This window comes from Actinoplanes sp. NPDC049668 (assembly GCF_044465445.1).
In the GTDB taxonomy this organism is placed as follows: Bacteria; Actinomycetota; Actinomycetes; order Mycobacteriales; family Micromonosporaceae; genus Actinoplanes.
Genome location: NZ_JBITLR010000006.1, coordinates 332,953 through 389,538, shown reverse-complemented (window position 1 = coordinate 389,538; position 56,586 = coordinate 332,953). Strand labels below are relative to the sequence as shown.

The 56,586-nt window shown below is 72.4% G+C and carries 50 protein-coding genes (2 of these 50 cut by a window edge); 26 read left to right on the top strand and 24 right to left on the bottom strand.

Annotation, left to right across the window (positions count from 1 at the left end):
* Both ACIBSW_RS26415 and ACIBSW_RS26410 read left to right on the top strand, forming a co-directional pair.
* Positions 1–2,314 carry the 3' portion of an EAL domain-containing protein gene (locus ACIBSW_RS26415; RefSeq protein WP_354717943.1) on the top strand. It extends 2 nt beyond the left edge of the window, so only the last 2,314 of its 2,316 coding nucleotides appear in the window; the start codon is cut by the window's left edge — 1 of its three bases falls inside, at position 1; its stop codon occupies positions 2,312–2,314.
* A 94-nt stretch (positions 2,315–2,408) separates the two neighbouring features.
* Positions 2,409–2,582, top strand: a complete 174-nt coding sequence (locus ACIBSW_RS26410) for a CsbD family protein (protein ID WP_354717945.1) — start codon at positions 2,409–2,411, stop codon at positions 2,580–2,582.
* A 325-nt stretch (positions 2,583–2,907) separates the two neighbouring features.
* Here the strand turns inward: ACIBSW_RS26410 and ACIBSW_RS26405 are convergent, their stop codons facing one another.
* The 5 genes from ACIBSW_RS26405 to ACIBSW_RS26385 all read right to left on the bottom strand — a co-directional run bounded on the left by ACIBSW_RS26405 (position 2,908) and on the right by ACIBSW_RS26385 (position 9,708).
* Complete coding sequence (locus ACIBSW_RS26405) at positions 2,908–5,094, bottom strand: MMPL family transporter (RefSeq protein WP_354717947.1); 2,187 nt, start codon at positions 5,092–5,094, stop codon at positions 2,908–2,910.
* 72 nt (positions 5,095–5,166) lie between these two features.
* Positions 5,167–5,811, bottom strand: coding sequence for a response regulator transcription factor (locus tag ACIBSW_RS26400; protein WP_354717949.1), 645 nt, complete (start codon positions 5,809–5,811; stop codon positions 5,167–5,169).
* Positions 5,812–5,839: 28 nt separating this feature from the next.
* The gene (locus ACIBSW_RS26395) at positions 5,840–7,147 is read right to left on the bottom strand and encodes a sensor histidine kinase (protein WP_354717951.1); all 1,308 of its coding nucleotides are present in this window, start codon (positions 7,145–7,147) and stop codon (positions 5,840–5,842) included.
* Between the two features lie 93 nt (positions 7,148–7,240).
* On the bottom strand, positions 7,241–8,956 hold the full coding sequence (locus ACIBSW_RS26390) for an alpha/beta-hydrolase family protein (protein WP_354717953.1): 1,716 nt from the start codon (positions 8,954–8,956) through the stop codon (positions 7,241–7,243).
* Positions 8,957–8,991: 35 nt separating this feature from the next.
* Positions 8,992–9,708, bottom strand: a complete 717-nt coding sequence (locus ACIBSW_RS26385; protein ID WP_354717955.1) for a CPBP family intramembrane glutamic endopeptidase — start codon at positions 9,706–9,708, stop codon at positions 8,992–8,994.
* A 105-nt stretch (positions 9,709–9,813) separates the two neighbouring features.
* On the opposite strand from ACIBSW_RS26385, the gene ACIBSW_RS26380 reads away from it, so the two are divergent.
* Together ACIBSW_RS26380 and ACIBSW_RS26375 are read left to right on the top strand one after the other, a co-directional pair.
* Positions 9,814–10,266, top strand: coding sequence for a helix-turn-helix domain-containing protein (locus ACIBSW_RS26380; RefSeq protein WP_354717957.1), 453 nt, complete (start codon positions 9,814–9,816; stop codon positions 10,264–10,266).
* Positions 10,259–10,618, top strand: a complete 360-nt coding sequence (locus ACIBSW_RS26375) for a DUF4180 domain-containing protein (RefSeq protein ID WP_354717959.1) — start codon at positions 10,259–10,261, stop codon at positions 10,616–10,618. The genes ACIBSW_RS26380 and ACIBSW_RS26375 overlap by 8 nt, the downstream gene beginning before the upstream one ends.
* Here ACIBSW_RS26375 and ACIBSW_RS26370 read toward each other — a convergent pair.
* The 7 genes from ACIBSW_RS26370 to ACIBSW_RS26340 are packed head-to-tail and all read right to left on the bottom strand — an operon-like array spanning position 10,615 to position 18,431.
* A complete protein-coding gene (locus ACIBSW_RS26370) occupies positions 10,615–12,891 on the bottom strand; it encodes a hypothetical protein (protein WP_354717960.1) in 2,277 nt (758 codons plus the stop codon). The two genes, ACIBSW_RS26375 and ACIBSW_RS26370, sit on opposite strands and share 4 nt — an antisense overlap.
* Positions 12,888–13,901 (bottom strand): glycosyltransferase family 2 protein, encoded by a 1,014-nt coding sequence (locus ACIBSW_RS26365; protein WP_354717961.1) that lies wholly within the window; start codon positions 13,899–13,901, stop codon positions 12,888–12,890. Before ACIBSW_RS26365 ends, ACIBSW_RS26370 begins: the two co-directional genes overlap by 4 nt.
* An 8-nt stretch (positions 13,902–13,909) precedes the next feature.
* Positions 13,910–15,094, bottom strand: coding sequence for an acyl-CoA reductase (locus ACIBSW_RS26360; RefSeq protein WP_354717963.1), 1,185 nt, complete (start codon positions 15,092–15,094; stop codon positions 13,910–13,912).
* Positions 15,091–16,131 carry an acyl-protein synthetase gene (locus ACIBSW_RS26355; protein WP_354717965.1) on the bottom strand — a complete coding sequence of 347 codons (1,041 nt, stop codon included), beginning with the start codon at positions 16,129–16,131 and terminating at the stop codon, positions 15,091–15,093. Before ACIBSW_RS26355 ends, ACIBSW_RS26360 begins: the two co-directional genes overlap by 4 nt.
* A complete protein-coding gene (locus tag ACIBSW_RS26350) occupies positions 16,128–17,459 on the bottom strand; it encodes an AMP-binding protein (protein ID WP_354717967.1) in 1,332 nt (443 codons plus the stop codon). The genes ACIBSW_RS26355 and ACIBSW_RS26350 overlap by 4 nt, the downstream gene beginning before the upstream one ends.
* Positions 17,456–18,193: an SDR family oxidoreductase gene (locus ACIBSW_RS26345; protein ID WP_354717969.1), complete on the bottom strand. Its 738-nt coding sequence runs from the start codon at positions 18,191–18,193 to the stop codon at positions 17,456–17,458. The genes ACIBSW_RS26350 and ACIBSW_RS26345 overlap by 4 nt, the downstream gene beginning before the upstream one ends.
* Positions 18,186–18,431, bottom strand: coding sequence for an acyl carrier protein (locus ACIBSW_RS26340; RefSeq protein WP_354717971.1), 246 nt, complete (start codon positions 18,429–18,431; stop codon positions 18,186–18,188). Before ACIBSW_RS26340 ends, ACIBSW_RS26345 begins: the two co-directional genes overlap by 8 nt.
* Positions 18,432–18,623: 192 nt before the next feature.
* On the opposite strand from ACIBSW_RS26340, the gene pseB reads away from it, so the two are divergent.
* From pseB to ACIBSW_RS26305, 7 genes are read left to right on the top strand one after another with little or no spacing between them, the layout of a single operon-like run.
* Positions 18,624–19,598, top strand: coding sequence for a UDP-N-acetylglucosamine 4,6-dehydratase (inverting) (pseB, locus tag ACIBSW_RS26335; RefSeq protein WP_184999292.1), 975 nt, complete (start codon positions 18,624–18,626; stop codon positions 19,596–19,598).
* Positions 19,598–20,722 carry a DegT/DnrJ/EryC1/StrS family aminotransferase gene (locus ACIBSW_RS26330; RefSeq protein WP_354717973.1) on the top strand — a complete coding sequence of 375 codons (1,125 nt, stop codon included), beginning with the start codon at positions 19,598–19,600 and terminating at the stop codon, positions 20,720–20,722. The genes pseB and ACIBSW_RS26330 overlap by 1 nt, the downstream gene beginning before the upstream one ends.
* Before the next feature lie 4 nt (positions 20,723–20,726).
* Positions 20,727–21,536: a hypothetical protein gene (locus ACIBSW_RS26325; RefSeq protein WP_354717974.1), complete on the top strand. Its 810-nt coding sequence runs from the start codon at positions 20,727–20,729 to the stop codon at positions 21,534–21,536.
* Positions 21,533–22,966, top strand: a complete 1,434-nt coding sequence (locus ACIBSW_RS26320; RefSeq protein WP_354717976.1) for a hypothetical protein — start codon at positions 21,533–21,535, stop codon at positions 22,964–22,966. Before ACIBSW_RS26325 ends, ACIBSW_RS26320 begins: the two co-directional genes overlap by 4 nt.
* Positions 22,967–22,971: 5 nt before the next feature.
* Positions 22,972–23,706 carry a cytidylyltransferase domain-containing protein gene (locus ACIBSW_RS26315; protein ID WP_354717978.1) on the top strand — a complete coding sequence of 245 codons (735 nt, stop codon included), beginning with the start codon at positions 22,972–22,974 and terminating at the stop codon, positions 23,704–23,706.
* Positions 23,707–23,708: 2 nt separating this feature from the next.
* Positions 23,709–24,737, top strand: coding sequence for a PseG/SpsG family protein (locus ACIBSW_RS26310; protein WP_404799481.1), 1,029 nt, complete (start codon positions 23,709–23,711; stop codon positions 24,735–24,737).
* 45 nt (positions 24,738–24,782) lie between these two features.
* The gene (locus tag ACIBSW_RS26305; RefSeq protein WP_354717982.1) at positions 24,783–25,826 is read left to right on the top strand and encodes a S66 peptidase family protein; all 1,044 of its coding nucleotides are present in this window, start codon (positions 24,783–24,785) and stop codon (positions 25,824–25,826) included.
* 6 nt (positions 25,827–25,832) lie between these two features.
* Here the strand turns inward: ACIBSW_RS26305 and ACIBSW_RS26300 are convergent, their stop codons facing one another.
* From ACIBSW_RS26300 to ACIBSW_RS26290, 3 genes are all read right to left on the bottom strand, one after another.
* On the bottom strand, positions 25,833–26,438 hold the full coding sequence (locus ACIBSW_RS26300) for a TetR/AcrR family transcriptional regulator (RefSeq protein ID WP_354717984.1): 606 nt from the start codon (positions 26,436–26,438) through the stop codon (positions 25,833–25,835).
* 51 nt (positions 26,439–26,489) lie between these two features.
* Positions 26,490–27,113: a response regulator transcription factor gene (locus ACIBSW_RS26295; protein WP_354717986.1), complete on the bottom strand. Its 624-nt coding sequence runs from the start codon at positions 27,111–27,113 to the stop codon at positions 26,490–26,492.
* An 82-nt stretch (positions 27,114–27,195) separates the two neighbouring features.
* Positions 27,196–27,519, bottom strand: coding sequence for a hypothetical protein (locus ACIBSW_RS26290; RefSeq protein WP_354717988.1), 324 nt, complete (start codon positions 27,517–27,519; stop codon positions 27,196–27,198).
* A 218-nt stretch (positions 27,520–27,737) separates the two neighbouring features.
* On the opposite strand from ACIBSW_RS26290, the gene ACIBSW_RS26285 reads away from it, so the two are divergent.
* The 8 genes from ACIBSW_RS26285 to ACIBSW_RS26250 all read left to right on the top strand — a co-directional run bounded on the left by ACIBSW_RS26285 (position 27,738) and on the right by ACIBSW_RS26250 (position 41,901).
* Positions 27,738–30,017 (top strand): BTAD domain-containing putative transcriptional regulator, encoded by a 2,280-nt coding sequence (locus tag ACIBSW_RS26285; protein WP_354717990.1) that lies wholly within the window; start codon positions 27,738–27,740, stop codon positions 30,015–30,017.
* A 55-nt stretch (positions 30,018–30,072) separates the two neighbouring features.
* On the top strand, positions 30,073–33,543 hold the full coding sequence (locus ACIBSW_RS26280; protein WP_354717992.1) for a BTAD domain-containing putative transcriptional regulator: 3,471 nt from the start codon (positions 30,073–30,075) through the stop codon (positions 33,541–33,543).
* Between the two features lie 293 nt (positions 33,544–33,836).
* Positions 33,837–34,928 carry an ABC transporter substrate-binding protein gene (locus ACIBSW_RS26275; RefSeq protein ID WP_354717994.1) on the top strand — a complete coding sequence of 364 codons (1,092 nt, stop codon included), beginning with the start codon at positions 33,837–33,839 and terminating at the stop codon, positions 34,926–34,928.
* Between the two features lie 184 nt (positions 34,929–35,112).
* Positions 35,113–37,875 (top strand): AbfB domain-containing protein, encoded by a 2,763-nt coding sequence (locus ACIBSW_RS26270; protein ID WP_354717996.1) that lies wholly within the window; start codon positions 35,113–35,115, stop codon positions 37,873–37,875.
* A gap of 96 nt (positions 37,876–37,971) precedes the next feature.
* A complete protein-coding gene (locus tag ACIBSW_RS26265; protein ID WP_354717997.1) occupies positions 37,972–39,504 on the top strand; it encodes a sugar ABC transporter ATP-binding protein in 1,533 nt (510 codons plus the stop codon).
* Complete coding sequence (locus tag ACIBSW_RS26260) at positions 39,497–40,468, top strand: ABC transporter permease (RefSeq protein ID WP_354717999.1); 972 nt, start codon at positions 39,497–39,499, stop codon at positions 40,466–40,468. Before ACIBSW_RS26265 ends, ACIBSW_RS26260 begins: the two co-directional genes overlap by 8 nt.
* Entirely contained in the window at positions 40,465–41,481 is a 1,017-nt protein-coding gene (locus ACIBSW_RS26255) for an ABC transporter permease (RefSeq protein ID WP_354718001.1), read from the top strand. The genes ACIBSW_RS26260 and ACIBSW_RS26255 overlap by 4 nt, the downstream gene beginning before the upstream one ends.
* 12 nt (positions 41,482–41,493) lie before the next feature.
* Entirely contained in the window at positions 41,494–41,901 is a 408-nt protein-coding gene (locus ACIBSW_RS26250) for a DCC1-like thiol-disulfide oxidoreductase family protein (RefSeq protein ID WP_354718003.1), read from the top strand.
* A 3-nt stretch (positions 41,902–41,904) separates the two neighbouring features.
* Here the strand turns inward: ACIBSW_RS26250 and ACIBSW_RS26245 are convergent, their stop codons facing one another.
* The 3 genes from ACIBSW_RS26245 to ACIBSW_RS26235 all read right to left on the bottom strand — a co-directional run bounded on the left by ACIBSW_RS26245 (position 41,905) and on the right by ACIBSW_RS26235 (position 44,360).
* Positions 41,905–42,609 carry a zf-HC2 domain-containing protein gene (locus tag ACIBSW_RS26245; protein WP_354718005.1) on the bottom strand — a complete coding sequence of 235 codons (705 nt, stop codon included), beginning with the start codon at positions 42,607–42,609 and terminating at the stop codon, positions 41,905–41,907.
* Positions 42,606–43,127 carry a sigma-70 family RNA polymerase sigma factor gene (locus ACIBSW_RS26240; RefSeq protein ID WP_354718007.1) on the bottom strand — a complete coding sequence of 174 codons (522 nt, stop codon included), beginning with the start codon at positions 43,125–43,127 and terminating at the stop codon, positions 42,606–42,608. The genes ACIBSW_RS26245 and ACIBSW_RS26240 overlap by 4 nt, the downstream gene beginning before the upstream one ends.
* 147 nt (positions 43,128–43,274) lie before the next feature.
* Positions 43,275–44,360: a neprosin family prolyl endopeptidase gene (locus ACIBSW_RS26235; RefSeq protein ID WP_354718009.1), complete on the bottom strand. Its 1,086-nt coding sequence runs from the start codon at positions 44,358–44,360 to the stop codon at positions 43,275–43,277.
* A 341-nt stretch (positions 44,361–44,701) separates the two neighbouring features.
* On the opposite strand from ACIBSW_RS26235, the gene ACIBSW_RS26230 reads away from it, so the two are divergent.
* From ACIBSW_RS26230 to ACIBSW_RS26220, 3 genes are all read left to right on the top strand, one after another.
* A complete protein-coding gene (locus tag ACIBSW_RS26230; protein WP_354718010.1) occupies positions 44,702–45,694 on the top strand; it encodes a magnesium transporter CorA family protein in 993 nt (330 codons plus the stop codon).
* Positions 45,695–45,991: 297 nt separating this feature from the next.
* Positions 45,992–46,465, top strand: coding sequence for a cysteine dioxygenase family protein (locus ACIBSW_RS26225; protein WP_354718012.1), 474 nt, complete (start codon positions 45,992–45,994; stop codon positions 46,463–46,465).
* Positions 46,462–46,887 carry a rhodanese-like domain-containing protein gene (locus ACIBSW_RS26220; protein ID WP_354718016.1) on the top strand — a complete coding sequence of 142 codons (426 nt, stop codon included), beginning with the start codon at positions 46,462–46,464 and terminating at the stop codon, positions 46,885–46,887. The genes ACIBSW_RS26225 and ACIBSW_RS26220 overlap by 4 nt, the downstream gene beginning before the upstream one ends.
* A gap of 44 nt (positions 46,888–46,931) precedes the next feature.
* Here ACIBSW_RS26220 and ACIBSW_RS26215 read toward each other — a convergent pair whose 3' ends face one another.
* Positions 46,932–48,590, bottom strand: a complete 1,659-nt coding sequence (locus ACIBSW_RS26215) for an MFS transporter (RefSeq protein WP_354718017.1) — start codon at positions 48,588–48,590, stop codon at positions 46,932–46,934.
* Positions 48,591–48,673: 83 nt separating this feature from the next.
* On the opposite strand from ACIBSW_RS26215, the gene ACIBSW_RS26210 reads away from it, so the two are divergent.
* Entirely contained in the window at positions 48,674–49,390 is a 717-nt protein-coding gene (locus ACIBSW_RS26210) for a TetR/AcrR family transcriptional regulator (protein WP_354718019.1), read from the top strand.
* A 21-nt stretch (positions 49,391–49,411) separates the two neighbouring features.
* Here ACIBSW_RS26210 and ACIBSW_RS26205 read toward each other — a convergent pair whose 3' ends face one another.
* Positions 49,412–50,113, bottom strand: coding sequence for a zf-HC2 domain-containing protein (locus ACIBSW_RS26205; protein WP_354718021.1), 702 nt, complete (start codon positions 50,111–50,113; stop codon positions 49,412–49,414).
* Positions 50,110–50,661, bottom strand: coding sequence for a sigma-70 family RNA polymerase sigma factor (locus ACIBSW_RS26200; RefSeq protein WP_354718023.1), 552 nt, complete (start codon positions 50,659–50,661; stop codon positions 50,110–50,112). Before ACIBSW_RS26200 ends, ACIBSW_RS26205 begins: the two co-directional genes overlap by 4 nt.
* Positions 50,662–50,862: 201 nt before the next feature.
* On the opposite strand from ACIBSW_RS26200, the gene ACIBSW_RS26195 reads away from it, so the two are divergent.
* Complete coding sequence (locus ACIBSW_RS26195) at positions 50,863–51,639, top strand: hypothetical protein (RefSeq protein WP_354718024.1); 777 nt, start codon at positions 50,863–50,865, stop codon at positions 51,637–51,639.
* On the opposite strand, the gene ACIBSW_RS26190 is transcribed toward ACIBSW_RS26195, so the two are convergent.
* Positions 51,633–52,562 (bottom strand): DUF1996 domain-containing protein, encoded by a 930-nt coding sequence (locus ACIBSW_RS26190; protein WP_354718026.1) that lies wholly within the window; start codon positions 52,560–52,562, stop codon positions 51,633–51,635. The genes ACIBSW_RS26195 and ACIBSW_RS26190 overlap by 7 nt on opposite strands.
* A 110-nt stretch (positions 52,563–52,672) precedes the next feature.
* Here ACIBSW_RS26190 and ACIBSW_RS26185 point away from each other — a divergent pair, with 110 nt between their 5' ends.
* Positions 52,673–54,235, top strand: coding sequence for a GGDEF domain-containing protein (locus tag ACIBSW_RS26185; RefSeq protein WP_354718028.1), 1,563 nt, complete (start codon positions 52,673–52,675; stop codon positions 54,233–54,235).
* Positions 54,236–54,239: 4 nt separating this feature from the next.
* On the opposite strand, the gene ACIBSW_RS26180 is transcribed toward ACIBSW_RS26185, so the two are convergent.
* Positions 54,240–54,809 (bottom strand): hypothetical protein, encoded by a 570-nt coding sequence (locus tag ACIBSW_RS26180; protein WP_354718030.1) that lies wholly within the window; start codon positions 54,807–54,809, stop codon positions 54,240–54,242.
* Between the two features lie 130 nt (positions 54,810–54,939).
* Here ACIBSW_RS26180 and ACIBSW_RS26175 point away from each other — a divergent pair, with 130 nt between their 5' ends.
* Entirely contained in the window at positions 54,940–56,373 is a 1,434-nt protein-coding gene (locus tag ACIBSW_RS26175; RefSeq protein WP_354718032.1) for a glycoside hydrolase family 76 protein, read from the top strand.
* Here the strand turns inward: ACIBSW_RS26175 and ACIBSW_RS26170 are convergent.
* On the bottom strand, positions 56,370–56,586 hold the end of the coding sequence (locus ACIBSW_RS26170; protein ID WP_354718034.1) for a TetR/AcrR family transcriptional regulator. Its footprint extends 377 nt past the window's final position; only the last 217 of its 594 coding nucleotides appear in the window; the start codon falls outside the window, past its right edge; the stop codon is at positions 56,370–56,372. The two genes, ACIBSW_RS26175 and ACIBSW_RS26170, sit on opposite strands and share 4 nt — an antisense overlap.

Below are 56,586 nucleotides of genomic sequence, written 5' to 3'. Positions count from 1 at the left end.
GGGCGCGTCTGAGCTGCCTCGCGCGCGCCATGACCGGCTTCTGCACGCATCGGGCGCCATCGCGCTGGTGTCGCTGCTGCTGGTGATCGCCGACTACCTGCACCCGTTCGGGCCGAAGCTGCTCCTCTGGCTGCCGTCCTCGGCTGGCGTGATCATCGTCTTCCTGGCCTTCCTGCGCACCTCCCGCACCGCGACGCTGCCCGAGCCGACGCGGCGCTTCTGGCGCCACCTGACCTACGCGATCGCCTTCGTCGGCGCCGGCACCACGGTCAAGGCCGTCAACGTGCTGACCGCGGACGACCCGCGCGGCAGGCACACCGGATTGATCATGCTGGGCCTCTGCGGCGCCGGCGTGCTCTGCGTCGTATACGCCCTGTACCGGCTCCCGCTGGGCCGGCGCTCCTCGGGCGAGGTGCTCCGGGTGGTGCTCGACGCCAGCACCCTCATGCTGGCCGCGGCCGTCTTCGTCTGGCACTACGCGACCCGGGGCGCGCTGTACAGCGGCGACCGCGGCGACGTCTACGTGTCCCTCTTCGTCACCATCATCGCGCTGTTCGCCGTCTTCGCGCTGGCCAGGTTCGTGGTCTCCAGCCATCTCCTGGTCGACAACCGCGCCCTGCGGCTGATCGCGTTCGCCATGCTCGTCGGCGCGGTCGGCCCGCTGTTCCGCGGGCCGTTCGAGGCGGTCGATCCGCACCTGTTCCCCGACCTGGCCACGACGCCGATCGTCTACCTCCTGGCCACCTTCGCCGCGGCGTGCCAGCGCGGCACCGACGGCCTGGGCCTCGGGCCGCGCCGCGGGGTCGTCACCCCGCGTCGGCGCTCGTTCAGCCTGCTGCCGTACGCGGCCGTCGCCGCCGTGGACGGCCTGCTGATCACCGTGACGATGGGCCGCAGCACGGAGGAGACCCTCGTGGTCGCCGCCGCCGTGCTGATCACCGCGCTCGTGGTGCTGCGCCAGCTCACCGCCTTCCACGACAACGGCCGGCTGCTCGAGCGCCTCGACCACGGCGCCAAGCACGACGCCCTGACCCAGCTGCCGAACCGGGTGCTGTTCAACTCCCGGCTGCAGCAGGCCCTGACCGCGCCGGGCGACCGGCCGGTCGCGGTGGCGCTGATCGACCTGGACGACTTCAAGGAGGTCAACGACACCCTCGGGCACGAGGTCGGCGACCTGCTGCTGGTCGCCGTCGCGCGGCGCCTCGCCGACTGCGTCCGCGCCGAGGACACCGTCGCCCGCCTCGGCGGCGACGAGTTCGTCGTGGTCCTGGACGGCGCCGACCCGGCCGCCGCGGACCTGGCCGCCGGACGGATGATGAACTCGCTCCGCCAGCCCGTCTACGCCGACGGCCACGAGCTGCCGATCCGGGCCAGCATCGGCATCGCCGACGGCCGCTCCGGCGACGAGGCCTCGCTGCTGCTGCGGCACGCCGACATCGCGATGTACGCGGCGAAGAAGCTGCCCGGCACGGCCAGCCTGCACTACGACGCGAGCATGGCGGCGAACGGCACCGAGCACGCCCACCTCGGCGCGGAACTGCGCGAGGCGCTCGAGAACGAACAGCTCTTCCTGCTCTACCAGCCGATCGTCTCGCTGGACGACGGCCGGATCATGGGCTCCGAGGCGCTGATCCGCTGGGCGCACCCGACCCGCGGCACCTGCGGGCCGGACAGCTTCATCCCGGTCGCCGAGCGCACCGGCCTGATCGTCCCGCTCGGCCGGTGGGTGATGCGCACGGCGTTCGCCCAGCTCGCCAGCTGGATCAGCGAGCACGGCGACGAGGCGCCGGGCGTGATGAACGTCAACGTGTCGGCCCGCGACCTGCGCGAGCCCGAGTTCGTGGACGGCATGGCGGCCCTGCTCAAGGAGTTCGGCCTGGCGCCGGACCGCATCGTCGTCGAGGTGACCGAGACGATGGCCCTGGAACCGGGGCAGTCGATCGTCAACCTGCACGGGCTGCGGGATCTGGGCGTTCGGGTGTCGCTGGACGACTTCGGCACCGGCCACTCGACCCTGACGCTGCTGCACGAGTGCCCCATCGACGAGATCAAGCTGGACCGCTCGTTCACCCAGGCGCAGGTCGACGGCCGCCCGCCGGTCTCCGCCGCGGTGATCCACCTAGCCCAGGTGCTTGGCTTGCATCCGGTCGCGGAGGGTGTCGAGACGGCCGAGCAGGCGGAGCAGCTGCTGGCGCTGGGTTATATCGCGGCGCAGGGGTATTACTTCGCTCCGCCGATGCCGGCGGACCGGTTCGGCGAGCTGCTGCGGGAGTCGGGATCGCTGATGCCGGCGCCGGCATGGCAGGCCGCATAATTGTTAGCGGGCAAATATTGCCGCCCACCAAGGGTTGACGATCGGCACGGCGGGGAACAGTCCAGGCGTAAGCCACTAGACCTGGAGGTCCCCGATGGGTGCCGATGACAAGATCGACAACAAGGCCGAAGAGCTGGGCGGCAAGGTCAAGGAGGGCGTCGGCCGGGCGACCGATGACGAGCGCCTCGAAGCCGAAGGCAAGGCCGACCAGAGCAGCTCGAAGCTCAAGCAGGCCGGCGAAAACATCAAGGACGCGTTCAAGAGCTGATTCCGTACGGACACAGCGAAGTTCTGTGGCACACCGCCCGGCCTTGCTGCAACGCGAGGCCGTGGCCGGGACCGCCGGGCTGAAGGACGGGCGGCCGATGCGGCCGCGTCGAAAGAGTGGCGGCCAGATTGGCCGCATTGAAGGTGGCGGCCGGTTCGGCCGTATTTGAAGAGTGGCGGCTGGTTCAGCCGCGCTGAAAGAGGGGCGACCGGTTCGGTTGCGCTGGAAGAGGGGCGGCCGGTTCGGTTGCGCTGGAAGAGGGGCGGCCGGTTCGGTTGCGCTGGAAGAGGGGCGGCCGGTTCGGCCGCCCCTCTTTGTTCTTGCGTCAGGCTGTCGGGACCAGTTCGTGGTCGCTCGGCTCCGGCTCGACGGCCGGGGGCGGTTCGTGGGCGATTTCCGGGAGCCAGCCGAGCCAGCGGGGAAGCCACCAGTTCTTCTCGCCGAGCAGGGCCATTACCGCCGGCAGGAGGACCGCTCGGATGATGGTGGCGTCGAGTAGGACCGCTGCGGCCAGGCCCACGCCGAGTTCCTTTGTCGCGGTCAGCGGGAGGGTGGCGAAGAGGGCGAAGACCGCGACCATGACCACCGCGGCGCTGGTGATCACGCCTGCCGTGCCGCCGATGCCGTGTGACACCGCCTGCTTGGTCGGCAGGCCGCGGTCGTGGCCCTCGCGGATCCGGCTCAGCACGAAGACGTGGTAGTCCATCGAGAGTCCGAACAGGATGATGAAGAGGAACAGTGGCATCCAGTTGGTGATGCCGCCGCCGGACTTGTAGTCGAGCAACGACTCGAAGTGGCCGTACTGGAAGATGAAGACCAGCATTCCGTAGGCCGCCGCGACCGACAGCAGGTTGAGCACCACGCCGGTGAGCGCGACCACGACCGAGCGGAACGAGACCAGCAGGAGCAGGAACGCCAGCCCCAGCACGAAGCCGAACACCCACGGCAGGGACTCGTCCAGCCGCTTGTTGAAGTCCATGCTCCCGGCGGTGTCACCGGCGACGGCGACCGTCGCGCCCGGCACCTTGCCGAAGGCGTCCGTCGCCACGCCGCCGCGCAGCAGCTCGACGGCGCGTTCCGAGGTGCGGTCGCTGCCGTTGCCGGCCAGGCCGACCGTGACGACCGCGACCGTGCCCGCCGGGTTGATCCGCACATCGATCGGCTCGCGCAGCTGGCCGGTCGCCGCCGCGGCCCGGCGGAAGTCCGCGAGCGCCGCATCGAACTGCGCGCCGCGCACGGTCGGCGCCTTGACGACCACCTCGGCCGGCACGGTCTCGCTCGGGAACGCCTCGTTGATCTTCACGTAGGTCTGCACGATCGACGAGTTCGGCGAGACGTCCTCGATGCTCTCGCCCTTGGTCCGCATGTCGAGCATCGGCGCGGCGAGCACGGCCAGCACGCCGACGGCCAGCACGGTGGAGATCAGCGGCCGGGCCAGCACGACCCGCAGCACCGCGCCCCAGACCCGGCCCTCGTTGCGTCGGCGGTACAGGCCCGGGATCTTGAGTGCGTCGACCCGGTCGCCCAGCGCCGACAGCAGCGCCGGCAGCACGGTCAGCGAGCCGAGCACCGCGGTGGCCACCACCAGGATCGTGCCGACCGCGAAGCTGGTGAAGGTGGCGTCCTGGGTGAAGAACATGCCGGACATGGCCACGATGACGGTCAGCCCGGAGATCCAGATCGACCGGCCGGACGTCTGCGCGGCGATGACCAGCGCCCGATGCGGATCGGCGCCGTTGCGCCGCTCGTCGCGCTCGCGGCGGATGTAGAACAGGCAGTAGTCGACGCCGACCGCGAGGCCGACCAGCAACATCACGTGCATCGTCTCGTCGACGGTCGGCGCGAACCGGCTCGCCCCCGCGAGCAGGCCGAACGCGGCGACCACGGCGGTGACGGCGAGGCCGACCGGCAGCACCGCGGCGACGACCGCCCCGAACGCGACCAGCAGGATGCCGAGCGAGACCGGGATGGAGAGCATCGACAGCCGGGTCAGCCCCTCGTCGAGCGTGTCGCCGATGAGCTTGTCCCCGCTGGCGTCGCCCGCCTGCGCGACGAGCAGGCCGGGGTGCCGCTGCTGCACCTCGGCGACGGCGTCGAGCAGGGGCAGGACCCGGTCCTTGGCGGTCTCCGGGTCGCCGCTCATGGTGAACGGCACGAGCGTCGACCGGCCGTCCGGCGAGACCAGCGGGTCGGCGACGGCGGCGACGCCGTCCCGCCCGGTCAGGGTCTTGGTGACGTCGGCGACGGCCCGGTCCCGGTCCGCGCCCTGGATCAGGACCATCTCGCCGGCCGGCCGGACCGGGAAGCCGGCCTGCTCGACGATCCTGTCGCCCCGGCCCGACTCCCCGTGCCCCTGGTCGGCGTGCGTCGCCTCGCGGGCGCCGATCTGTCCACTTGCGATGGTGATGCCGACGACGAAGGCGATCCATCCGAGTATCGCGACGGTGCGATGCCGCGCACTCCACAGTGCGGCCCGCGCCGCGAATCCGGTGACGTTCTCCCTTTGCTTCATGTCAACTGACGCTAGGGAGAAAGCAGCACGCGATCGATCCGGTGACCTGGCGCTTCGGTGGTAGGGCTAACCCTACGTCTGCAGGTAGGCCAGCACGGCCAGCACCCGGCGGTGCTGCTCGGTGTCGGGGGCGAGGTCGAGCTTGGTGAAGATGTTGCGGACGTGCTTCTCCACCGCGCCCTCGGTCACCACGATCTTGCGGGCGATCGCGGTGTTGGAGCGGCCCTCCGCCATCAGGCCGAGCACCTCGCGCTCGCGCGGGGTGAGGTTGCGCAGCGGGTCGTCGCGGCGGCGCCGGACCAGCAGCTGGCCGACGACCTCGGGGTCGAGCACGGTGCCGCCGGCCGACACCCGGCGCAGCGCGTCCATGAACTCGGCGATCTCCGCGACCCGGTCCTTGAGCAGATAGCCGACCGCACCCAGGCGGTCGGCGAGCAGGTCGTCGGCGTACTCGACCTCGACGTACTGGGAGAGCACCAGCACCGGGCTGCCCGGCACCTTGCCCCTGGCCTCGACGGCGGCGCGCAGCCCCTCGTCGGTGTGCGTCGGCGGCATCCGTACGTCCACGATGGACACGTCCGGGCGATAGGTGGTGATCGCCTCGACGAGCGACGGCCCGTCGCCGACGGCCGCGACGACGGTGCAGTCGTTCTCCTCAACCAGCCGGATCAGACCCTCGCGCAACAGCACGGCGTCGTCGGCTATCACCACCCGCATGCCGCCGAGCGTAGCGGTCAGGCCCGTACTAGAACGGAAGCGCCACCGTGAGGGTCGTCCCGGCGCCGGCGGGGCTCTCCACGCTCATCACGCCGCCGGCCGCCTGCACCCGGTCGGACAGGCCCGCCAGGCCGTGCCCCTTGGCCAGGCTCGCGCCGCCGATGCCGTCGTCGCCGACGACGATCAGCAGGCCCGTCGAGGCCGCCTCGACGCTGACCCGCGCCTCGGTGGCGTGGCTGTGCTTGGCGACGTTGGTGAGCGCCTCGGCCACCACGAAGTACGCGGTCGACTCGACGGCCGGGTCGAGCCGCGAGAGCGGCGCGGCGTCCAGGTCGACCGGGACCGTGCACCGGCCGGCCAGCGCGGTCAGCGCCGCCTGCAGTCCCCGGTCCACCAGGATCGGCGGCGCGATGCCCCGGGACAGCGCCCGCAGCTCGTCCAGGGTCTCCCGGGTCTGGCTCAGCGCCTCGGCGACGGTGGCCCGGGCCGCCTCCGGGTCGGTGGCGAACTGCTGCTCGGCGCGGCCCAGGTCCATGGCGAGCCGCACCAGCCGCTGCTGCGGGCCGTCGTGGATGTCCCGCTCGAGGCGGCGCAGCGCGGTCGCCTCGGCGGACACCGCCGCGGTCTTCTGCGCCTGCGCGATGTCCCGCGCCGCCTGCGCCTCGGCGACCTGTTCACGCAGGTCGTTGACGCCGCAGAGCAGGCCCCGGGCGAAGTACGCCTCGAGCAGCGCCGCGCCGCGGACCACCGGGTACAGCGTGCCGGCGAAGAAGAAGCCGACCGCCATGTGGAAGATGACCCGGGTCGAGTACGCGTCGCCGAGGCCGAGCAGCATCGGCAGGTCCTGGTCGTCGGGGCCGCGCGGGATCGACCAGTCCCAGAGCGGGAAGGTGAGGCCGGCGAGCGCGCCGACCCACCAGGTGAGCGCGAAGCTGAACGCGATCGTGCTGGGAATGAAGCGGAAGATGCCGTGCACCAGGTCGAGCCAGGACTGGCCGTCGCCGAGCGGGGTGAGGATCCGGCGCGGCAGACCCGCGCCCTCGGGTGCCCGCTTGTACGGCACGGGCTGCACCGGGCGGCCGAAGACCGCGCCCAGTCGGGCCCGCTCGAGGATGGCGAAGCCGCGCGCCATCATGAACGTGGCCAGCAGCACCGGCAGACCGATCCAGATGATCAACGTGCCGATGCCCAGGGAGAAGCCGGTCGTGAAGAGCACGATCGTGATCAGGCCGAGCGGGAAGCCGATCAGGATGTACAGGGTGTCCAGCCCGAGCTGGCGGAAGAGGCGCTGGGCCAGGCTGGGGGCCAGCTCTCCCGGGGCGGGTGCGGTAATCATGCCATTGACGTTAGGCATCGGCGGCCTCCCAACCGATCCCGCTGCCCGCCCATTCGACAGTAGGGTTAACCCGACCCTACTCAACCGGCTACCTCAGTCGCCGCCCCCCGCGGCGATGAGTGCGGCGAGGTCCGTGGTCTTCTGGGGCGTCCAGCCGTCCGGCTGCGCGATGTCCGCCCAGGCGGCGACCGGCTCGGCGCCGTAGCTGTGGCCGTGCCCGGCCGGCACCCCGGTCGAGAACGCCATGTCCGCGGTCACCTGCCAGAACGTCACCATCGGGTACCACCGGATGTCGGGTGACACGTCGGCGCCGCGCGGCTCCTCCAGCCAGTCGGGGCGGCTCACCATCAGCCGCGGGCCCCACCACACGATCGGATCCGAGGGGTGCTGCAGGTACACGACCCGCGGTGACGCCCACGTCGGCGTGGGCCGGTCCAGGTCGGTGGCCGGGTCGCGGGCGAAGCGGATCGTGGCGCCGCTCTCGTAGGTGGGCAGGATCTCCGTCGTGCCCGGGTCGCGGTCGGCGACGAACTCGCGCCACAGCTCGTTGCGGTTCGGGGGGCCGACCAGCAGCATCCCGTCCACCCGGTTGCGGATGTCGTCGGCGCCGCTGAACGCCGACTCCGCGCCGAACGAGCCGAGGCTCTCGCCGAACAGCAGCAGCTTCGGCCGCTGACTCAGCGGCAGCTTCGACCAGGCGCCGTACACCGCGTTGAACAGGTCCCGGCCGGCCTGCCGGGCGCGTTCCTTGTCGACCAGGAACGACAGCCAGCTGGGCAGGTAGGAGTACTGCAGGGCGACCATCGCCGTGTCGCCGTTGTACATGTACTCCAGCGGGTCGACGCCGCCCGAGTCGACCCAGCCCGTGCCGGTCGTGGTGATCACGAGGAGCACCTCGCGGTCGAACGCGCCGGTGCGCTGCAACTCCTCGACCGCGAGCGCGGCCCGCTCCCGCGAGGTTTCCGCGGAGTCCAGGCCGGCGTACACCCGAATCGGCTGCTCGACGCGGGGGCCGCCGAAGCCGCTCAGCTGGTCCGTGGTGGGCCCGCCGGAGACGAAGTTGCGGCCCTGCTTGCCCAGCGAGGCCCAGGACACCAGCGAGCCGGGGCCGCCGGAGCGCAGCGGATCGGTCGGCTGGGCGGCGTCGGGCTCGGTCTCGTCGTTGATCGCCTTGAAGGCGTTGTCGGTGACGGCGAAGAACCCGTCGAGCACCACCCCGTTGAGCACGCCGAGCGCGAGCAGGATCACCGCGAATCCGGCGATCACCCGGGCGGTCGACGCCGGAATCACCCGCCCGAGCAGCCGGCCGGTGGCGCGGGCCAGGTGGCGCAGCATCCGCATCAGGCCGATCAGCCCGGCGCCGAGCAGCAGGGCCACCGGCAGGACGACGAGGTAGCGCGGCCGCGCCGGCGCGTCGACGCCCATCAGCTCGTGAATCTCCCGCTGCCAGGCGGCGTCGAGATACAGGAAGACCAGCACGGCGACCGCGGAGACGGCGGCCAGGATCCGCCAGGCCATCCGGCCGGGCCGGGGCATCGGGCGGTTGACGAGCTTGCTGGTCAGCCACACCGCCAGCACGCCGAACCCGTAGCCGATGGCCGCGCAGATGCCGCCGATCACGGCCTGCAGTCCGGGCCCGCGCGGCAGCAGCGACGGGGTCAGCGACAGGCAGAAGAAGATCACCGCGCCGAGCACGCCGACGAAGCCGTAGTGCCAGCGGTGCAGCAGCCGCCACCACAGGCCGCGTCGCGGCTCCGGCGGCTGCTCCGGCTCCGGTGGTGCCTGTGTCCGCGAGGTCGTGGTCGTCATCTCCGGTACGTCCTCTCCATCGCTCACCACCGGTGTCACACCGCCAGGCCGGCGGCGACCAGGACGCCGAGGCCGTTTACCGCCCAGTGCAGGCCGATCGGGGCCAGCAGGCTGCCGCTGCGCCGGCGCAGCTCGCAGAAGAGCAGCCCGGCCGTGCCGGTGAACAGCACGGCGCCGGTGACGGCCAGGACCTGCCCGGCCGCGCCCGAGCCGACCAGCTTGGTGACGGCCGGGTTGACCTGGTTGAGGCGCAGCGACGGCAGCACGTGCCAGAACCCGAAGAACAGGGACGACACCAGCGTCGCCGGGGTGGTGCCCCAGTCCCTGCGCAGCAGCCCCCACAGCACCCCGCGGAAGGCGACCTCCTCGAAGAGGATCGTGCCGAGCGGGATCACCACGAACGCGGTCAGTAGCGCCGTACCCATATCCGAGCGGTACCGCTCGTCGAGGAACGCGGTCCGGGTCGCGGGCAGCGCGGCCGCGACCAGGTAGACGACGGCCACCGCCGCGATGCAGACCAGCGCGTACGCCGCGCCGCGCCGCCAGGTCCGGCGGCCCAGGCCGACGTCGTCCGCGTCGAGCCCGGCCCAGCGGGCCAGGAGCAGCAGCAGCCCGGCGCCGAGCGGCCCGGCGACGAGCATGCTCCCGGGCGGCCCGAAGTGCCCGGCGATGGCGACCGCCATCATGAGCCCGACCGTCAGGACCAGGGCCCGCGACGATGGCGCCCAGCGGATCCACGGCTCGGCTGTCACGTGTCGATCATCACCGGGTGGGCGCCTCGGTCGCCTCACCCGCGGCGGATGGATCGAGTAAGCTTCATACCGCAAGCTTCCCAAAACAGGGAAGGATAGGGAGTGATGAGGAGCGAGCTCTACTCGATAGAGCAGGTGGCGGAGCTGCTGGGGCTGCACGTCCGGACGGTTCGCAACTACGTCCGCGACGGCCGGCTCAAGGCCGTAAAGATCGGCAAGCAGTACCGGATCAGCCGGGCCGATCTGGCGGCTCTGACCGGCGAGCCGGCCGCCGCCGCGCCCGGCCGGCGGCACGTCGAGGTGTCCAGCATCGTGCAGATCGACGGGATCGGCGCGGCCGCGGCGAGCCGGCTCAGCACCCTGCTGACCGCCGGCGCCCAGGCGCCCCGGCCCTCCGCCGAGCCGCTGCGGATCCAGACGATCCACGACGAGGGCCACTCCCGGATGAAGGTCGTGATCCTGGGCGGCCCCGCGGAGACCGCCGACATCGTGCGGCTGATCGATGACCTGCTCGGCCCGGAGAACGGCCTGCTCGACAAGGAGGACGACGATGAGTGACCAGGTGCTTCAGCGCAACGGCGTGCCGGTGCTGGTCTGCGCCGCGGACGGTCCGATGCTCACCGGGGTACAGGACGCCCTCGACCTCATCGGCGCGGCGTTCACCCACTCCGACGTGGTCGCCCTGCCGGCGTCGCGGCTCGGCGACGACTTCTTCGAGCTCCGCACCGGGCTGGCCGGCGAGGTCATGCAGAAGTTCGTGAACTACCAGATCCGGCTGGCGATCGTCGGCGACATCTCCGCGCGGGTGGCGGCCAGCGCGTCGCTGCGCTCCCTGGTGCTCGAGTCGAACCGGGGCCGGCACGTCTGGTTCGTGCCCGACCTGCCCGCCCTCGACGCCTACCTCGGTTAGTACAACTCGAAGATCGTCACTGGGCCGCTGGTGTAGCGGGGTCGCGCCAGCGTGCTCAGCGCGGGCGCGACCGTGCCCGCCCGGGCGTCGGCGAAGAGCCACCGCACGCCGTACTCCCGGCGCAGCAGGTCCAGGTCGGCCGGGTCCGCGTCGGTGAACACCCGCTGGCTCAGGGCGTACTTCAGCGGGTCCGGCGGCGGCTGGAGCATGTACGTCCGGCCGCCGACGCCGTTGGCCGCGACCGCCGCGTCCGAGTAGCCCCAGCTTTCCACGAGCGTGCGGCGCCCGCCGAGCCCGGCGACCCAGAACGCCCGGGCGTCGCACGGCCGGATCTGCCGGATCGCCACGCAGTGCACGTTCGTCGCCACCACGTCGTCGTTCCCGGCGTGCGCGTCCAGCCACACTGCCGCCCGCATCTCCTCCTGGGTGATCAGGCGCGACGTCAGCGGCTGTACGCGTTCGGTGTCGTGCGACAACGCCTCGATGGGCCGCGCCAGCCCGGCCGCCAGGCTCGCGCCCAGCACGGCGGCGATGCCGGCCGTCACCAGAGCCTGGAGCCGTCGGCGCAGCGCCAGCACCGGGATCGCGGCCGCCAGCACCAGGCCGAGCGTCCGCAGCACCGGCACGGCGAGCACCCAGGCCCAGTCGCCCAGCGCGTCGCGCGCCGGCGCGGCCACCGCCGGCGCGAAGAGCGCCCAGAGCGCGCCCGCCACCAGCCCACACAGCGGCACCCACCAGCGGCCGATCCGCTCGGCGAGCATCCAGACCGTCAACAGCACCCCGAACGGCGCGGCGCAGAGGAAGAAGTAGAGCTGGCTGCCCGAGGGGTGCCAGAGCGTCCAGGCCGCGCCGGTCCCGGCGACCACCATCCCGCCGAGCAGCCAGGCCGCGGGCTCCGAGCGCCGCCGCAGGGACAGCACGCCGAGCAGCCGCGGCGACTGGGCGAGCAGCCACCAGCCGACGAGCCAGGCGATGAACCAGCCGCCGGCCACCCCGGCGCCCTGCACGCCGGGCGCGATCAGCCCGTCCGGCGCGACGCCATCGGCGGCGCCCAGCGTCCGGTCGTACGGCAGCAGCCAGCGCAGCACGCTCAGCGGCTGCACGGCCAGCGCTCCCGCTCCCCCGCCGGCGAAGAGCCGGGCGCCGAGCAGCATCGCGGCGACCAGCACGGCCAGTAGCCCGGCCGCCGCGCGCGGGAACCGCGGGCCGCGCCACCAGACGACCAGGCCGGCCAGCGCCAGGCCGGCGACCAGCGGCGGCAGCGCGCTGGACTTGGCGCCCGCGCAGGCGAGCGCCAGCGGGGGCGCGAGGAGCCAGGCCGGGCCGAGGCTCCGCCCGCGCAGCAGGTCGATCGCGATCGCCACGAGCAGGCCGAGCAGCGGCATCGCGTACGTCTGCGACGGGCTGACGAATGAGAGCGCGCCGCCGCCGGCCGCCTCGATCGGCGCGCCGAAGCCGAGCGGGAGGCCCAGCAGGGCGACGCCGCCCGCGAGCGGCCCGGCCCACCACCGGCCGCTGACCTCGCGGCCGAGCGCCGCGAGGACGAGCACCGCGATCGCGCCGACCGGCACCATCCAGAGCCGCAGCAGGACGGTCGCCGGTGGAATGCCGGTGATCATGGAGGCTGCGGCCATATCGGCGTCGGACAGGTAGTGGTAGCGCAGGGCGTCGCCGGCGAGCTGCGGCACCTCGAACGGCATCGAGCGGGTCATCTCGTGCACCAGCGCGAGGTGGTACATGAGGTCCTGGTAGTAGAGCGTGTCGGCGGGCGGCAGCGGAGCGGTGGTCCAGGCGGCCGCGCCCCAGGCGACGACGCCGAGCAGGACTCCGCACACCGACCACGACCAGCGCAGCGGCAACGGCGCGGGGTCGGCGGTCCGCCAGTGCCGGCGCAGCCCGGGCACGGCGACGAAGGCCGCCGACACGAGCAGCGGCCAGCAGATCAGCAGCGCCTGCAGGCCGGTGGCGGCGGCCAGCGCCCAGCCGGCCAGCTGCACGAGCAGGCCGGTCGCGGCGCCGTAGCCGAGGTCCTCGGGCAGGTTGCCGCGGCTGCCCCGGACCGCGCGGTGCACCAGCGTGCCGGGCAGCACCACGCCGGCGAGCAGATAGAGGCCGTACAGCGCGATGTCCCCGGCCGGCACGTCCGCCCGGTGCAGCGCGCCCGCCAGCGCCGCGGCGACGAGCACCCACGGTACGGCCGCGAGCAGCGGGCGCCGGGCACGGCGGTACCGGGCGGCCGGTGCGTCGGCCGCCCGGGTGAGCAGCAGCGTCACGGCAGCGCTGCGGCCCGCTGCTGCGGGATCTCGACGGCCCGGGTGTCGCCGGCCCGCGCCTCGTCCACCCGGGCGTCGCCGGCGGCCGAGTCGAATCCGATGTGGAAACTCGGCCGGTCCTGCACGGTCCGGTAGATCCGGGACACGTACTCGCCGAGCAGGCCGAGGCAGATCAGCTGCACGGCGGAGAGCAGCAGCACGGCCAGGAACAGCGAGGTCCAGCCCGGAATGACGGTGCCGTTGGCCCAGACGGCGACGCCGAAGACCATCAGCGCGAGGCAGGCGACGAAGGCGAGCCCGCCGAGCCAGGTGGCGATCCGCAGCGGGGCGGCGGAGAAGTTCGCGGTGCTGTCCCAGGCCAGGGCGACCATCCTGCGCAGCGGGTACTTGGTCTCGCCGGCCGCGCGGCGCTCCCGGGCGTAGGCGACCTCCGCCGAGGCGAAGCCGAGCGACGGGACCAGCAGCCGGTACACGGGCGCCCGCTCGGGCAGCTTCCTGAGCACCTCGACGACGTCGCGGCTGAGCATCCGGAAGTCGCCGGCCTGCGCGGGCACGTCGCCGCCGACCAGCCGGCGCATGAGCCGGTAGTACGCGCCGGCCGTGTGCCGCTTGAACACGCTGTCGGTGCTGCGGTCGGCGCGGACGCCGTAGACCACGTCGATGCCCTGCTCCCGGGCCACCCGCAGCATCTCGGCGATGGCCTCCGGCGGATCCTGCAGGTCGGCGTCGATGCTGACCACCCAGTCGCCCCGGGCCCGCTGCAGGCCGGCGGTGAGCGCCGCCTGGTGCCCGCTGTTGCGGCGCAGCCTGATCAGGCGCAGCTCGGGCCAGGTGCGGCCGTGCTCGAAGAGCAGGCCGGCGGTGCGGTCGGCGCTGCCGTCGTCGACGGCCACCACCTCGTAGGCGACGTCGAGGCCGTCGAGCACCGGCCGGAGCCGGTCGACCAGCGCGGGTATCACCGCCTCCTCGTCGTACATCGGCACGACCACCGACAGAACGGTGTTCTCCACGACAGCCCCTATGCGTCGAGCGTGGTCAGCCGCGTGAACTCCCGCGGAAGGTCGAAGCCGTCCCAGATCGCGCTGAAGGTGAGCGCGGATCCGAACGGCACTATCCGGTCGACGCCGCGGCCACCCAGCGCGACGGCGAACGCCCGCAGCTCGGCCGGCGTGAAGCCGAAGTGGCTGAACGTCTGGTCCTGCCGGTTCATCGCGGGCAGCAGGTCCTCGAGCGAGGCGACCGCCGCGAACGGGAACGCACCGGCGCCGATCCAGCGGCGCGGCGCGGCGTCGGTGCCGGACAGGGACATCGCGGTCACCTCGTTGCGCGGGAAGCTCATCGACGTGACCGCGCCGGCGGCGGCCAGCCCGTACGCGTTGATCCGCTTCTCGACCGCCATGGCCGCGTCGACGTTCCAGCCCCGCTGCGCGACGACCTCGCCGACCAGCGCGAGGAACTCCTCCGCGACGCCGTCCGGGTCGCCGCCGACCAGGAACACGGCGCGCGGCGAGGAGCAGGCGGCCTGGTCGAACCAGTACGAGTCGTTCGCGAAGCCCGCCGCCGCCGCCCGCCGCGCGGCCGGGTCCGCCGCCCGCCAGCCGGGCACCGACAGCGCGGCCCAGGAGGTCCGGTCGGGGAACGTCAGGTCGCGGGCCGACGGGCGCAACGGGTGCCGGCGGATCGCCCGCACGGCCTCGTCGCCGCCCCAGATCACCCGCAGGTCGCACCACTCGCTGAGCGCCGCGGTGGTCGCGTCGTCCCGGCCGTAGGTGACCATCCGCTGGGTGCGGCCGATCACCGGGTCGGCGTCCTCCAGTGTCGCGTTGAGCGTCTCCAGCACGGTCTCCGCGGCCCCGGCCGAGCGGGACGAGATGCGCACCACGTTGTGGTTTCCGGCCAGCGCGGACAGCGCCCACGAGTACACGAAGATGGTGTCCACATTGGCCGGCGGCAGGTGGAAGACGTTGCCGCGCGGGAAGACCAGCGCGTCCGGCCGCTCCAGCCGGGCCGCGGCCCGGGTCAGCTCGGCCGGCCGCAGGAAGTAGCCGAGCGAGCCGAGCTCGGGGTGGCGCCGGGCGACGGCGGGCGCGAGCAGCCGGCGCGCGAAGCGGGACAGGAAGTCGACGACCCGCGGGTCGCCGACCGTCAGCCGGTCCGGCGAGGGCGCCGTGAGCTCGCCGGGGTCTCCGAACCTAAATCTCACGCCGCCTCCCGGTAGGTGTCGGAGCAGCCGCGGGCCTCGGCGCGCGGCAGCCGGCCGAGCACACTGAAGCGCTTGCCGGGCCAGTCGCCGTCGTCGACGCCGTGCACGACGCCGAGGTCCTCGGTGAGCAGCACGTGGCCGGGGTACGAGGTGGGCAACGTGCTCACCACCTCGATCAGCCCGGGCTCGCCGACCGGCTGCTCCCGCCAGGTCCGCGGATCCCGGATGATCACGTCGGCGAAGTCCGGGCAGTAGAGCGAGCCGCCCGACGGCCCCTCCAGGAAGATCGTGCCGATCTGCTCGACCATGCCGTAGAAGTTGTGGCTGTGCACCAGGCCGGTGTCGCGGGCCAGCCGGCGGCGGAACTCCTCCGGGGAGACCGCCCGGTCGACCAGCTTCTTCCAGCCGCCCGAGTGGATCAGGATGCCGTTGCTCAGGTCGAGCCCGTTGTCGCGGGCGACCTCGTAGAGGTGCAGCCAGACCAGGTAGGTGAAGCCGAAGATGAGGAACGGCGCGTCGCCGTGCGCGTCCAGGAAGCTGCGCAGCGCCGCCAGGTCGGGCACGCCGTCGGCGTCCAGGGCCCAGGCGTGGTCGCGGCCGAAGGTGGCCATGCCGAGCACCCCCGCGCCGCGGGCACTGAACGAGCGCCGGTCGCGGAGCAGCGCCAGCGTGTCGACGAGCAGCATCGGCAGGCGCTTGGGTCCGAGCACCGCCTGCAGCGTCGCGCCGAGCTGGCGGGTCTGCGTCGCGGCCGCGGCCTTGTCCAGGTAGATGCGGCTGACGTCGCCGGTGGTGCCGCTCGAGGTCAGCACCTTGAAGACCTCGTCGTCGGCGATGCTCTTCAGCTCGAGGTTCTTGAAGAGCCGCACCGGTAGCCAGGGCAGGTCCGCGACCGCGTCGGCGCCGCGATAGCCCGAGGCGGCGAGGATGCGGTCGTAGGGAGCGCAGCGGGCCCGGTGGTGCTCGACCAGCTCGGAGAGCTCCTTGAGCAGCAGCGAATCCCGCTCCGGCTGTGAACGGGTGAAGGAGGTACTCATACCAGCGCCTCCAAGGACCGGTAGTCGATCTTGCCGGTGGGCAACAGCGGCAGGCTGGAGATCCCGCGCACGTCCAGGCCGGTGAAGTGGGTGTCGAGGAACCTCGCCAGCTCGCCGCGGACCGTGCGGGCCGCCTCGGCGTCGGCACCCTCGACGAACACGTGCAGCCGGTCGTCGCCCGCGACGGCCGCGACCGCCCCGTGCGCGGCCAGCGTCCGCTCGATGTCGTCGAGGTTGACCCGGACGCCGAAGACCTTGCCGATCCGCTTGAGCCGCCCGGTGAGGTACAGGAAGCCCTCGTCGTCGAGCCGGCCCAGGTCGCCGGTGCGCAGCACGCCGCACAGGTCGTCGCCGCGGGCCAGGTCGGCGGCGCTCTCCGCGTACCCCATCATGACGTTGGGTCCGGTGTAGACGACCTCGCCGTCCGCGATCGAGAAGGAGCCGCCGGGTATCGGCAGGCCGGCGGAGCCGAGCTTGCCGGCGAGCCGGTCGGGCGGCAGGACGGCCATCCGCGCGGTCGCCTCGGTCTGGCCGTACATGACGAAGAGCCGGCCGCCGACGGCGGCCATCCGCGCCGCGAAGTCCTCCACCAGCTCGACGCGCAGCCGGCCGCCGGCCTGGGTGAGGGTGCGCAGCGTCGGGTACTTAGCCGGGTCGAAGCGCAGCCGGCGCAGCATCTCGTACTGGTAGGGCACGGCGGCCAGGGTCGTGACGCCGTAGGTGCCGACGGCCGACCAGAACTCGCGCCGCATGATGCCGCCGCGCTCGAGGACCACTGTCGCGCCGCGCAGCAGGTGGCTGTTGAGCACCGACAGGCCGTAGGTGTAGAAGAGCGGCAACGTGGTCGGCGCGACGTCGGCGGAGGTGATGCCGAGGCTCTCCCCGATCGCCTCCGCGTTGGCCAGCACCGCCGCCCGGGAGAGCCGGACCAGCTTCGGGTTGCCCGTCGACCCGCTCGTGGCGAGCAGCAGCCCCAGGTCGGGGTGCGGTTCGACGGCGGGTTCGGCGCGGACCCACCAGCCGTCCAGCGCCGCATACCCGTCCGGCGGGGCGTCGGCCGCGCCGGTGACCAGCGCCGGCGCGAAGCGCTCGACGAGGGCGAGCAGGACGTCGCCCGCCAGGTCGGGGTCGAGCACCGCGATCGGGCGGCGGGCGGCGAACGCGCCGAGGTAGAGCGCGACCGAGTCGATGTCGGTCGGCGTCAGCGCGAAGACGACGCCGGGCGGCAGGCCCGCGAACCGGGCGGCCGCCGCGGCGACCAGCTCCGGGTCCAGGACCCGGCCGGTCGCCGCCTCGACCACGCGGGCCTGTGGATCGAGCAGGTTCACAGCGTGAGTCCCCCGTCGACCCCGAGCACTTGGCCGGTGACGAACCGGGCCTGGTCGGAGAGCAGAAAGTCGATCACGTCGGCCACCTCGTCGGCCTCGCCGAGGCGGCCGAGCGCGGTGTTCGCGATGCGCTGTTCGCGGCCGCGGTCGTCGAGCGTGCCGAGCATGTCGGTGGCGATGAAGCCGGGCGCGACGGCGTTGACCCGGATGCCGCGCGGCCCGAGCTCCTTGGCCGCGGAACGGGCCAGGCCGAGGATCGCGGCCTTGGACGCGGCGTAGATCGCCTGACCGGCCACGCCCTCGGTGCCGGTGATCGACGACACCAGCACGACCGCGGGGGATCTCCCGCGGCCGAGCAGCCGCACGGCACCCTGCAGGGTGTACGCCGCGCCGACCGCGTTGACCTCGAACAGCCGCCGCACGGTGGCGTCGTCGGTCAGGCCGAGCATGCCGGCCGCGTGGGTGCCGGCGTTGATCACCAGCGCGTCGAGGCGCCGGAAGTTCTCGAACGCGACCCGCATCAGCACCCGGCTGGTCTCCGGGTCCGCGATGTCGCCGTGCGCGGCGACCACCCGTACGCCGTACTTGGCGGCGAGCTCGGCCGCGGCGTCGCCGACGGCCTCGGCCCGGTGGCCGTGCACGACGAGATCGGTGCCCTGTTCGGCGAGCCGGCGGGCGACGGCCAGGCCGATACCGCGGGAGGCTCCCGTGACGAGAGCAACCCGTTCACTCATTGAAGTCCACCCCGTATTTACCGAGAATTCGCATTGCCTCGCCGAAGCTGGACATATTGATCACATCGTCGGTGTCGATCATTACCGAGAATTCATCTTCGATCGACGCGACCAGCGACATGTGCGCCAGCGAGTCCCACTTCTCATTGTCCTGGTAGTGCAGATCGTCCACAGGCGAGCCCGGCGGCAGATCCAGCGACGTCCGGAACGCTTCACGCAGTCTCTGCAGCTCAATCACTGATTTACTCCAAGGGCGGATGGGCGAAGGAACCCACCTTCCCTCAGCGGTCGCAACGCCGCGACAAATCGAAGCTGAACTCGGCGTGAATTGCGTCTGGCATCTGAATCAGCGCCTGGAAATGACTTCCCGCGCAGTTATGCTTCCGCCTCGAGTCAATGCCCGCGTCATCCCCGGGAGCAATTAATGAGTGTGTTGAGTGGATCGTCGATCCTGGTCACCGGTGCGACCGGTTCGTTCGGCAAGGCCTTCCTGGGTCACGCGCTGGCAAACCTGGACCCGCAGCGCATCGTCGTGTTCTCCCGCGACGAGCTGAAGCAGTACGAGGTCCGGCAGATGTTCGGCGACGACCCGCGGCTGCGCTTCTTCATCGGCGACATACGCGACCGCGAGCGCCTCGCGCGCGCCATGCACGGCGTCGACCACGTCGTGCACGCCGCCGCCCTCAAGCAGGTCGACACCGCCGAGTACAACCCGTCGGAGTACGTGGCGACGAACATCAACGGCTCGCAGAACGTCATCGACGCCGCGATCAACGCCGGCGTCCAGCGGGTCGTCGCGCTCTCCACCGACAAGGCGTCCAGCCCGATCAACCTGTACGGCGCCACCAAGCTGGTCGCCGACAAGCTGTTCATCGCGGGCAACCACTACGCCGCCACCCACCCGACCCGGTTCGCCGTCGTGCGCTACGGCAACGTGATGGGCAGCCGGGGCTCGGTCGTGCCGCTGTTCCGCCGACTGAACGCCGAGGGCCGCAGCCTGCCGATCACCGACAAGCGGATGACCCGCTTCTGGATCACCCTCGACGCGGCGGTGCGGTTCGTCGTCGACTCGTTCGACGTGATGCAGGGCGGCGAGCTGTTCGTGCCGCGCATCCCGAGCATGCGCATCCTCGACCTGGTCGAGGCCGTCGCGCCGGACGCGCCGACGCACGAGATGGGCATGCGGCCGGGCGAGAAGCTGCACGAGGAGATGATCGCCGCCGACGACAGCCGCCGCACGCTGCGCTTCCCGGACCGCTACGTGGTGCAGCCGGTCGTCGCGAGCTGGGGCTACCAGACGCCGCCGGGCGGCGAGCGGGTCGCGGACGGCTTCAACTACCGGTCGGACAACAACGACCTGTGGCTCGAGGTCGACGAGATGAGCGCCCTGCTCGAGGAGAAGTGATGCTGCCGTACGGGCGCCAGAGCGTCACCGACGCCGACGTCGAGGCGGTGGCGGCGGCCCTGCGCAGCGACTGGCTCACCACCGGGCCGCGGGTCGGCGACTTCGAGCGCGAGCTCGAGCACGTCGCCGGGGCACCCTGCGTCGCGGTCATCAACGGCACCGCCGCGCTGCACACGGCGTACGCGGCAGCGCGGATCGGGATCGGCGACGAGGTCGTCACCACGCCGATGACGTTCGTGGCGACCGCGTCGACCGCCGCCATGCTGGGCGCGACGGTGGTCTTCGCCGACGTCGAGGAGGACACCGCCAACCTGGACCCGGCGGCGGCCGAGGCCGCGGTGACGCCGCGGACCAGGGCCGTCACCGCGGTCGACTACGCCGGGCACCCGGCCGAGTACGACCAGCTGCGCAAGGTGGCCGACAACGCCGGCGCGGTGCTCATCGCCGACGCCGCGCACGCCATCGGGTCGACGTACCACGGGCGGCCGGTCGGCACCCTCGCCGACCTGACCACGTTCTCCTTCTTCCCGACGAAGAACCTGACCACCGGCGAGGGCGGCGCGGTCGCCGCCACCGAGCCCGGGCTGCTGGAGCGGGCGCGCGCCTTCCGGACCGTCGGCCTGGTCCGGGACCCGGCCCGGCTGCGCCACCCGGACGAGGGCGGCTGGCACCAGGAGGTGCCGGAGTTCGGCCTCAACTACCGGCTGCCGGACGTGCTCTGCGCGCTGGGCAGCTCCCAGCTGCGCCGGCTGGCCGCGTTCAAGGCCCGCCGGACGGCCCTCGCGGAGCGATACGACGCCCTGCTCGCGGGGGTGCCGGGCCTGCGGCTGCCGGTCCGGCGGGCGTGGGCCGACCCGATGCGCCACCTCTATCCGGTACGGATCGAGGACGGCCGCCGCCGCGAGGTCTACGACCGGATGCGCGCGGCCGGGATCGGCGTGCAGGTCAACTACGTGCCCGCGTACTGGCATCCGGTCTTCGAGGACCTCGGGTACGCCCGCGGCATGTGCCCGGTCGCCGAGCGCTTCTACGCCGAGCAGCTGTCGCTGCCGCTCTTCTTCGACCTCACCGACTCGGACCAGGACCGGGTCGTCGACACCCTGCGCACCATTCTGGAGAGCTGAACCTGTGCACCATGCCAACCACTTCTACGGCCACGCGCACGTCCTCGCCGGGTACTGCGGTCTCGACCCGGAACATCCGCCCCGGATCGACGGGTACGTGCAGCACGGCTGGAATGTGGTGGACGGGCTCGGCGCGGGCACGCCGTACGTGTCCGGGCGGCCGATCTTCGTCTGGTCGGAGCAGACCCGCCGGCGCGCCTGGTCGATGGGCCGCCGGTACGCGACCGTGATCGGCGCGCCCTGGCTGTACCTGCTCGCTACCCGGCCGGCTGAGCGGGGTGTGCCGCGCGCGGGCACGATCTGGTACCCGTTCCACGGCTGGGAGGGCCAGCACGTCGCCGGCGACCACCAGCGGCTGATCGACGAGATCCTGGAGACCGAGGACGGCCCGGTCACGTTCTGCCTGTACTGGCACGAGTTCAACAACAACCGGATCCGGCGCCGCTACGAGCGGGCCGGCCGGGTCGTCTGCCACGGCTACCGCGGGCTGCGCTGGCTCGACACCGACACCCGGTTCCTGCACAACCAGCTCGCGGAGCTGCGCGCACACCGCCGGGTGGCGTCGAACAGGCTCAGCAGCGCCGTCCTCTACGGCGCCGCCGTCGGCTGCGAGCCCGCCGTGTACGGCGACCCGATGCACCTCGACGGCGAGGTGCGATTGACCGCAGAGCGGATCCGCCGCCAGTGGCCGGAGCTGCACGGCCGGCACCCGGACCCGGCCGACGCCACCGCGTCCGCGCTGTCCGAGCTCGGCGCGGACGACCTGGCCTCGCCCGCCGAGCTGCGCGCCGTCCTCGGCTGGGCCGCCGCATGAACTACCAGCTCATCGGCGGCGAGATGGCCGACTTCACGGACCGGGAGCCGGTCGGCGGCGAGCTGGCGGCGTACCTGATCGGGCTGCTGCGGCCGCTCGGCGGCCGGATCCTGCTCGCCGGGCCGCACGCGCCCGCCCTGATCGGTGCGCTGACCGGGTTCGCCGAGGTCACCTGCCTGGTCCGGTCCCAGCCCGACGCCGCCGCCCTGGCCGACTGCGGCGCGACGGTGCTCTGCGGCAGCCTCGCCAAGCTCACCGGCGCCGAGCGGTACGACGCGGTGGTGGCGCTCGACGGCGTCGAGCGGCTGTGCTCGGTCGAGGGCCCGCAGTACGACTGGGCGGAGAGCGTACGGGCGCTGCACCGCGTCCTGCGCCCCGGCGGCGCGCTGCTGCTGGCGGTCGAGAACGAGCTCGGCGTGCACCGCCTCGTCGACCGGGCGACGGTCACGTTCGCGCACACCACCGACGCTTGGCGCCCCGAGGGCGAGTTCGGCGCGAAGCCCGGCAGCCCGGCGCGGCTGGAGGCGCGGCTGGCCGCGGAGGGCCTGACCGTCGGCTGGCTCGGCGCCGCCTGGCCGCTGCCGGCCGCGCCCACGTTCGCCGCGACCCCGGCGGCGCTGCGGGACGGACCGTCCGGTGCGCTCAGCGCGGCCGCCGCCGCGTCGGTCGCCGCGGCCTTCGCCGGCACGCCGGTGCTCAGCGACCCGAGGCGGCTCACCGCGGCGGCGATCCGGGCCGGTGTCGGCGCCGAGTTCGCACCCGGCTGGCTGGCCCTGGCATTCCGCGGCACCGAGCTCGGCGTGCTCGTCCCGCCGGTGCTGTCCGGCGGCGGGCCGGCCGCCGACCTGCCCGCCGGCCGGGTCCTCGAGGAGCTGCTCATCGGCGCGTGCCTGCGCCACGACCTGCCCGCGATCCGGCGGCTGCTGGCCGGCTGGGTCGCGAGCGAGCCGACGGCCGGATTCGACAACGTGCTCGTCGACGGCGACACCTACACCGTGCTCGACCCGGCCCGCGCCACCGGCGAGCCCGGCGGCGTGCTGCGCCGGTTCGCGCACACGCTGCTGGCCGGCGGCTACGCGCAGCCGTGGCCCGCCGCGGCCGACGTGCCGTCGCTGACCACGATCCTGCTGGCCGCGGCCGGTCTCGCCGGCACCGTGCCCGACGCCGACGACGCGCCGCCCGCACCGCACTCGCTGCGCGAGCACGAGGAACAGGTGCGACGGCTGGAGGAGCAGCTCGCCGACGCCGCCGCCCGCGTCGCCTACGTCGAGACGGAGCTGATCTACCGCGACGCCGAGCTGCGCCGCGCGCGCCTGCAGATCGACGCGTTCGCCGGCAAGGTCGGCTACCGCATCACCAAGCTCGGCGCCCGGGCCGCCCGCCGGGCCGTAAGGGCAGTACGCCGCACCTCACCCCTCTTCAAGGACTGAATCCCATGCGAACACTCGGCATCGTCCAGGCCCGGATGGGCTCCTCCCGGCTGCCCGGCAAGGTGCTGCGCCGGCTCGGCGGCCGTACCGTCCTGTGCCGGGTGGTCGCCGCCGCCCGCGACAGCGGCGTGCTCGACGACCTGGTCGTCGCCACCACCACCGAGGAGGTCGACGACCCGGTGGTCGCCGAGTGCGAGGCGATCGGCGTCGGCGTGCACCGCGGCCCGGTCGACGACGTGCTCGGCCGCTTCCTCGGCGTGCTCGACGCCGGCCCGGACGACTACGACGCGGTGCTGCGCTTCACCGCCGACTGCCCGCTGCTCGACCCCGAGCTGATCATGCTGGCCACCGGCGTCTTCGCCGCCACCCCGTCGCTCGACTACCTGAGCACCTCGATAGCGCGCACGCTGCCTCGCGGGCTCGACGTCGAGATCGTCCGCACCGAGGTGCTGCGCGAGATCGACAAGCTCGCCACCGAGCACCACCGCACGCACGTGACCTCGTACGTCTACTCGCACCCGGACGAGTACAACGTGCTCGGCCTGACGCTGCAGCCGGACCTGTCCCACCTGCGGCTCACCCTCGACACCGAGGACGACTGGCGGCTCATCGAGGCGATCGTCGCGCACTTCGGCGACCGCCCGGTGCCGGTGCGCACCCTGGCCGGCTGGCTCGCCGGCCGCCCCGAGCTGACAGTGCTCAACGCGCACGTACGCCAGAAGGAGCTCGCGCAGGCGTGACGATCACCGTGGGTATCCGCTGCGACGCCGGCCCGCGCACCGGCGCCGGCCACCTGGTGCGCTGCGTCGCGCTCGCCGAGGAGCTGACCGCGCGCGGCGCCGCCGTGCACTTCCTCAGCGACCTGGGCGGGCTGCCGTGGGCGGAACAGCAGCTGACCGCCCGGGGCCTGCCGTGGCATCCGGCGCCCTACGACACCGTCGGGCTGCTCGCGGCGGCCGAACGGCTCGGCCTGGACGCGCTGATCGTCGACTCGTACGAGCTGCCGCCGGAGCAGTCGCGCGCGGTCCGGGCGAGCGGGCGGGTCGTGGTCGCGATCGTCGACGGTGATCCGCGCGGCCAGGACGCGGACATCTATGTGGACCAGAACCTCGACGCCGAGCTCCAGCATCCACCGCTGTCACCCGGCGCGGTCCGGCTGGCGGGGCTCGACTACGCGCTGCTGCGGCGGGCGGTCCGCGATCTTCGCCCGGCCACCGCGCCGGCCGCCGGCTCCCCGCGTACCCCCGAGGTGGTTGCGTTCTTCGGCGCGACCGACGCCTACCGGGCGGCGCCGGTCGCGGCCCGGCTGCTGATCCGGACCGGCGCCGCCTGCGCGGCGACGATCGTCGCCGCCGACGACGGCCTGCGCCGCGAGCTGCTCGCGCTGGAGCCGGGGCCCGGGCAGCGGATCGAGGTGATCGCGCCGACTGACGACCTGCCCAAGCTGCTCGCCGGCGCCCACCTGGCGATCAGCGCCAGCGGCACCTCGACCTGGGAGCTGCTCTGCCTCGGCCTGCCCGCCGCCCTGCTCTGGGTCGTCGAAAACCAGATCATCGGGTACGGCCGAACGACGGCACGCGGCCTCGCGGCCGGCCTGGGGCACCTGCCGGCGCTGACCTCGTCGCCGATCGAGTCGGCCGCGGCCGTCGACACACTGCGCAAGCTCCTGGTAAGCCCGGCCGAGCGAGCGGCGCTGGCCGCGCGCGCCTGGGCAGCCGTCGACGGACGCGGCACCGCCCGGGTCGCGGACGCCCTCCTGCAGGGGCCTTAGGCAATTGCGTGGCGCCGTCCGCGATCACCACCGCAGGATGTCCCCATGCGCCCGACGTTCTCCGACCCACCGAAGCTCTCCCCCGGCGACCGGATCGCCGTCATGTCGCCCGCCTTCGCCGCGCCCGCGCTCTTCCCCGAGCTGCACGAGCAGTCCCTGCTCCGCCTGCGGCGGGACTTCCAGCTGGAGCCGGTCGAGTTCCCCAGCACCCGGCGGCATTCGTCGGCGCGGGAGCGCGCGGAGGACCTCATGGCCGCCTACGCCGACCCGTCGATCCGGGCCGTCCTCGCCACCATCGGCGGCGACGACCAGATCACCGTGCTGCGGCACCTCGACCCGAAGCCGTTCCTCGCCGATCCCAAGCCGTTCTTCGGCTTCTCCGACAACACCAACTTGCTGAACTGGCTCTGGTCACACGGCGTCGCCGGCTATCACGGCATGTCCACGATGATGCACATCGCCCGCGGCGCCGGCATACAGCCGATCGCCGCCGAGTCCCTGCGCGCCGCGCTCTTCACCGGCGGCGACGTCGAGATCCGCCCGGTCGAGCGGTTCAGCGACGAGGAGGTCCCGTGGACCGACCCGGCGTCGCTCACCCGGTCGGCCACGCCGTACGAGCACCCCGGGCGGGTGTGGCACCAGGCCGACCGTGTGGTCTCCGCGCCGACCTGGGGCGGCTGCCTCGAGATTCTGCACTGGACGCTGGCCGCCGGCCGCTGGGTCCGCCCGGTCGAGGACTACGCCGGGTGCGTGCTGCTGATGGAGACCTCCGAGGAGATGCCACCGGGCCAAGAGGTGTACCGAATGCTGCGCAACTTCGGCGAGCGCGGGCTGCTCGAGCAGTTCCCGGCGATCCTGGTCGGCACCGCCAAGGGCACCGTCTTCAACAACCCGAAGCCGATGGCGGAGCGGGTCGGCTACCGCGAGGAGCAGCGCGCCGCCGTGCTGCGGGCGCTGGCGGACTACAACCCCGGCGCGATGGTCGTCTTCGGGGTGGACTTCGGGCACACCGACCCGCAGTGGGTGCTGCCGTACGGCGGGCGGATCACGGTCGACGGCCCCGCGCGGCGGATCACCGCGCACTACTGAGGTCCGCTACTTGAGCGCCTCGACCTCGGCCGCGAAGAACGGGCCGGGGTCGAGCCCCATCGAGAGGAAGTTGCCCTCGATCTCCAGGCTGACGAAGCCGTGCAGCCGGCTCCACGCCGTGACCGCGTGCAGCGCCACCGCCGGGTCGACCCCGCCGGCCCAGGCGCGCAGCGCCTCGGCGAGCGGCGGCTCCGGCTCTCGCCCGGGACCGACGAAGGCGAACAGCACGTCGATCGCCTCCCGCGCCGCGGCGACCAGGCGCTCGTCGTGCGCGTTCCAGCCGGGCAGCGGCGCGCCGAAGAGCAGCCGGTAGCGGTGCGGGTTGGCGATCGCCCAGGCCCGGTACGCGCCCGCCAGGTCCGGCATCCGGCGCGGTGCGGCCGAGACCGCGCTGGTGAGATCGGCGTACGCGTCCAGGATGAGCTCGGTGAGCAGCTCGTCGCGGCCGGCGAAGTAGCGGTAGAGCGCGGGTCCGGAGACGCCCAGTTCCTTGGCGATCGCGTTGATGGACAGCGCCTGCGGGCCGCCCTCCGCGAGCTGCCGCAGCGCCGCGTCCTTGACCTCCTGGCGCATCTGCGCGCGGAACCGGTCTCTGATCCCCCCTGCCGTCATGCGGCAACGTTACAACCCTGGCGCTAGGTGAGAACCACTAACGGCGAGCGATCAGATCATGCCGGAGCGCAACGCGTACGCGACCGCGTGGGAACGATTGCGCAGCTTCAGCCGGTGGGTCACGCCGTAGATCACGTTCTTCACGGTGCGCTCGGAGTAGCTGAGCTCTCCCGCGATCTCGCTGGTGTCGAGGCCGTCCGCCATCAGCCGCAGCACGTCGATCTCGCGCGGCGTCAGGCCCGAGGTGTTCAGCCCGTGCGGGGTGAGCACGTCGCGCTGGAGGCGCTCGATGTGCTTGAGCAGCTCGCCGACCAGGTTCGGCGGCATGACGCCGCCGCCGGTCGCCGCGGCGAGCACGCTGTGCGCGAGGCGGTCGGCGGTCACGGCGTGCCGGGGCAGGATCGCGACCACCCGGCACTCGACGGCGGTGAGCAGCTCGGTCTCGGTGATCTCGTTGGTGATGAGCACTACCGGCGCGCCGACCTCGGCCGCGCAGCGGCGCAGCAGGGCGATGACCTCGGCGCTCAGCCGCTCGGCGCAGACGACCATGACCTTGGCCTGCGCGCGGTCGGCGGGGCGCAGCAGCGTCAGTTCCGGCCGCGACTGAAGGTAGCTGGCGAGGCCCGCCTGTACGAGCGGGTCCGACGCCTGCAGGGCCACTCGCACCTGTTCCACGGCTGCCTCCGGTTGTCGTTGCGGCCTCGTTGCGGCCGAACCAGTCTCCGTAAGCGATCTTCAGAAAATCTTCACGCCACCTTCAGCCGGGCGGCGGCAGCCGACCGGCGCTGCGCAGCGCCTCGATGTACTTCGGCAACTCGACGGCGGCCCGCTCGAGCCGGCCCGGCGTCAGCTGGTCGACGAAGACCGCGTCGACGACGTCCTGCCTCAGCTCGGCGGGCAGCTCGTCCAGGCGCTGTATCGGCAGCTGCTCCCAGATCCGTTTGATCCGGAGCCGGGACCGGACCAGGGCGAGGGTGCGTTCCAGCCCGGCCACCACCTCGTCGGCGCTGCCCGGGTCGAGCACCAGGCGGCCCTCGGCCGCCAGGGTCAGGAAGAGGTCACCGGCGAAGTCCCCGCTCATCGACCCCTCCTCCGCGCACCGGGCGAGCGCCCGGCACGGCTGCGAGTCCATCAGAGAGGCGGCGGGCGCGGAAGGGTGTGCGCGCGGCGATGCCCCGGGCTCCGGCGGACTCTGCCCGCGCGGGAATCTGTCCAGCGCCACGCACACGGGTGTCGATGCGGCGCTATGGTGGTTCGCGCGGCGCGACAGCACGCAGGCATCTGACGTTGGGGACGGCGATGGCGGCAGAGCACGAGGGCCTGGACCTCCGCCTGCTCGGTCCCGTACGCGCCTGGCGGGACGGGGCCGAACTCCCGCTGGGGCCGGCCCGGTGCACGGCCGTGTTCAGCGTGCTCGCCCTGCACGCCGACCAGGTGGTCTCCCGCGAGCAGCTGGTCGCCGCGGTCTGGGGCGACGATCCGCCGGCGAGCGCAACCGGCAATGTGTACACCTACGTCTCCGCGCTGCGCCGGGCGCTGGACCCCGACCGCGACCGCTGGGCCGCCGGGCGCATCCTCACCTCCGGCGCGGGCGGCTACCGCCTGCACGTGCCGGGTCCGGCCGTCGACGTGCACCGCTTCGAGGCGCTGCGCGAGCGGAGCCGCCGGCACCGCGCCGCCGGCGACCAGCGCGCCGAGCTGGCCGAGCTGGAGTCGGCCATGGCCCTGTGGCGGGGCGAGGCACTGACCGGCGTCCCCGGCCCGTACGCGGAGGCGCAGCGCCTGCGCCTCACCGAGCTGCGGCTGGCCACCGCGGAGCGGCGCGCCACGCTCCTGGTCGAGCTCGGCCGGCACGACGAGGCGATCAGCACGTTGCGGATGCTCGTGGCGGCGTACCCGTTGCAGGAGAACCTGCACGCCGTGTTGATGTCCGCCCTGCACGCGGGCGGCCGCCGGGCCGAGGCGCTCGAGGTCTACGACCGGCTGCGGGACCTGCTGCGGGACGAGACGGGCACCGAGCCCGGCGCGGCGCTGCGCGCCGTGCACGGCCGGGTGCTGGGCGGCGACCGCGGCGGCGCCGGACCGGCGCCGGCCGCCGTGTTCGTCGGCCGGACGGCCGAGCTGCGGCTGCTGCGCGACGCGGTCGCCGAGGCGGCCGCGGGCCGGGGCGGCTGCGTCTGGATCACGGGCCCGCCCGGCATGGGTAAGTCGGCCCTGCTGGCCGCGGCGCTGCGCGACGCGGCGCGGCCCGGCTGCCGGATCGGCTGGGCCGTCGGCGACGAGCTGGCCCGGCGGACGCCGCTGGGCGCGCTGCTCGAGTGCGTCGAGTCGGCGACGGCCGGCGGCGCGCTCGCCGGCCCCGAACCGGACATTGTGGACCGCGCCGTCGCGGCGGTCCGGCGTGCCGCCGCGGAGGGCCCGCTCGCCCTGGTCATCGACGACCTGGAGCTGGCGGACGACGCCACGCTGCGGGCCTGGACGGCGCTGCACGCGCTCACCGGCGAGCTGCCGCTGCTGCTCGTCGGCGCCGGCCGGCCGGCCGCGGGCGACCGGCGGCTGGACGAGCTGCGTTCCCTGCACCCGGGCGAGGTGGTGCTGCCGGGACTGGCACCGGCCGACGCGGCCGCGCTGGTCTGGCGGACGGCCGCCGGTCCGCCGCAGCCGCGGGTCCTGCGGCGGCTCCTCGCCGACGCCGGCGGCAACCCCTGCTACCTGCGGCATCTCGCGGCAACGGCCGGCGTGCGGCGCGAGCCCGGCGACCCGCCGCCCGCCGAGCTGGCGGCCGCGGTCACCGCACACCTCGCCCCGTTCGCGGAGGAGACCCGGCAGATCCTGCGGGCCGTCGCGTTCCTGGGCGCCGACTCGGGCCGTTACGTCGGGTGCACGGTGCCCGAGGTGGCCGCCGTGACCGGCCGGCCGGAGGACGAGATCCAGCGGGCGCTGGCGCCCGCCCGCGCCGCGGGCGTGCTCGGCGCCGGCCCTCGGCTGGTGTTCCGGCACCGGATCGTCGCCCGCGTCCTGCACGAGGGCACCCCGACGGCGCTGCGCCTCATGCTGCACCGCTCGTTCGCGGAGAGGGTCGCCGCCGCGGGCGGCGCGCCGGAACGGGTGGTCGCGCAGCTGCTGGCCGGGCCGGCCCCGCTGGGCACCTGGGCCGGCCGGTGGCTGGCCGGTAACGTCGAGCGGTTGTGGGCCCGCGCGCCGAAGCCGACGCTCGCGGTGTTGCAGCGGGCCCACGTGCAGTACACCCTGGACCACGACACCCGCATCGAGCTGACCGCGTGGCTGGCCCGGCTGCTGTTCCTCGAAGGGCGCGGCGCGGCGGCCGAGGCGGGCTGGGTGGCCGCCCGGGCCACCGACCCGGCCCTCGAGGCGGAGATGCGCTGGATCGTCGCCGTGACGCACGACCGCCGGGGCGACCACGCGGCCGCCGCCGACGTGGCCCGCCTCGTGCTCGGCGCCCGCCGGGCACCGGAGCCCTGGCTCGGGCGCTTCCGTACTCTGCTCACCCGGCTGGACCCCGGCCGGCCGGCCGCCCGCCGGACTGCCGGCGCCGACCCGATTTCCGTTATCGGCTGACGGCCGTACGGTCTCCACCTGCATGAAATCTCCGAACCGCGGAAACGGAGGACAAGTGTCGGCCTCCTCCGACGACCGGCTCCGGATCTCGGTACTCGGGCCGCTCCGGGCCTGGATCGGCGAGCGCGAGCTCGACCTGGGGCCCGGGCGGCAGCGCGCGCTGTTCGCCGCGCTGGCGGCGAACGCCAACCGGATGGTGAGCCGCGACGAGCTGATCGAGGCGGTGTGGGGCGCCTCGGCGCCGGCCACCGCGACCGGCAGCGTGTACACCTACATCTCCGGGCTGCGCCGCAGCCTCGACCCGGACCGCGCCAACCGCGGCGCCGGCGAGCTGCTGGTCTCCGGGTCGTCCGGCTACCTGCTCCGGCTCCACGCCGGCGCGCTGGACAGCGACCGGTTCGCCACCCTCTGCGCCCGGGCCGCGGAGCTGCACGGCGCCGGCGACCTGGCCGGCGCGGCGTCGCGGCTCGACGAGGCGCTCGCGCTCTGGCACGGCGAGGCGTACGGCGGCCTCTCCGGCCATCTACTCGAGGTGGAGCGGGCGCACCTGGCGGAGCGCCGGCTGGCCGCGGTCGAGCGGCGGGCCCGGATCGTGATGGAGCTGGGCGACGACGGCCTGGTGGCGGAGCTGGCCGGGCTGGCCCGCGACCACCCGTTGCACGAACCCCTGCACGAGCTGCTGATGCTGGCCCTGCACCGCGCCGGCCGGCACGCCGAGGCGCTGGAGGTCTTCCGCGCGGCCCGGCGCACGCTGGTCGCCGAGCTCGGCGTCGAGCCCGGCCCGGCCCTGCGCGACCTGCATCGGCGCGTGCTGGCCGGCTCGGTCGAGCCGGCCGACGGCTTCGGCCCGCGGCCGGCCGACCCGATCGTGCCGACCCCGGTGGCCCGGGCCATCCGGGACGGTCTCGCCGGCCGGACGCTGATCGGCCGGGACGCCGAGCTGGCGCGGCTGCGCGAGCTGACCCGCGACGTCGCGGGCGGCACCGGCGCCGCGGTCTGGATCGAGGGCGAGCCCGGCATCGGCAAGACCGAGCTGCTCACCGCGGCGTTCGCGGCCGTCGGCGACGGCGGCTGCCAGCTCGCCTGGGGCGTCGCGGACGAGCTGGACCGGCACGTCCCGTTGCAGGTCATCACGCGTGCGCTCGGCATCGAGCCGGATTCCGCGGATCCGCGGCGCGCCGCCCTCGCGGCGGAGCTGGACGGCGGCGACCAGCAGGAGGCCGGCACCGCGCCGGCGGCGGACCGGGTGCTGGCGTACGTGCGGGCGACCTGCGCCGTCGCGCCGCTGGTGCTGGTCGTCGACGACCTGCAGTGGGCCGACGATGCCAGCGTGCTGCTCTGGGACCGGCTGATCGCGGCGACGCCGCGGCTGCCGCTGCTGCTGGTGGCCGCCGCCCGGCCCGGGCGCGCGCTGGCCCGGCTGCGGCGGGCGGTCCGGTCCCGGCAGGGGCACGCGCTGATCCTGCGGGCGCTGCCGCCCGGCGACATCGAGGACCTGGTCGCCGCCCTCGTCGGCGCCAGGATCGGCCCGCACCTGCGCGGCATCGTGCCCCGCTCCGGCGGCAATCCGCTCTGCGCCCGGGAGATGGCCACCGCGCTGCTGCGCCGCGGCGTCGTGCAGATCAGCGACGGCCGGGCCGAGATTCCCGCGGCGGTGCCGGTCGAGGCGCCGAGGTCGCTGCTCGCCGTGGTCCGGGCCACCCTGGACTTCCTCACCGAGGACACCCAGGAGGTGCTGCGGCTGGCCGCCCTGCTGGGCACCGAGTTCGCCGTGGACGACGTCGTCGCCGTCACCGGGCGCCCGCCGTTCGACCTGATGGTCAACCTGGAGGAGGCGCTCGCCGCGAACGTCCTGGTGGACTCCGGCAGCGACCTGGCCTTCCGGCATCCGTTCCTGCGGCAGGCGCTGCACGAGAGCGTGCCCGCGGCGGACCGCTCGACGCTGCACCGGCACACGGCCGAGGCGCTCGCCCGCGGCGGCAGCCCGGTGACCCGGGTCGCCGAGCAACTCGCCGCCGAGACCCCGGTCATCGACGCCTGGGTGGTGCGGTGGCTGGTCGAGCACCACGCCGAGGTGGTGAAGCGGACTCCCCTGATCGCCGCGCAGCTGCTGCGGCAGGCGCTGGCTACCGCCCTGCCGACGCCGCGACAGCGGGAGACCCTGCTGGTCGCCCTGGTCAAGCTGGAGTTCCGGCAGGACCGCTATCCGATGGACGAGGCGCTCGAGGCGCTCGGCAGCGCCACCGATCCGGCTGACCGGGCGGAGATGCGCCAGGTGCTCTCGGCGATGCGGTTCCGGCGCGGCGACGCGGCGGGCGCCATCGGCCTGCTGACCGGCGCGGTCGACGACCGGGCGGTGCCGGAGCTCTGGCGTACCCGGCACCGGGTGCTGCTGGCCAACTTCCGCCGCGGCGACCTGAGCGACCTGGACCGCGCCGACCGCGCCGCGCGGCGGGTGCACGACGAGGCGGTGGCGGCGGGCCAGCCGTACGAGGCGGCGTTCGCGCTGCAGACGACGTGGCTGACCAACTCGATCCGCCGCGACCACGAGCGCGCCCTGGAGTACGTGGACCGCGCGCTGGACATCATGCACGACCACCCGACCTTCGCCGGGATGTACTTCGACCTGCTGGACAACCGGATGTTCACGCTGCAGAACCTGGACCGCCTCGAGGAGGCCGAGCGGACCCTGCGCGAGGCGGCGCTGTTCGCCATCCGGCACCGGCTGCCGGCCAGCCTGCAGGTCGCCTCCGCGGTGCAGTACCACTGGCTGGGCCGGTGGGACGACGCGACGGCCGAGGTCAGCGCGGTCACCGACGACGCGCCGGGGCTCACCTTCCTGGGCATGCGGGAGCCCGGCGCGGTGACGATGCTGCTGCACGGGGTCGCGGCGCTGATCGCGGGGCATCGCGACGATGCCGACCTGGCCGCCGCGCACCTGGACGCGGCGGACGCGGTGCCGGCCAGCGACGCCGAGCGGGAGAGCTGCGACTTCCTGCTGGTCGCCCGCGCGCTCGGCGCCGAGCAGCGCGACCGGCCGGCCGAGGCGCTGAGCATCCTCGCCCCGCTGCTCACCCCCGAGTACGCCCCGATGATGCTGCGCCACCAGTGGCTGCCGGACGCGATCCGGGTCGCGCTGTCGATCGGCCGGGACGACGTGGCCCGGCGGGCGGCGAAGATCTGCGCGGACGAGGCGGCGAAGGAGGTCCGGCCCGCCCGCGCCTGGGCCGCCGCGGCCCGTTGCCAGGCGCTGCTCTCGGGTGACCCGGAGCCGGTGCTGGAGGTCGTCGCGCACTACCGGGCGGTGGGGCGGGTGCCGGAGCTGGCCGCCGCCTGCGAGGACGCGGCCGTCCTGCTGGCCGCCCGGCGGCGCCCGCACGAGGCGGCGCTCTGCGGCGGCGAGGCGGCCGAGGTCTACACCGTGCTCGGTGCCCGATGGGACCTGCGCCGGCTGCGCCGCCGGCTGGCCGAGTTCGGAATCGAGGGTGTCCGGGTGGCGGCGCACACCTCCGTCCGCAGTGGTTGATCACGGAATCGCACGCTCGAGATCGGAGCGAACGTTCAATTGTGATCGGTAACAAACTTTCCCGTAGGCGCCCGTCGATGGACAGAAACCGCAGGTCTCGCCCCCTTTAGGCCGCTGACCTGCTGCTCTCCGGGCCCGGAGTCGACTCACGACAGAGCGTGGCGTGCGTTTCTGATTGGTTATGACCGTGACCTTGACAGGAAAAGTTTGATAGTGCGTGAATGTGTTTCGGGATGGTAAAGCGTCGATGCCTCACCGGACGACGCCGCAGTCACCACTAAGGAGCCAATGTCATGAGCGCTATGTCCGGCCACTGGAGGCCGGCGGTTCTTACCCTCGGCGCGGCCCTCCTTCTCGCGGGCGCGAGCGCGTGCGCGAAGTCCGAGGACGGCGACACGCCGAGCGGCGGTTCGCCCGCGTCCGCCGGCGCCCAGGTCGTCCAGTCGGCCGACCCGGGTGCGAAAACCTGCACCCTGGAGCAGTTCGGCGGCACGAAGGTCGACCTCAAGACCGCCAAGGTCGGCTTCTCCCAGTCGGAGAAGGAGGCGAACCCGTTCCGCATCGCCGAGACGCAGTCCATCAAGGACGAGGCGGCGAAGCTGGGCATCCCGAGCGGCAACCTGCAGACCACGAACGCCGCCTCGCAGTTCAACAAGCAGATCAGCGACGTCGAGCAGATGATCGACTCGGGCGTGCAGCTGCTCATCATCGCCCCGCTGAACTCCGACGGCTGGGACTCGGTCTTCGCCAAGGCCGCGGCGAAGAAGATCCCGATCGTCACCATCGACCGCAAGATCAACGCGTCGTCCTGCACCGACTACCTGACCTTCATCGGCTCCGACTTCGAGGAGCAGGGCAAGCGCGCGGCCGACAAGATGGCGGCGGCGCTCGGCAACAAGGGCGAGGTCGCGATCCTGCTCGGCGCGCCGGGCAACAACGTCACCACGCTGCGTACCAAGGGCTTCAAGGACCAGATCGCCAAGGTCGCGCCGGACGTCAAGGTCGTGTTCGAGCAGACCGGCCAGTTCTCCCGCGAGGAGGGCCAGAAGGTCTCCGAGCAGCTGCTGCAGTCCAACCCGGACATCAACGGCATCTACGCGGAGAACGACGAGATGGCCCTCGGCGCCGAGGTGGCGCTCAAGGGCGCCGGCAAGAAGCCCGGCGAGGTCAAGATCGTCTCGATCGACGGCACCAAGGGCGCGGTGCAGGCCATCGTGGACGGCTGGATCTACGCCGTCATCGAGTCCAACCCGCGCTTCGGCCCGCTCGCCTTCGAGACGGCCACCAAGTTCTTCAACGGTGAGCCGATCCCCGAGGACATCATCATCTCCGACCGCGAGTACGACGAGAGCAACGCCAAGACGGACCTGAACAGCGCCTACTGATCACACCAGCGTGGCCCGCGCGGCGGCGTCGGACCTCGTCCGGCGCCGCCGCGCGGCATCTGCGGACATAGACAAACCTCCATTGTTCCGCGTGTTCAGTTGCGTCAATATGTGTTCCAAGCTGGTAACCACCGCCACCGGCATTTCATCCCCGAGCAGCACACTCCCTCGAAGGAGAGAGCACGTGACTGAACATCAACCCAGGTCATGGCGACGCTTCCTCGCCGTGACCGCAGCGGCCCTCACCGCGTCCGCCGGCACCTTGATCGTCACCGCCGCCCCCGCGGCGGCCTTCGTGCCGAAGACTCCCCCGCTGGCCACCCCGTGGAGCAACCAGGTCTCCACGACCAACCCGCTCCCCGAGTACCCCCGGCCCCAGCTCACCCGCACCGACTGGCAGAGCCTCAACGGGATCTGGCAGTTCGCCGGCGCGGCCAACATCAACACCCCGCCGGTGAACCAGACGCTGGCCGAGGAGGTGCTCGTTCCGTACCCGATCGAGAGCGCTCTCTCCGGCATCATGCGGCACCAGGACTACATGTATTACCGCAAAACGTTCACGGTCCCGGCCGGCTGGAGCGGCCGCAACGTGCAGCTCAACTTCGGCGCCGTCGACTGGCAGTCGAAGGTCTGGGTCAACGGCACGCTGCTCGGCACGCACGAGGGCGGCTACGACAAGTTCTCCTACGACGTGACCAGCGCGCTGCGCGCGGGCTCCAACGAGGTCATCGTCGGCGTCTGGGACCCGTCCAACGGCCAGGACATCCCGGTCGGCAAGCAGCGCACCAACCGCGGCGGCATCTGGTACACCACGTCGTCCGGCATCTGGCAGACGGTCTGGCTCGAGCCGACCAACCCGGCCCGGATCACCCGGCTCGACACCACCCCGAACGTCGCCGCCGGCGCGCTCGACCTGGTGGTGCAGGGCGCCGGCATCAGCGGACAGGGCGTCACCGCCCAGGTGCTCTCCGGCGGCGCCGTGGTCGGCACCGCCTCGGGCAGCGTCGGCGCGTCCATCCGCGTGCCGGTGCCGAACGCGCGGCTCTGGAGCCCGGACGACCCGTTCCTCTACGACCTGCGCGTCAGCCTCACCGGCACCGGCGGCGGCGACGCCGTCGGCGGCTACTTCGGCATGCGCTCGCTCGGCAAGGCCCTGCTCGGCGGCACGCTGCGCCCGACGCTGAACGGCAAGTTCGTCTTCCAGCTCGGAACCCTCGACCAGGGCTACTGGCCCGACGGGATCTACACGGCCCCGACCGACGCCGCCCTGCGCTTCGACCTCGAGCAGCAGAAGGCGCTCGGCTTCAACATGGTCCGCAAGCACATCAAGGTGGAGAACGACCGCTGGTTCTACTGGGCGGACCGGCTCGGCCTGATGGTCTGGCAGGACATGCCGGCGCTGGCCAGCGGCCGGGAGCCGTCGACCGCCGGGCGCACCCGGTTCGAGAAGGAACTCAAGGAGATGATCGACGAGCACAAGGGGATCACGTCGATCGTCCAGTGGGTGCCGTTCAACGAGGGCTGGGGCGAGTACGACGCCGGCCGCATCGCCGACCTGGTGAAGAGCTGGGACTCGACCCGGCTGGTCAACCACAACTCGGGCTCCAACTGCTGTGACTCCGATCCGGACCCCGGCAACGGCGACGTGATCGACGACCACATGTACGTCGGCCCGGGCATAACCCGCGCACCGACGGCGACCCGGATCGCGGTCAACGGCGAGTACGGCGGCCTGGGCCTGCGGGTACCCGGGCACGAGTGGCCGACCAGCGGCAAGTTCGCGTACGAGTGGCTGCCGGACAGCAACGCGCTGACCAACCGCTACGTGCAGATCACCAGCAAGCTGGTCGACCTGATCGCGGCGAACGGGCTCTCCGGTTCCGTCTACACCGAGCCGACGGACGTGGAGGAGGAGCTGAACGGCTTCTACACCTACGACCGGCAGATCCAGAAGATGAACTTCGCCACCGCCCGGGCGGTCAACCTGCGGGTGCTCGGCGCGGCGACCGGCACGACGCTGCCGACCGGCCGGCTCGCCTCGCTGCGGGTCACCACGCCGGGCTACACCGACCGCTACCTGCGGCACTCGGGCGGCGCCGGGGTCACCTCGGTGATCAACGCGGCCAGCCCGACCGGCGACAAGCAGGACGGGACCTTCTGGGTACGGCTGGGCCTGTCCAACGCCGCCTGCTACTCCTTCGAGTCCCGCAACTTCCCGGGCCAGTACCTGCGGCACCGGGCGTACCGGGTCTACCGGGAGGCGAACAACGGCGGGACGTTCAACGCCGACGCCACGTTCTGCGCCCGGCCGGGCCTGTCCGGCGGCGGCACGTCGCTGGAGGCGTCCAACCTGGCCGGTTACTACCTGCGGCACCGCAGCGCCGAGGTCTGGATGGACCAGAACACCGGCGGGTCGTTCAACGACGACGCGACCTGGGCCGTGGTCAACCCGCTGTGGCGCAGCGGCGCCGACCTGGCCGTCGGGCAGAAGCGGTCGTTCCGGGTCACCACGGCCGGCTACGACACCCGCTACCTGCGGCATCGCGACTCCCTCGCACGGACCGACGTGATCAACTCGGCCAGCTCGCTCGCCGACCGGCAGGACGCCAGCTTCACCGTGCGGACCGGCCTGGCCGACAGCACCTGCTACACGCTCGAGTCGGTCAACTTCCCGGGCCGCTACCTGCGGCACGCGGGCTACCGCCTGCAGACCGCCACGAACGACGGCACCACGACGTTCCAGCAGGACGCCACGTTCTGCGCGCAGCCGGCGCTGAACGGCGGCAGCGGCAACGTGTCGCTCGAGTCCATCAACTATCCCGGCTACTACTGGCGGCACTACGCGGAGGCCGTCTACATCGCCACCAACGGCGGCGGCAACACCTGGGACAACCCGGGCAGCTTCAACGCCGACGCGACCTGGAACAACGCGGCCCCGCTGGGCTGACGCCAGCGGTTGACGGGCCGGGCGGCCACAAGCCGCCCGGCCCGTTCAATGTTCGAAGTCTTGACGGATTATGTTGAGAAGTGAGTGAATGCGTTCATGGCGCTCCTAGAAGTCGTCGATGTCTCCAAAGTGTTCCCGGGCGTCCGCGCCCTGGACGACGTCTCCTTCACTCTCCAGGCGGGCGAGGTGCACGCGCTGGTCGGTGAGAACGGCGCCGGTAAGTCCACGTTGATCAAAGTCCTGACCGGGGTGTACCAGCCGGACGCGGGTTCGCTGCGCTACCGCGACGAGGCCGCCCGCTTCGACACCCCGATGGACGCGCAGCGGGCCGGGATCTCCACGATCTACCAGGAGGTCAACCTCATCCCGCTGATGAGCGTGGCGCACAACCTCTTCCTCGGCCGCGAACCCCGCAACGCGCTCGGCCTGCTCGACGAGGGCCGGATGCACCGCGAGGCGAGCGAGATCCTCCTGCGGTACGGCGTCACCACCGACGTCCGGCGACAGCTCGGCACCCTCGCGCTCGGCGCGCAGCAGATGGTCGCCCTGGCCCGGGCCGTGATGATCGACGCCAAGGTCGTCATCATGGACGAGCCGACCTCCTCGCTTGAGCCGCGCGAGGTGTCGACCCTCTTCGGCGTCATCCGCGACCTGCACGCGCAGGGCATCGGCATCGTCTACGTCAGCCACCGCCTCGACGAGCTGTACCAGATCTGCGACGCCGTCACGATCCTGCGCGACGGCAAGGTCGTGCACACCGGCAAGCTCGCCGACCTGGAACGCATCCGGCTGGTCTCGCTGATGCTCGGCCGCGAGATGTCCGCGGTGCGCCGGGAGGGCTTCACCGGCTTCGCGGGCGGGCACGCCACCGCGGCGGACGCCGAGCCGGTCCTCAAGGTCACCGACCTGAACAGCCGGCGCAGGCTGCACGACATCAGCTTCTCGGTGCGCCCCGGCGAGGTCGTCGGCCTGGGCGGCCTGCTCGGCGCCGGCCGCAGCGAGACCATCAAGGCGATCGGTGGCGCGTACCCGATCGACGGCGGCACCGTCGAGGTCGACGGCCGGGACCTGAAGCGGCCCACCACGGTGCAGGCGGTCAAGGCCGGCATCGCGGTGCAGCCCGAGGACCGCAAGGCCGAGGGCCTGGTCGCCGGCCTGTCGGTGCGCGAGAACATCGCGCTCGCCGTCCTGCCCCGGCTGTCCCGCTTCGGCCTGGTCTCCGATCGCCGGATCGACGAGATCGTCCGCAGCTACATGGACCGGCTGCGGATCAAGGCGTCCGGCCCGGACCAGCGCGTCGGCGACCTCTCCGGCGGCAACCAGCAGAAGGTGCTGCTCGCCCGCCTGCTCGCCACCCGGCCCAAGGTGCTGCTGCTCGACGAGCCGACCCGCGGCATCGACGTCGGCGCCAAGGCCGAGGTGCAGTCGCTCATCGACGAGCTGGCGGCCGAGGGGCTCGGCGTGGTGCTGGTCTCCTCCGACGCGGAGGAGCTGGTCGAGGGCGCCGACCGGGTGGTGGTGCTGCGCGACGGCGCGGTCGTCGGCGAGCTGACCGGCGACCGGGTGACCACCGAGGCCCTGCTCGAGACGATCGCCGCCGCGGCGGAGCTGGAGGAGACAAATGAGTGAGGCGACGGCCGTGGCCACCCGGCCGGCCATCTCCCCGGCCCGGATCCGGGCCTGGCTGCCCGCGTACGGCGTCTACGTGGCGATCGCGCTGCTGATGCTCTTCAACGTGCTGTTCACGCCGAACTTCCTGGCCTGGAGCAACCTGCGGATCCAGCTGATCCAGATGGCGCCGATCGTGATCGTGGCGCTCGGCATGGCCCTGGTGATCGGCACCGAGGGCATCGACCTCTCGGTCGGCGCGGTGATGGCGCTGGCCGCCGCGCTGATCCCGCTCTACCTCGGCTACGGCGTCATCGCGGCGATCATCGTCTCGCTCATCGCCGGCGTGCTGGTCGGCCTGATCAACGGAACCCTGGTCGCCAAGGTCGGGCTGCAACCCATCGTCGCGACCCTCGCGCTCTTCGTCGGCGGCCGCGGCCTCGCCCTGGTCATCTCCGGCGGCCAGCTCAAGGACGTCCGCAACGAGGACCTCATCTACCTCGGCTCGGGCGACCTCCTCGGGATTCCGGTGCTGGTCTGGATCGCCGCCCTCATGGTGCTGATCGTCGGGTTCGTGGTCCGGCGCACCGTCTTCGGCCGCCGCCTGCTGGCGATCGGCGGCAACCGGCCCGCGACGGAGCTCGCCGGCGTCCCGGTGAAGCGGGTGCTGATCACCGTCTACGTGGTCTGCTCGGTGCTCGCCTCGATCGCCGGCCTGCTCGCCGTCGCCCGCATCCAGTCCAGCGACGCCTCCGCGGTCGGCCTGCTCATCGAGCTCTCCGCGATCACCGCGGTCGTGGTCGGCGGCACCCCGCTGACCGGCGGCCGGGTGCGCGTGCTCGGCACGGTCGCGGGCGCCCTGCTCATGCAGCTCGTCGTCGCCACCATGATCAAACACAACCTGCAGCCGTCGACGACCGAGATGGTGCAGGCCGTCATCATCCTCGTCGCCGTCTACGTCGCCCGAGAGAGGAAGACCCGGTGACCCAGACCGTCTCGGATCACGAGGTCGCCGCCGTCGTCGCCGCCGACGAACGCCGGGCGGAACGCATCGACCGGATCGTCGGCCTGATCCAGCGCCAGGGCGCGCTCGCGGTGCTCGTCGTGGTCGTCGTCATCGGTTCGGTGGCGTTCCCGAACTTCCGCAGCTTCGACAACGCGGCCACCATCCTGATCGCGGCCGCGCCGCCCGCGCTGATCGCGCTGGGCATGACCTTCGTGATCATCACCGGCGGCATCGACCTGTCGGTCGGCTCGCTCTACGTGCTCGGCGGGGTCGTCTCCGCGTACGCGTCGCAGTGGGGCCTGCTGCCCGCGTTCCTCGCGCCGCTCGCGGTGTGCGGGCTCATCGGGGTGCTCAACGGTGCGCTGATCGCGTACTCGCGGATGGCGCCGTTCATCGTGACGCTGGCGGCGCTGCTCGGCGCCCGCGGCCTGATGCGGGCGATCAGCGACGAGGGCTCGACCACCTACCTGGTCGAGAACGACGCGTTCCGCGCCTTCGGCACCGGCTCGTTCCTCGGCATCGGCTACCCGGTCTGGCTGGTCGCGGCCGTCTTCGCGCTCGGCATGGTGCTGCTGTCGCGCACCCGGTTCGGCCACGCCGTCTACGCGGTCGGCGGCAGCGAGGACGCGGCCAGCCTGATGGGCGTCGCGGTGCGCCGCACCAAGGTCTGGGTCTACGTGATGTCCGGGCTGCTCGCCGGCCTGGCCGGCGCGATCAACGCGGCGAAGCTCGGCTCCGGCGTCACGGTGCTCGGCACAGGCATGGAGCTCGACGCGATCGCGGCGGTAGTCATCGGCGGCACGCTGCTGACCGGCGGCGCCGGCACCATCGCCGGCACCATCGCCGGCGTGCTGCTGCTCGGCGTGATCCAAAACATGATCAACCAGGTCGGCAACGTGCCGAGCAGCTACCAGCAGGTGATCAGCGGCGCCTTCCTCGCCGTCGTGGTCGTCGCGCAGACCTACCTGGTCAAGCTACGGCGCGTGACCTGACAGGATGGGTGCATGGACAAGGCGACCTTCGTGTACGACGGTGACTGCGCGTTCTGCACGACGTGCGCGAACTTCATCGAGCGCCGGGTACCGTCCCGCGCCACCGTCGTGCCGTGGCAGTTCGCCGACCTCGACCACCTCGGCCTGAGCCTGGAGCAGGTCGAGGAGGCGGTGCAGTGGGTGGGCACCGACGGCTCGGTCGCCTCCGGGCCGGACGCGATCGCGCTGCTGCTGCGCGACGCGGGCCGGCTGTGGGAGGTGCCGGGCCGGGCACTGCAGCTGCGGCCGGTCGGCGCGCTCGCCTGGCCGGCGTACCGCTGGGTGTCGCGGCACCGGCACATGATGCCGGGCGGGACCGCGGCCTGCTCGCTGCCGCAGGCACAGCGCGAGAAGCTCTACGGCCCCACCGGCCGGCCCTAGGCGCTAGTCAAGCCGCGCGGTGCCCAGCAGGTGGCCGTCGCGGTCGGCCACGGCGACGGCGTGGACGTTGCGCAGCTGGATCGAGCTCGCGCCGGTGACGCGCGCGTTCCCGCTCGGCGTCGGCCCCCAGATCGCGGCCTGCTCGACCAGGCCGTCGGCGCCGCTGACCCGGCAGACGAACGGGCCTCGGCCCGGCAGCCGGGACACGCTCAGGTCGATGGAAACCCCCCAGGTCTTGCCGGTCAGCACGGCCTGGCCGGTCAGCCCGCTACCGCCCTCCTGCTCGAAGACGGCGGTGACCAGCGGCGGGCTCGAGGCCGCCGTCGGCGGCGGTGTCGGCTTACGCTCCGGGTCCCGGCTGACGATGACGCCGACCGCGGCGGCCGCGACCAGCGCGACCGCCGCCGCGGCCGCGGTCAGCCGGCGGCCGAGGGCGCGGCGGCGCGTACCCGCCCGCTGCGCGCGAAACTTCGCGAGCAGGCCCTCGATCCGTGCGGGGCTGGGCCGGGTGCCGACCGGCACCGCGAACGACGCGTCGTTCTCCAGGGACCGCAGCAGCTCCGGTACGGGCGCGAGCCGGTCCAGCTCGGCGCGGCAGTCGTCGCAGCGCAGCAGGTGCGCGTCGAGGCGATCGGTGTCGGCGTCGTCCAGCGCGCCGAGCAGGTAGCCGCCGAGCAGCCGGCGCGTCTCGTCGTGGTCGGCGCTCATCGCAGCACCCCCATCTCCTCGAACGCCTGCCGCAGCGCCCGGACCGCGTAGTACGCGCGCGACTTGACCGTGCCCTCGGGCACCGACAGTTTGCGCGCCGCGTCCGCCACGGTCTGGCCCTCGTAGTACATCGCCTGCACCACGGCCCGGTGGTCGGCGGAGAGCCGCTCCAGCGCCTCGGCGACCAGCCAGCCCTCGACCAGCTGATCTACGTTGTCGGCCGACGGCACCGCCTGGACCGCCGCCTCGTCGGCCACCAGGTGCGGCCGGCGCTGCTCGGCGCGCCAGGTGTTGGTGACCACGTTGCGGGCGATGGTCAGCAGGTAGGAGCGGGTGCGTACGGGATCCGGCTCGAGGTGGTCGATGTGCCGCCAGGCGCGCAGCAGCGTCTCCTGCACCAGGTCCTCGGCTTTGTGCCGGTCCCGCACGTAGCGCGAGATGAAGCTGAGCAGCACCGCGTAGTGCTCGGTGTAGAGCGCGGTCATCTGCTCCTCGTCGGGACTCCCGCGTCGCCTCATCCGCTGCCCCCTCGTCGGCCCCACCGCCTCGTTGTACCCCGGAGACGGACGGCTGGTTCGAATCGGCAGGGCGCGAAAAGACGCCCGGACCCGCGACCGGGCCGGGCGTCTTTTCGGTATGCGATCAAGGCATGCTCAGGCCGCTGGCTAGCACTCCGAGTCCTCCGGCTGCGGGCCACCGTAGCGGAACGCCCTGTCAGTCGAGCGCACTACACTGTAGAGGCGCGTCGTCTTTTCGTCATCCAGGAATGAGAACGCGACGGCCGGCCCGTTGGTGAACGAGATGCTGCCAATGCGGCCGCCCTTGGCCGGCACGTTGTTGTCGGGATCGCCGTTGCTGGGCACCTCACCGTTGCCCATTTGGGAGCAGGGCGGCTTTCCGAGGGGGGACGCGACCTCGCCGAACCACTGGACGAGGTTGCTCCTGGTGTAGTTGCCCTTCCAGACGGAGTCGGGGTAGAAGCCGATCCACTCGGAGCCGTACGCGACCCACCAGGCCCCGCCGAAGTGCTCGATGCCGAAGCGCATCGACTTGCCGACCGGCAACGTGTAGCCCGGTTTGGTAGCACCTGGGATCTCCTGGAAGGCGATGCAGTTCTTCTTGGGGTTGTTGGGGTCGAGCTTGTAGTTGTAACAACCGTTCTTGCCGTCAACCCAGTAGTAGACGAAGAGGTGCGGGTCCTCGTCCCCGTTGAGATGTTCGTCGACGGTCCAGCCCACCTCGACTCTCTGCTTGTTGTTGTCGGGGCCGGCCTCCACCGATATCTCCGCGAGCGTGTGGTCGTCGAGTTTGTGCCGCTGCGGCCTTGGGATGACCAGGTTCGCCCAGGAGCCGTCGTTATCCGCGTACTGGAACGCGCCGGCGTAGTTGAAGGTGTGGTCATTGGGGCCGGCCTTGGCCGAGGTCGGCGGGGCTGGCGGGGCCGGCTCGGCCGCCGTCTTCCCCGTCTTGAGCACCTTCGGGTTGGGGATGTCCCCCTTCGCCGCCAACTCGGGCCTCGACTTGAGCAGGTCGCTCGCGGCCGGGGGCGCGGCGTCCGCACCGGAGGCCGCGAGCTCGGCGCCGCTCGCGCCGGTCTTGCCACGCTTGTTCTTGCGGGGGCGCTCGCCCCAGGGCAGCAGCGGTGGCGGCACGAAAACCGGCTCCTCGGCGACCACGTCCGTTGCCGCGGCCGGGATCTCGACCTCGGGCGCCTCTTCGGCGCTGGCGTTCAGGGTCCAGACGATCCCCATGGAGCCAACTACGGCTGCGACTAGACCGGCGGCGAGCAAACCGCGGCTTGAGTTCGACACGTGTCCGTCCTCGTTCATCGGGGGCTCGACGGCGGTGGGCGCGGGAACGCCCCGACGCCGGCTCTCAGCGGCAGAAGGGACCATATAACGTTCTGAATACCGTCCGCGCGGGTCGAGCGGCCTTTCCGCCTGATCGGCTGAGTCCCCCGGCCGATCCGGTGGTTCATTGACCAAAGTGGTCGACCGTGCGTGTTCAGACAGTAGCTGTGGGGAGTAATTTTTCCCATAGTTAAGAAAGAGGCTAACCACCGTGAGGCTCTTTCGGGTCTAGCGTGACTCACATGGGCGCCATCCGGGTTCTGCTGCTGACGGACAAGGGCGTCGAAACACACCCGATGTCCGCCGTCGAGGACTTGCTGGCGCGCGACGCGGCACTGATCTGGGTGGACATTCCGGAGTGCGGCGACGAGGCCGTCACGCTCCTCACCGACGTCCTCGACTGCCACCCGCTGGCCGTGCGCGACTGCCTGCAACGCAACCGGGTGCCGCGCGTGCGCGTCTACCCGCATCAGCAACTGGTGATACTGCACGGGCCGGAACGCGGACCATCCGGCCATGTCCACTACATCGAGCTCGATCAGATAATCGGCGACAAATACGTCGTGACCGTGCACGGGCCGCTCAACCCCTCGGTCGACCCCGGGGTCGCGCTCCGGGAGACCGAGGCGGTGCGGCGCCGCCTCGAGGCCGGGCGGCTGCGGCCGAGCACGCCGCACGAGCTGCCCTACGCGATCACCACGGCCCTGGCGCACACCCTCGAGACGCACATCGAGGAGCTGACCCGCGAGGTCTGGCAGTTGGAGCAGCGGGTGACCGGCGGCCACATGGGCAACCCGGAGGAGTTCCTTGAGGAACTGTTCCAGGCGCGGCACGGACTGCTCGCCGTCCGCACGATGGGCGCGCTCGGCGCCGAGGTATACGGCCGGATCGCGGCCCTCGGCAAAGGGGTGCCGATAAATGATCTTCCACTGGTGACCGATGTTGTTGATCAATTCACCCGGATCCGCGCCCTGGCCGACGGCGAGCGCGAATATCTGCAAGGCGTGATCGAGTTCTATCGCGCCCGGGCGGAGACGAAAATGACCATTGCCGCGGAACGCCTCGCGGTGATCGCGGTCGTGACGCTGCCGATCACCGCACTCTCCTCCGTTTACGGCATGAACATCATCGTCAACGAACACACGCGATTGCCCCAATTGCTGGCGGTGCTGACGGTAATGGCGATCATGTCCACTTTGCTGCTCACGTGGGCAAAGCGCCGCGGCTGGTGGTGACCACAGGATCTTCATTCCCGCATGTTGGTACAGGTTTGATTTGCCCACGAACCCCGACGACGATGGGCCCATGCAGCGGCAGCGGATCCCCCTCACGGCCCGCCGGGCGATCGACCTGGCGCGCTGCGCCAGCGCGCGCTGTCCGCGCTGATCTGCGCTTTCCGCACACCCTTCGGGTAGTTCCGCCGGCCTGAGCGCCGGTTTCGAGGTTCCCTCCGCGCGTCGCCCGGCCTGGGCCGTACTGTGGGGGTAAACCTATAGGACTGATAGGCAATATATACAAAGCGAGGAGCAGTAGTGACCGCCGTCGACACCCGCCTCGACCATCTCGCCACCGCCATCCGATACGCCGCCGACCCGGCCAGCTGGTCGGCCACGCCCCACTTCAACGCGGTCGAGCGCTGGTACCACCGGCTCGCGCAAGAGCACGACCACGAGGTCTGGCTGCTGACCTGGCTGCCCGGGCAGGGCACCGACCTGCACGACCACGGCGGCTCGGCCGGGGCGTTCCACGTCTACTCCGGCACGCTGACCGAGGACACGGTCGAGACCGGCCCCGGCGAACCGCCCCGGATCACCGCCCGGGAGCTGGGCGAGGGCGCCGGCCGCCGCTTCGGCACCCGGCACATCCACCGGATCACCAACTGCTCGAACCGGCCGGCGATCAGCATCCACGCGTACGGACCCGCGCTGAGCAGCATGACCCGTTACCGGATCGGCGCCGCCGGCCTGGACGTCATCGCCGTCGAGCGGGCGGGTGCCCAGTGGTGAACCCGGCGCCGCTGCGCGCCGCGCCGGTCTTCGCCGCACCGCCGCGGGGTTCGCGGGGCATCGAGGAGCTGCTGGCCGGCGCCCGAGCCCGGATCGTGCGGCTCGGGCCGCACGAGACGTACCGGGCCGTCGGCCGCGGCGCGGTGCTGGTGGACATCCGCCCGGCGGCCCAGCGGGCGGAGCACGGCGAGATCCCCGGCGCCATCGTCATCGAGCGCAACGTCCTCGAGTGGCGGCTCGACCCGCGCAGCGACGCGCGGCTGTCGTTCACCCGCTACGACCTAGAGATGGTCGTGACCTGCCAGGAGGGGTACACGAGCAGCCTGGCCGCGGCGGCGCTGCAGGATCTCGGCCTGCTGCGGGCGACGGACCTCGAGGGCGGCTTCAAGGCCTGGCAGGCGGCGGGCCTGCCGACCGTCTGAACCGGACCGGCGGGGCGGCGGCGCGCCGCCGCCCGTCCGTCGCGTCAGTGGCCCTCGCCCTCCGGGCGCCCGTGCCGCGGCAGCAGGAAGGCCAGCCCGAACGCGGCCACCAGCAGCAGCAGCGCGACGGCGAGACCACCCACCGTCGCGTCCCGGAAGCCGGCGTGCACCGCCTCCTGCACGTAGGCACCGACGGCCGGCGAGGATCCGCCGCCCTGCTCGACGCCGCGGCACGACGCCGGCTGGGCGGCCGGGTCGTCCTGCGCCGCGCGGTCCTCCAGGCAGGTGCGGATCCCGCTGACCACCGCCGGCTGCGCCTGCGCCGGGACCGAGGCCGCGGTCAGGGCCGGCCGCAGGCCCGCCGCGTCCACGTGGTCGCCGACCGCGCCGGGCAGCAGCGCGAAGAAGATCGTGCCCAGCACGGCGATGCCGAACGCGCCGCCGAGCTGCTGCACCGAGGTGAGCGCCCCGGACGCCGAGCCGGTCTCCTCGTCGTCGACGCCGGCCAGCACGATGTTGAAGAACGGCGCCATCGCCAGGCCCATGCCGACGCCGAGCGCGACGAGCGCGGGGATCAGGTGCCACGGCGTCATGTCGCCGCCCGCCGCCCGGATGGTCACGGCGACCCCGACCGTGCCGAGGCCCATGATGACCGTGCCGATCAGCAGCAGCCGGCGGCCGAGCCGCTCGCTGAGCCCGGCGCCGGCCGCGATGAAGCCGGCCACCGTGCCGAGGGCCTGCGGCAGCGTGGTGAGGCCCGCCTTGAGCGGTGAGTAGCCGAGGCCGACCTGCAGGTAGAGCGTGAAGATCAGGCCGGTGCCGATCAGCGCGGCGAAGAAGAACAGGCCGAGCAGCAGCCCGCCGGTGAAGGCCCGCTTGCGGAACAGGCTGGGCGTCACCAGCGGGTCGAGGCCGCGGCGCTCGCGGCGCGACTCGTAGACCCCGAAGATCCCGAAGAGCATCACGCCCAGCGCCAGCATCACGAAGACCCAGGCCGGCCAGTCCAGCTCGCGACCCTGCACGAGCGGGAAGAGCAGCAGGAACGCGCCGACGGCCGCCAGCGCCACGCCGACCAGGTCGAGCCGGGGCGTGCGCTCGCTGCGGAACTCGGGCAGGAACTTGACCGCGCCGATCACGGCGAAGATGCCGAGCGGCAGGTTGATGAGGAAGATCATGCGCCAGCCGGTGCCGAAGTAGTCGGCGTCGACCAGCCAGCCGGCCAGGATCGGGCCGCCGACCGCGCCGAGGCCCATCACCGGGCCGAACGCGCCGAACGCCTTCGCCTGCTCCGACGGCGAGAACATCTGCTTGATCATGCCGAGGCCCTGCGGAAGCATCAGCGCGCCGAACAGGCCCTGCACCGCGCGGGCGCCGATCAGCACGCCCGGCGACCAGGCCAGGGCGCAGAGCAGCGAGGCAACGGTGAAGCCGGCGGCGCCGATGATGAACATCCGGCGCCGGCCGTAGATGTCGCCGAGCCGCCCGCCGGTCAGCAGGCCGATCGCCATCGACAGGGTGTAGACCGCGCCGAGCCACTGGATCAGGCTCAGCGAGCCGCCCAGCTCCGCGCGGATCACCGGCCCGGCGATCGTGGTGACCAGCGAGTCGAGCAGGTCCATGACCTCGACGGCGAGGATCACGAAGAGCGCGACCCACCGCCACCGGTACGCGGTCTCGGACGGCTTCTCCAGCACGGCTTGCATCAGATCTCCCCCGGAACAATGTTCATAACGTCGAACACTGTTCTACCGACGAACACCGTTCGAGTCAAGTACGCTGTACGCCGATGAGCGAAATCCCACTTCCCCCCTGGCGCCGCGCCGTCGCCAAGCGCCCCCGCGCCGCCAAGGCCCCGCTGTCACAGGACCAGATCGTCGACGCGGGCCTGCGGATCGTCATGGCGGAGGGCATCGACGCGGTGAGCATGCGCCGGGTCGCCGCCGCCTTCGACACCGGCGCGTCCAGCCTCTACGCGCACGTGGCCAACAAGGAGGAGCTGCTCCAGCTGATGTTCGACCGGATCTGCGGCGAGGTGCACACGCCCGAGCCGGAGCCGGCCCGCTGGCAGGAGCAGATCAAGGAGATGGCCCGCGACAGCCACGCGGTGATGAGCAGGTACAACAACCTCGCCCGCGCCGCGCTGGCCACCGTGCCGACCGGGCCGAACGCGCTGCGGGTCTCCGAGGCGATGCTGGCGATCATGCTGTCCGCCGGCATGCCGCCGCAGGTGGCGGCCTGGTCGCTGGACCGGCTGTTCCTGTACATCGTCGCGGACGCCTACGAGAACTCGCTGCACATGGAGAACATGCGGCCGGGCCTGGAGACCCGGGAGTACTTCGAGGGCTTCGTCACCCAGCTCCGGGACTTCTACGGCGACCTGCCGGCGGACCGCTTCCCGAACATCCGCGCGCACGCCACGACCCTGACCTCGGGCGACGGCGACCAGCGCTTCGAGTTCGGCCTGGACATGCTGGTCGACGGCCTGGCCCGGTACCTGCCGTAACGGAGAGGCACCGGGCTCAGCTCAGACGTTGACGCTGGTGTACTGCTTGCCGGTCTCGGTGACGACCCGGACCGACGCGACCTGGTCCGGCGGCACGAGCGCGCTGCCGTCCAGGGTGGTGCCCTCGTCCGCGCCCTTCTCGGAGACCACCCAGCTGCCCGCCAGGACCGACTTGCCGTCCGCGGCGACGACCTCGAGCCGGCACCGCTCGCCGGCCGGGATGCCGACGACCGCGGCCTTGATCCGCACCCAGCCGGGCGCCGGCGCCACCGCAACGGTGATTCGCGCCCCGGTGTCCGGGTCGAGGGCGGTCGCGGTCTTCGTGCCGGGAATCGTCGTCGGCTCCATCGCGACCGGCGGCTGCGGGATCGGGTTCGCCGGATCGGCCGTCGAGCGGCCGAGCACGACACCCGAGGCGATCGCGGCGGCGACCACGACGGCCGCGGCCGCGCCTACGAGCGCGGATTGCCGATGCCGCCTCCCGGCGGACTCGTCCCGGATCTGCCGCAGCGTGCGCTGCAACAGCAGGTCACCGCCCTCGGGCGGCCCGTCAAGCAGCATCGCCTCGGGCACTGCCTCGAGCGCCATGGTCCACTCCTGCAAAGATTCCGCCTCGGCCCGGCACTCGGCGCAGCCGGCGAGGTGCTCCTCGAACCGCCGCAACTGCTCCGCGTCCAGTGACTTCGTCAGGTAGCCGGCGAGGTCCTCGTGATTAGTCTTCATGAGGCAGACCGTTCCGTTCCGGCTGCGCTCAGCGACCGGAGCTCGCGTAATGCCCGTAGGGCGTAGAAGGAGCGCGACTTGACCGTCCCGGGCGAGATGCCCAGCGTCTTGGCCGCTTCCGCGACCGTGCTGCCGAGCAGGTAGACCTGCTCGAGGACCTCACGGTGCTCGGCGGAGAGCCGGCTGAGCGCGTCGACCACCACCATCGAGTTGACCACCTGCTCGGCGTGGTCACCCTCGACCGCGGCCTCGATCGGGCTCTCCCGGACCTCGGTCGCCCGGGCCTTACGGGCCCGGACCTGGTCGGTGACGATGTTGCGGACCACCGTGAGCAGCCAGCCACGCACCGAACCCTTGCCGTTCACCAGGCTGTCCGGATGTCGCCAGGCACGTACCAGCGCCTCCTGGACCACGTCCTCGGCGGCGGCCCGGTCCCGGGTCAGCTGCGTCGCATAGGCGAGCATCGCCGCCCCGTGTTCGTAGAACAAGGACCTGACCAGCGCCTCATCGGCCACCTCCCGGCGACGTTGGAGCCTTAACCCCGGCATCTCTTACCCCCCGGTGACGGCGGATTTCATGCCGAGGCTGGCCGGACGGAGCGCTTGCCCGGCCACCCTCGACCCCCGTTTCGTCGGTCTGACTCCACTCACACGTGGTCGCGGCGAAAACGGTTCAAACATTTTCTCCGCTGAACCGGATCGGATCGATACCCGTGTGGGTGGCGTACGCGCTCACATTCAGGGGGAATCATGAAGCGCAGCCGAATCGCACTAGCCGCAGTGGCCCTGACCAGCGCACTTGGCCTCACCGCGTGCGGGGGCACGGGGGTACGGACCGCGGTCAGCTACGTGGCCGCGGAGGATGACGCGCCCGCCGACCCCACCGCCGACCCGAGCGCGCCGCCCGCGCCGGCCGTCGAGACCGAGCAGCTCGCGGCCGAGGAGGCCCCCGACGCGCCGGCGCAGCCGATCCCCGAGCCGACGGTCGCGAAGACCCAGAAGTGGGTGAAGATCTTCAGCGGCGAGTCGGACAAGGACATCACGCCGCCGTCCAGCATCCGCAAGGGCAGCAAGACCGTCGAGCTGCAGACCGCCGAGAACGCGGTGATCGGCACCTACGTCGCCGACGGCGCCGGCCGCACGCTCTACCGCTTCGACGAGGACTCCGCGGATCCACCGAAGGCGACCTGCAACGGCGACTGCGCCAAGGCCTGGCCGCCGCTCCTGATCAAGTCGCCCGGCAAGATCTTCCCCAAGGGCATCAACCCCAAGATCATCGGGTACGTCGAGCGCGCCGACGGCACCTGCCAGGTCACGATCAACGGCTGGCCGGTCTACTTCTTCGCCAAGGACGCCAAGCCCGGCGACATCCTGGGCCAAGGCGTCGGCGGCACCTGGTTCGCGATCAACCCGAAGGGCGGAAAGACCGGGAACCTGCCCGAGTCCGCCGGCGGCACGGGCGGCAGCGACGACGCCCCGGCCGACGAGGCACCCGCCGACGAGGCCCCGGCCGGCAACGGCTACTGACAGACCCGCCCGGCGTTCAAGCAGCGCACAATCTCGCGCATCAGGGCACTCGGCATCAGATTGACGAGGAACGCGTGATCGGTGAGCGGACTGTGCCGCTGCCCCTCGAACGAGTCGATCCGGTACCGGGTGCCCTTCGCGATGTCGTACGCGGCGACGATCCGCAGCCGGGGCACCGCGAAGGTCGAGATCGGACAGCCACCGCCCGGCGCCGGGAACACCAGGTGCCGGCGGTGGTCGCTGCTGTCGGCCCGGCGGCCGTCCCAGCAGCTGGGGAAGTCGAAGACCCGCAGCACCCGCTCGGCGTCCGGGCAGATCACGTACCGCGCCGACCACCGGTCCGGGCTACCGGAACAGCTCCAGACCGGTGCGGCCCGGGCGCCGCCGTTGGTGAAGGCGTACGCGTCGCCGACGGCACCGCGGAGCAGCCGCGGCATCTCCACCACCGGACCGCGCGCGTTGCCGTAGTACGTCAGGGTGAGCGAGACGGGCACCTGCACCGCGCCCCCGTGCGGCCCGTCGCCGGCGCGGGCGGTGCGCAGCACCGGCCAGTAGTAGCTGGACTCGTCGCCGTTTCCGCAGGTGGTGCCGCCTCCGGCCAGCGACCTGACGGTAGAGCCGACGTCGACGGACAGGTTCCCGATGTAGTCGTGCACGTGGTGCGCCGGCCCGGCCCGGCCGGGCGTCACGACGACGTTGGCGGTGTTGCGATGCCCGACCTCGTTGCGCCCGCAGTCCCAGGTGTACGAGCCCGCGCCGACGTCGGCCGACCGGGTCGCGGCGACGTCCTCGATGCGGACGTAGTCGGGCCCGAGCGAGTCGCGGCGTGCCAGTCCGGCGCCGAGGGCCAGGCCGGCGAGCAGGACCTCGACCGCGAGGGCCAGCGAGGCGGCCCTGCGCCGACCCGACCCGACGTAAGCCATAAGTAACCATACGCACTCAGGGCATTGCACTGTGTATCTCAACTGGACAACAGTGCAGGCTGGTTGGCCGTGCACATTTACTTGCGTGGTAAACGGCCGATACTTGGGTCATGGCGGACTGGATCTCGGCGCACGACCGGCTACCGGTGCCGGTCACCGCGTTCGGCCCGCTGCACCTGCTGGTCCAGCGGGTACACGGGATGGCGGAGGACGGCCGGCCACAGCAGGCGATCGCGGCGGCCGACGCGTACCTGGTCATCGCCCGCGCCGTCGGCGACCTCAGGTCGGTCCGCTTCCTCACCCAGTCCAAGATGTACGCCCTGCTCGCGATGGGCCGGATCGGCGAGGCCACGATCCTCGGCGAGGAGCTCCTGCACACCGCGGGAACCCTGCTGAACGAGGCCAAGACCCTCTGCGACCTGGCCCAGCTGCACCTGCTGCGCGGGCACTACGTGGACTGCATGCGCAACCTCGCCCGGGCCGGGGTCATGCTGAGCTCGGGCCCGGCCGGCGGTGACCGGTACCGCTCGGCGATGTGCTCGTTCGCCGAGGCCGCGACCGCCGCGGAGATGTACGAGATCGCCGCGACCGCCTACGACCAGCTGTCCGAGGTCGCCGCGCCGAACCGCACGGCGTCGTCGTTCGACCTGGTACACGCGGTGACGCTGCTCTACTGGGGACTGCGCCTGGCGCACGTCGGCCGGACCGAGGAGGCACGCAGCCGGCTGCGCCGCAGCGCGGAGATCACCGGCCGCCGGCTGGATCAGCGGCCGGACGCCAACGCCACGGCCGCGCACGCGCTGGCGCTGGCCAAGCTCGGCGAGACCACGGTGGCGGAGAAGCTCGCCCGGGAGGCGATCATGCCGCTCCGCCGCGGCGAGACCTACCAGTACGCCCGGATGGCGCACCTGGCGCTGGGCATCAGCCTGCGCGCGCACGGGTTGCCGCACGAGTCGCGCCGCGAGTTCATCGCCGCCCGCGAGCTGAGCGAGCACGGCTGCCGCCCGGACGAGCGGCCGATCATCCGCTTCGAGCTCGCGCTGACGGCACTCGAACTCGACGACGGCCAGCCCAGCCGGGACCTGTTCGAGACGGTCGAGGGGCAGGTGCGCGAGCTGTGGCGGCTGCGGCTGCAGCGACTGGCGATGCTGCGCCAGGCGGCACAGCGCGAGGAGATCGAGGCGGCACACGCCCGGGCCGAGCGCGAGGTACTGCTGGACCCGCTGACCGGCCTGGGCAATCGCCGCAAGTTCGACCTGCTGATCGGCGAGGTGGACCGCCGCGCTGACCGCGGGCCGCTGACCCTGCTCCTGATCGACCTGGACCACTTCAAGGCGGTGAACGACGCGCACTCGCACAGCGCGGGCGACCGCGCCCTGCGCGCGGTGGCGGCGATACTGCGGGCACACTGCCGCGCGGGCGACGAGGCGGTCCGCTACGCGGGCGACGAGTTCGTGATCTTCCTCCGCGGCGACCGGGCGGCGGGGCGCGACGTGGCCGAGCGCATCCGCTCCGCGGTCGCGGTGGCGAACGTCCTGCCGGAGGCCCGGCTGACGGTGAGCGTCGGGGTGGCCGCCTGGTCGCCCGGCATGACCGGCGACGCCCTGTTCCGGGCCGCCGACGGCCGCCTGTACGCGGCCAAGTGGAGCGGCCGCAACACCACCGCGGCCTGACCGCTCAGCCCGGGAAGACCACGCCCGAACTACCGCTGTACGGGTGCCGCGTGCCGTCGCGCAGGTAGCCGGTGTTCGGTGCGTCCAGCCACACGACGTACGGCGTGCCCTTCTTGAGCCCGGTGATCGTGGCGGTGACCTTGCAGCTGGTGGCGGGCGGGACGCTCTGCCAGGTGTAGTCCGGCTGGTTGCCGCCGATCAGCGGCTGCTTGACGGCGGTGATCCGGTAATCGGACGCGTACTGCCGCGGCCAGCTCACGGTCAGGCGGCCGGGCCCGGGCACCACCTCGAGCGGGATCAGCGCCTGGCCCTCCCGGACCATCCGGTAGTCCTTGGGGCACTGCGTGTCGACCGGCAGGAACGACACGGGCGGCAGCGCGGGCGGCCGCGTTCCGGTGAACGACGGCTTCGGGCTCGGCGTCGCGCTGCCCTCGGCGACGACCATCCAGGTCTCGCCGGGCGTCGGCGTCGCGGACACCGCCTGCGTACCGGCCGAGCCCAGGCCGAGCAGGCCGCACCCGCCGAGCGCGATCGGCAGTGACAGCAGCGGGAGCAGGGCCTTCTTGTACCGCATGCACCCACCTTCGGCCCGGATCGGGCGCGCCTTAGGTGTCTGACAGATGGCGCGCCAGCCATTGACTGTTAAGAATATGTGTACTTTATTAACAGATACCGAGTGCATCCCCGGCACGGAGGTATCCCCCATGCGCACGAAATGGATCGCGGCCGCCACGGTCGCCGCCACCGCACTGCTCCAGGCCCAGGCCGCGGCGCCGGCCCGCGCGGCCACCGTCTGCAACCGGTACTGCGACGGCCGCGACCCCGCCCTCTCCCCCGGCGACCGCGTCGCGACCAGCAGCATCCTGTACGGCCGCTCGTTCAAGGTCCACGTCAACGACACCGACGCGATGATCTGGGCGACCGTCGAGAACGGCCAACCCGGCGACGAGGTGTGGCTGGACCGCTCCTTCGACGGCGGCCGCACCTGGCAGGGCGACAGCCGGATCGGCTTCTCGACCGTTCCCGCCGGCGCCGGCGGGTGGCGCACCGGCATGTTCAACGTCGACGACTGGGGCACCCGCGGCGTCGGCGTGCTGCGCGCCTGCGGCAAGGCCGGCGACCGCCCCGAGCTCACCTGCACCGGCTGGGCGCGGAGCACCTGGAACGCCTGGGACCGGCGCACCGCCGCGGCCACCGCCCTGATGATGCGCTTCGACCGGGGCACAGCCCTGTTCGACACCAACGGCTGGTGGACCGGGGCCAACGCGCTCACCGCCCTGATCGACAACAGCCGGATCAGCGGCATGCACAGCTACGACTACGCGATCGCCGCGACCTACGACAAGCAGATCAACGCGCGGCAGGGGCAGTTCCGCAACGAGTACCTCGACGACACCGGCTGGTGGGGGCTGGCCTGGGTGGCCGCGTACGACCGGACCGGCGACAGCCGCTACCTGAACACCGCCCGGGCCGACGCGGACCACATGTTCGGCTACTGGGACACCCGCTGCGGTGGCGGCGTCTACTGGCGCACCGACCGGACCGTCAAGAACGCCATCTCGAACAGCCTCTACATCCAGCTCAACGCGGCCCTGTCCCAGCGGATCGCCGGCGACGCCGTCTACCGCGGGCGCGCCCAGGCCGGCTGGGCCTGGTTCCAGACCACCGGGATGATCAACAGCTCGAACCTGGTCAACGACGGCGTCAACCTCAGCACCTGCCGCAACAACGGCGACGTCACCTGGACCTACAACCAGGGCGTGCTGATCAACGCGCTGGTCCAGCTCAACCGGCTGACCGGGGACGCGGACGCGCTGGCCGTCGCCCGCCGGGTCGGCGACGCGGCCACCACGAGCACCTACCTCAACAGCGGCGGCATCCTGCGCGAACCCAACGAGCCCGACCAGTGCGCCGGGGACGGCGTCTCGTTCAAGGGCGCGTTCGTCCGCGGGCTCGGCGTGCTCAACGCCGCGGTCGGCCGCCCGTACGACGCCTACCTGCGGCGCCAGGCCGATTCCGCGTACGCCAGGGACCGGACCGGCTTCGACGCGTACGGCAGCCACTGGGCCGGCCCGTACGTCAGCACGAACCACTCCTGCCAGCACAGCGCGCTGGATCTGCTGAACGCGGCGCCTTAGCCGCGCAGGGCGGCCAGGACGGCGACGCCGAGCTTCTCCAGGTAGTCGTCGTCGATGGGGGTCCGGGCGACCGCGAGCCGCCAGTACAGCGGCCCGAGCATCAGGTCGACGGCCAGGTCGGTGTCGGTGCCCGCGGGCAGTTCGCCGCGGGCGACGGCCTGGCCGACGATCTTCTCGCCGACGGCCTGCTGGTGGGTGCGCAGCGCACCCTGC

What these genes read in the sequence shown, in the direction of transcription:
- ACIBSW_RS26410 (WP_354717945.1), top strand. Translation starts at nt 2,409, where the DNA reads ATGGGTGCCGATGACAAGATCGACAACAAGGCCGAAGAGCTGGGCGGC.
- ACIBSW_RS26405 (WP_354717947.1), bottom strand. Translation starts at nt 5,094, where the DNA reads ATGAAGCAAAGGGAGAACGTCACCGGATTCGCGGCGCGGGCCGCACTG.
- ACIBSW_RS26400 (WP_354717949.1), bottom strand. Translation starts at nt 5,811, where the DNA reads ATGCGGGTGGTGATAGCCGACGACGCCGTGCTGTTGCGCGAGGGTCTG.
- ACIBSW_RS26395 (WP_354717951.1), bottom strand. Translation starts at nt 7,147, where the DNA reads ATGATTACCGCACCCGCCCCGGGAGAGCTGGCCCCCAGCCTGGCCCAG.
- ACIBSW_RS26390 (WP_354717953.1), bottom strand. Translation starts at nt 8,956, where the DNA reads ATGACGACCACGACCTCGCGGACACAGGCACCACCGGAGCCGGAGCAG.
- ACIBSW_RS26380 (WP_354717957.1), top strand. Translation starts at nt 9,814, where the DNA reads ATGAGGAGCGAGCTCTACTCGATAGAGCAGGTGGCGGAGCTGCTGGGG.
- ACIBSW_RS26375 (WP_354717959.1), top strand. Translation starts at nt 10,259, where the DNA reads ATGAGTGACCAGGTGCTTCAGCGCAACGGCGTGCCGGTGCTGGTCTGC.
- ACIBSW_RS26355 (WP_354717965.1), bottom strand. Translation starts at nt 16,131, where the DNA reads ATGAGTACCTCCTTCACCCGTTCACAGCCGGAGCGGGATTCGCTGCTG.
- ACIBSW_RS26345 (WP_354717969.1), bottom strand. Translation starts at nt 18,193, where the DNA reads ATGAGTGAACGGGTTGCTCTCGTCACGGGAGCCTCCCGCGGTATCGGC.
- ACIBSW_RS26330 (WP_354717973.1), top strand. Translation starts at nt 19,598, where the DNA reads ATGCTGCCGTACGGGCGCCAGAGCGTCACCGACGCCGACGTCGAGGCG.
- ACIBSW_RS26320 (WP_354717976.1), top strand. Translation starts at nt 21,533, where the DNA reads ATGAACTACCAGCTCATCGGCGGCGAGATGGCCGACTTCACGGACCGG.
- ACIBSW_RS26315 (WP_354717978.1), top strand. Translation starts at nt 22,972, where the DNA reads ATGCGAACACTCGGCATCGTCCAGGCCCGGATGGGCTCCTCCCGGCTG.
- ACIBSW_RS26305 (WP_354717982.1), top strand. Translation starts at nt 24,783, where the DNA reads ATGCGCCCGACGTTCTCCGACCCACCGAAGCTCTCCCCCGGCGACCGG.
- ACIBSW_RS26300 (WP_354717984.1), bottom strand. Translation starts at nt 26,438, where the DNA reads ATGACGGCAGGGGGGATCAGAGACCGGTTCCGCGCGCAGATGCGCCAG.
- ACIBSW_RS26290 (WP_354717988.1), bottom strand. Translation starts at nt 27,519, where the DNA reads ATGAGCGGGGACTTCGCCGGTGACCTCTTCCTGACCCTGGCGGCCGAG.
- ACIBSW_RS26285 (WP_354717990.1), top strand. Translation starts at nt 27,738, where the DNA reads ATGGCGGCAGAGCACGAGGGCCTGGACCTCCGCCTGCTCGGTCCCGTA.
- ACIBSW_RS26275 (WP_354717994.1), top strand. Translation starts at nt 33,837, where the DNA reads ATGAGCGCTATGTCCGGCCACTGGAGGCCGGCGGTTCTTACCCTCGGC.
- ACIBSW_RS26265 (WP_354717997.1), top strand. Translation starts at nt 37,972, where the DNA reads ATGGCGCTCCTAGAAGTCGTCGATGTCTCCAAAGTGTTCCCGGGCGTC.
- ACIBSW_RS26260 (WP_354717999.1), top strand. Translation starts at nt 39,497, where the DNA reads ATGAGTGAGGCGACGGCCGTGGCCACCCGGCCGGCCATCTCCCCGGCC.
- ACIBSW_RS26250 (WP_354718003.1), top strand. Translation starts at nt 41,494, where the DNA reads ATGGACAAGGCGACCTTCGTGTACGACGGTGACTGCGCGTTCTGCACG.
- ACIBSW_RS26245 (WP_354718005.1), bottom strand. Translation starts at nt 42,609, where the DNA reads ATGAGCGCCGACCACGACGAGACGCGCCGGCTGCTCGGCGGCTACCTG.
- ACIBSW_RS26240 (WP_354718007.1), bottom strand. Translation starts at nt 43,127, where the DNA reads ATGAGGCGACGCGGGAGTCCCGACGAGGAGCAGATGACCGCGCTCTAC.
- ACIBSW_RS26235 (WP_354718009.1), bottom strand. Translation starts at nt 44,360, where the DNA reads ATGGGGATCGTCTGGACCCTGAACGCCAGCGCCGAAGAGGCGCCCGAG.
- ACIBSW_RS26230 (WP_354718010.1), top strand. Translation starts at nt 44,702, where the DNA reads ATGGGCGCCATCCGGGTTCTGCTGCTGACGGACAAGGGCGTCGAAACA.
- ACIBSW_RS26215 (WP_354718017.1), bottom strand. Translation starts at nt 48,590, where the DNA reads ATGCAAGCCGTGCTGGAGAAGCCGTCCGAGACCGCGTACCGGTGGCGG.
- ACIBSW_RS26210 (WP_354718019.1), top strand. Translation starts at nt 48,674, where the DNA reads ATGAGCGAAATCCCACTTCCCCCCTGGCGCCGCGCCGTCGCCAAGCGC.
- ACIBSW_RS26205 (WP_354718021.1), bottom strand. Translation starts at nt 50,113, where the DNA reads ATGAAGACTAATCACGAGGACCTCGCCGGCTACCTGACGAAGTCACTG.
- ACIBSW_RS26200 (WP_354718023.1), bottom strand. Translation starts at nt 50,661, where the DNA reads ATGCCGGGGTTAAGGCTCCAACGTCGCCGGGAGGTGGCCGATGAGGCG.
- ACIBSW_RS26195 (WP_354718024.1), top strand. Translation starts at nt 50,863, where the DNA reads ATGAAGCGCAGCCGAATCGCACTAGCCGCAGTGGCCCTGACCAGCGCA.
- ACIBSW_RS26190 (WP_354718026.1), bottom strand. Translation starts at nt 52,562, where the DNA reads ATGGCTTACGTCGGGTCGGGTCGGCGCAGGGCCGCCTCGCTGGCCCTC.
- ACIBSW_RS26185 (WP_354718028.1), top strand. Translation starts at nt 52,673, where the DNA reads ATGGCGGACTGGATCTCGGCGCACGACCGGCTACCGGTGCCGGTCACC.
- ACIBSW_RS26180 (WP_354718030.1), bottom strand. Translation starts at nt 54,809, where the DNA reads ATGCGGTACAAGAAGGCCCTGCTCCCGCTGCTGTCACTGCCGATCGCG.
- ACIBSW_RS26175 (WP_354718032.1), top strand. Translation starts at nt 54,940, where the DNA reads ATGCGCACGAAATGGATCGCGGCCGCCACGGTCGCCGCCACCGCACTG.